This is a genomic window from Metaclostridioides mangenotii, assembly GCF_018917235.1.
GTDB lineage: Bacteria > Bacillota > Clostridia > Peptostreptococcales > Peptostreptococcaceae > Metaclostridioides.
In genome coordinates, this window is record NZ_JAHLOF010000011.1 from 1 (window position 1) to 45,778 (window position 45,778).

Sequence of the window (45,778 nt, forward strand, 5' to 3'; positions counted from 1 at the left end):
CTTAAAAGAGCTCCTATGTTATCTCCAGCTTGTGCTTGGTCTAGTAATTTTCTGAACATCTCTACTCCTGTTACTATTAACTTTCTTGGAGCTTCAGCAAGACCTACTAGATCTACTTCGTCTTGAACTTTTAGTATACCTCTCTCAACTCTACCTGTAGCAACTGTTCCTCTACCTGTTATTGAGAATACGTCCTCAACTGGCATTAAGAAGTCTTTATCTATATCTCTCTCTGGAGCAGGTATATACTCATCAATTTGCTCGAATAGTTCAACTATTTTGTCTCCCCATTCACTTGATGGATCTTCAAGAGCCATTAAAGCTGATCCTTTAACTATTGGAGTATCATCTCCCGGGAAGTCGTACTCAGTTAATAGGTCTCTAACTTCCATTTCAACTAACTCAAGTAACTCTTCGTCGTCTACCATGTCGCATTTGTTTAAGAATACAACGATGTATGGTACACCAACTTGTCTAGATAGTACTATATGCTCTCTTGTTTGAGGCATTGGTCCATCAGTTGCAGAAACAACTAGTATAGCACCGTCCATTTGAGCAGCTCCTGTGATCATGTTTTTAACGTAGTCAGCATGTCCTGGGCAGTCAACGTGAGCGTAGTGTCTATTTGGTGTTTCATACTCAACGTGAGTTGTAGATATTGTAATACCTCTTTCTCTTTCCTCTGGAGCTTTGTCGATATTAGCGAAGTCTACTGCTTCTCCTAAGTGGTATCTATCATGTAATGTTTTAGTGATAGCTGCAGTTAAAGTAGTTTTACCATGGTCAACGTGACCGATAGTTCCTATATTAACATGGGGCTTAGTTCTTTCGTATTTAGATTTAGCCATTTTACTTACCTCCCTATTTTATTTGATATATTTTAAATCTTTACTTTAGTCCTTATGGTAAACATTTTACTATTATTCATTCTTGTTTTCAAGATGTTTTTCCAATTTTCTCTTTACCCTCTGAAGCGCGTTGTCAATCGATTTTACATCTCTATCAAGTCTATTTGCAATGTACTGATACGATTTGCCATTTAGATATAATTCTAATACTTTTTGCTCTAAATCGCTAAGCAATTCGTTCATTTTTGATTCTATATTTTTTAATTCTTCTTTACTTATAATTAGCTCTTCCGGATCAGTTACCATACTAGTGGTTATTATATCCAAAAGTGTACGGTCTGACTCCTCATCATAAATTGGCTTGTTTAGTGATATGTAAGAATTCAAAGGTATGTGTTTCTGTCTTGTAGCTGTTTTAATCGCTGTGATGATCTGCCTAGTTATGCAAATGTCGGCAAAACATTTAAAGGAATTAGTCTTTGTTCCATCAAAATCTCTGATAGCCTTATAAAGACCTATCATTCCCTCTTGAATTATATCCTCTTTATCTGCACCAATTAAGAAATAAGACTTTGCCTTTGCCTTAACAAAATTCTTGTACTTAGATATAAGGTATTCCAGTGCCATCTTGTCTCCTGCACTCGCTTTAATTACCAAATTGTAATCATCTAATTGTGAAGCGCTCATTTCCTCAAAACTTTTTTCTTTTGCTACTAACATGTAAATCTCCCCCATATAAAAACAAAATAAACAATCATAGCTATATTATAGTCTAAAGAATCCAGTAATTTCAACGCTTTTTACGAATGTTCTCAAGTTTCGACAATATTTCTTCATCTAACCTTTCATCTAATCTATTTCGATCAATTTTTTTACTTAATACAACATTTTTTTCCTTAATTTTCATTTTAGCTCGATTAATATCGAGCTTTAATTCTCTGGCAGAAACTCTTGCAGCTCCCTTACCCAAAATAATTTGTTGTTCTGCATAATCATTTGTCACTACTTTAATATCATCATACTGAGATAGCGTACTGATAAATTTTTCAATGTAGCTATCTGCAGTTTGATGTTCTTTTGTATAAACCACTGTTACATGGTCTCTTTCTTCTACTTTCTCACGAGAATTTTTTACGTTATATGCGTCAAATACTACTATTGCTTTGTATCCATTATATTCTGCATACTCAATAACTTCATCTATAAGTTTCTCTCTCGAATCTTCAAGATCTTCTCTAGCCAATTCTCTTAAGTCTTCCCATGCATTAATAATATTGTAACCATCTATTATTAAATACTGATTTTTCTTTCTTTTCATTTTACTTGCCAAGTCTTTGCTTTAGCACCTCGTAAAGGACTATACTTCCTGCAACTGATGCATTCAACGATGTAACATGTCCAACCATCGGCATTTTTACTTTGAAGTCGCAGTTTTCCTTTACTAGTCTAGAAATACCATAGCCCTCACTACCTATAACTAGCCCTAAAGGTCCTTTCATATTTTGTTCGTAGAAAACATCTCCATCCATATCGACAGCTGCAATCCACAGACCTTCATCTTTAAGTTTTTTAATAGTGTTAACTATATTGGTTACTTTGCACACAGGCATGTATTCAATGGCCCCAGCAGAAGCTTTTATAACTACCGGAGTAATGTGAACAGACCTTCTCTTAGGTATAATAACTCCGTGCGCTCCTACTGCATCAGCAGTTCTTATTATAGATCCTAAGTTATGTGGGTCGTTTATTTCATCTAATATTATAAAGAATGGATCTTCGTCTTTTGATTTTACATTTTCTAAAACTTCATCTAAATCAGCATATTTATACTCACTTACTTGTGCAATAACCCCTTGGTGAGCGTGACTCTCACTGATTTCATCTAGCTTTTGTTTTTCTACATACTGAATTACTAAATTTTTTTCTTTAGCCATTCCGATTATTTTTTTGATAGATCCCTCTTTTGCAGAATTTGCTATCATTATCTTGTCAATTTCCCTATTATTTTTTATTGCTTCAATAACAGGATTTCTACCTTCAACAAATGCCAAAAGCTTCACCTCCTATAAACTATTATTCTTATATGTTGTGAAAACATACTCTATATCCTTATGCTTCTGCTTATCACTCTCGTAAATCATTTCCCAATTTGAATCTTGATCAAGTCTTGGAAAGAACTTGTCCGCATCATTTATACTAGTATTTTTAGTAATATAAGCTTCTTTACAATAGGGTAAAAACTGTTTGTAGATCTTTTCTCCCCCAATTATAAATACATTGTCCTCATTGTACTTTTTTATTTCTTCGAATACCTCTCCAATTGAGTTTAAAACAATAACTCCATCATTTTTAAAAGACTTATCTTTAGTTAAAACAACATTTATTCTATCTTTTAGTGGTTGTTTTCCTGGAAGGGAGTCAAACGTAGTCCTCCCCATTACAACAACATTTCCGACTGTCTTTTCTTTAAAAAACCTCATATCTCCTGGGATAAATTGAAGTAAATCTCCATCTCTACCTATACCCCAATTTTTATCTACATTAACTATAGCCTTCATATATAGTTCCTCCTATATAGCAACAGGTATTTTCTTTATTTGTTCATGAGTTTCGTAACCCTCCAAAACGAAATCCTCTACCTTGAAATCATAGAAATCTTTTACATCTGGGTTTATTTTAAGTTTTGGTGCTTTATATGGCTTTCTACTTATAAGTTCTTTAACTAATGGTATATGTCTATCATATATATGTGCATCAGCTATAACATGTACAAATTCTCCAACTTCAAATCCTGTAACTTGAGCTAACATATGAACTAATATCGCGTACTGTGAAACATTCCAGTTATTGGCAACTAAAACGTCATTTGATCTCTGATTTAGTATAGCATTTAATTTATTACCAGTGACATTAAATGTCATGCTATATGCACATGGATAAAGGTTCATCGCATGTAGATCGTCATGGTTGTACATATTCACAATTATCCTTCTGCTATAAGGGTTGTTTTTTAAATCGTATATAACTCTATCTATTTGGTCGAATTCGCCTTCTTTGTACTTATGTTTTTGAGCAATTTGATATCCGTAAGCCTTACCGATAGTTCCTTCTTCATCAGCCCAAGAATTCCAAATTTTACTGTTTAAATCCTTTATATTATTAGATTTTCTTTGCCAAATCCAAAGAAGTTCGTCTATAGCTGCCTTCAAATTAGTCGGTCTAAGTGTAAGTATTGGGAACTCCTCAGATAAATCATATCTATTTACTACACAGAATTTTTTTACTGTATGAGCATCCACACCATCAAGCCACTTTGCTCTTACTGCTTGTCCTTCTGATGATACTCCGTTCTCTAAAATATCATTACACAAATTTATAAAAATATTATCTGTTTTACTCAAATTAAAACCTTCTTTCTTCTTTTGTCTTGTTATACATTTATCAATAAAAATTTTTATTAAATTCAAAGTTATGTCGCTAACAGTCGAAATTTTCATTTATTATATTATACATGAATTCAGAAATTTTGTCGCTGTACCTAAAACATCATAAACGTTTAAATCGAGCTAATCTGCTGTATTTGAACGACAAATAAATTTAATCATTCCATATATAGTATTTTGACATCAGACATCACGTATATTAAAAGAAGCACCCAAATGATAAATATTCGGGCGCTTCTGATAATTAGTATCAATTTTTATATATTTTCAATAAACTTAATACTCTTAACGACTAAGTATTCTAATCTATCTAGCTGCTTATCAAGATACAAGTACCCTATAAGTGCCTCGAACCCCGTAGCATGTTTATAATCTATAATATCTCCATTTTTAGGAGATGTGTGAGATTTTTGATTTCTACCACGTTTGTAAATTCTTTGTTCTTCTTCAGTTAATTCATCTTCTATACTGTGAATTATATCTGATTGGGCTTTAGCCTTTACATAATTTATCGCTAATTTGTGAAGATCGTTGACTTTTTTATTTTTGTTACACTTAATTAAATGATCTCTTATATATGTTTCGTATACTGTATCACCAATATATGCAAGTACTAGTGGAGACATTGTTATAAGATCACTTCTTTTCAAAGTATTATCTAAACTCTTTTCCACTTTACACCCTGTCTAGTATCTTCAAGAACTATACCTTTGTCTAAAAGTTCTTGTCTTATTTGGTCTGCTAAATCAAACTGCTTGTTTTTCTTAGCTTCTGTTCTCTTATTGATTAGATCTTCAATTTCCTCATCTAAAACTTCATCTTTTTTCTTGTTAACTATGTTTATTACTCCTGTTAACTCGTCAAACATAGACTTAGAAGCCTCTACAAACTCTTTTGAAGAGTTCTCATCTACATTTGTATTTATAAATTTAGCTAATTCAAATATAATACTAACTGCATCTGCAGTATTTAAATCATCGTCCATAGCCTCTATATATTTAGCCTTGAATTTCTCTAATTCTGGTAAAAGTGATTTTTCTTCATCATTTAATTTTGCATCACTAATGTTAGTTAAAGAAAACTCTAATTTTTCTTTAGTGTTGTATAACCTCTCAAGGCCAGCTTTTGCTTGATTAAGCATTTCATCACTAAAGTTAACTGGATTTCTATAATGAGCAGATAACATAAAGAATCTAACTATCTCTAAATCATAAAGTTTTGAAATATCTCTAACCGTAAAGAAATTGCCTTTTGATTTACTCATTTTTTCGTTATTTATATTTATATAACCGTTGTGCATCCAATATTTAGCAAATGGTTTTCCACTTCTAGCTTCACTTTGAGCAATTTCGTTCTCATGGTGTGGGAACGTTAAATCTTGGCCACCCGCGTGAACGTCTATAGTTTCGCCTAAATATCTCTTAGACATAACAGAACACTCTATATGCCATCCCGGTCTACCTTCACCCCATGGACTCTCCCATCCTGGCTCTCCTTCTTTTTTAGCTTTCCAAAGAACAAAGTCCATAGGATTGCTCTTTTTATCGTTTATTTCTATTCTCGCCCCAGCTTCTAGTTCTTCTTGATTTTGTTTAGAAAGCTTTCCGTATTCATTAAACTTCTTAGTATCAAAATACACATCTCCCTCTGATGCATATGCAAAACCTTTATCTTCTAACTCTTTGATAAAATTTATAATCTGTTCAATATTATCAGTAACTCTCGGGTGTACATCCGCTCTTTTTATTCCTAAACCATCACAATCAATAAAATATTCCTTTATATATTTATCCGCAACTTCAGTAGGAGTTATTCCTTCCTCTATGCTTCTTTTTATAATTTTATCATCAACATCTGTAAAGTTTTGAACGTAAGTTACATCGTATCCTCTGTACTCTAGATATCTTCTAAAAGTATCAAATATAATAAAAGGTCTTGCATTACCTATATGGATATAATTGTAAACAGTAGGTCCACAAACGTACATTTTTACCTTTCCTTCTTCTAGTGGCACAAACTCTTCTTTTGACTTACTTAACGTATTATATACCTTCACAATAATCACCTCACAAGTATTTATTTTTATTTTATAATTTTCTTTGTATACTATATTATAAGTTAAAATCTGTATAAATAATAGTATTACTACTACTTTTTAGCTTATACGCAAATAATAGTAATACTAGTATTTATTTATTCTTCTAAAAACGAAACCTTTTGCTCTGAACATTTGTCATAAGTATCTTGTGAAATAATATCATCATTTTTTAAATTATCTAAAATAGTTAAATACTCATTGCAAAGTTCTTGTAATTCCTTTTTTATTTCCTCCATACTACTATACATATTAATTACCCCCTATAATTAAATAAAAACAACAGTACTATTATTATGAATTTTTAAAATGCAAAAGGTCATCTATTAAATACTCTTAAGCCCCCACTTAATATGTTTATTATTAAAACAAGTATTCTATGACTTAACTTATGTCTGAAATTTCTGTCTGCATAATATATTAAATTTATTCTTCTGAACTCCTTCAGTCAGTATTATAAACATTTTCGGCTGTAAATGATAAATTTTCATAAAGTCTTACAATAAAATTATTAATACAATAACATATCTCAATTTAATTTAATGTAATTGAGGGTATATTGTTGATATTTCTTGAAAGCTACGTAGATTAAATGCGTAAATATTTTTATCGACACGTAGAATTTTAATCTTTAAAAAGAAAAATTCATCTCATATTAATATTTACTTTTTGAGATAACTTATTCTATAACAATTTAATTCTACTATTTATCCTAAGTTATAATTTTTATAATAATATACTTAGGTTGACAGCTAATAGCAAGTGTCGTTTCATTGTTTTCTACTTCTATGGAGGGAGGAGAAAATACATAAAATAAAGAGAGACACCTGAACGGCAATTCAGATGTCTCCAAAGATGAATAAATTTATTTTTATTGTTTAAGGAACGGCACCTAACGTTAAAATTAGTTGTGATCCATGTATTAATTAAATTCACATTTTATTTTTATTATACTAAGAATGTTCTCTCTATTTATAACTGTATATGAATATTTACTATTTAATATGGATATATATAATCTTCTGTTGGATCAGTGGGTGAAATTTTATTTACATCAATCTGTGGATCCTCTGCACCGTTATTTTCTTTTTTGCTTATGGTTCCTTCCACGGTAACCCAAGAATCCTCCTCTAACTCACTGGCCTTACTATACTTGCATATAAATCCACATGGCGACAAATCTGCTACACAACAAGTCATCATAAGTCTAGCTGGAACAAACTCATCTTCATCCATGCTTTCTAAATCTTTATATACAAATCCCTTTATTGATATTTTATATCCTATATATTTGTCAATATTTATGTATATCTCATTAAACCATTGAGAAAACTCTTCATGGGATACTGTTATCATCTTATTTTCTTCATCATATCCGTGAAGTAATATTTCTTCACCAAATGCATTTGAGGTTACATATTTTCCAATACCTTCTTTTGCTTCGGTGTCTATATTATTTTTTTTGTTCAATTCCTTTGAATCTCGCCTTTGCGATTTACTATTTTCCCTTATATTTGTATTACTTTTTAATGCATTGCCATTTATTAGTTTCGTAGATAAATTATCTACAGATACTGAACCATGAGGCAATACAAGTAATAAGATCGGCAAAATCAAAACGAAACAATGATTGACTCTTTTGCGGTATTGTGGTCTATATAAGTTTCGAACACTAAAAATAATCCATATAAGCATTACAACCATTATATATAGCAAATAAGGCTTCATTTTAGACGTAACATAATACAAGTACTTACCAGTATATACTAAGTGCAACATTACAATAAAAAAAACAACATAACAGGATATTTCGATAAGAACTTGGTAGTTTAGCTCTTTGTTTTTCATAGTAAATACCCCCCTAATCCAGAACTAAAGAATATCGAAACTATACTGAAACAAATCAAAAATGTTGTAATTGCTAATCTCACTATGAATTTCGGTGAAAATCCGCTAGACAGCATAATGACGTTCTTTATATCGATCATAGGTCCAAATACTAGAAAACCCATAATTGATCCAACTGGAAATTTAGTTGCAAAACTTCGTGCAACAGTGGCGTCTGAAGACGAACAAAGGGATAAGAAAAATGCCATCAACATCATAGTAATAATAGAGATGTATAAATTCGCATCTTTATCGATCCATATTGTATTTGATATAAATACTTGATAACAAGAAGAAACAAAAGCTCCAATCATTAAGAATTTTCCTACATTAAAAAACTCCATCTGTGAATGACGCATAAATAGTGATATTTTATCAGATAATGTTGTAATATATTCAACACCCTCAAAGCAACCGCAGTTGCAAAGATTATTATCGATTCGACTCGTTAAAATTTCACCTTTTGGTTTCCATACAGCAAATACTAAACCAACCAATACAGATGTAATAATGCCTAGACAAATTCTTACAAATACAATTTTAATGTTTCCATTAAAAGCCACGTAGGTTGATAAAATCACTACCGGGTTGACAATTGGAGCAACTAATAAAAAAACAATCGCAGAAGTTAGTGGAACACCTTTTTTTACAATACTTCTGAAAATAGGTATTGAGGCACAATCGCAAACAGGCAAGCAGAACCCCGCTATTATAGAAAATAAAATTCCTGTTCCGATTCCTTTAGGAAATTTCTTTTCTATCAATTCTTTTGATATAAATACTTGAATTAACGACGACAGTATTACTCCAATCATTAGAAATGGTAATCCTTGAAGCAATATGCCTAAAAAAATATTTATCGTAGTATCTACTGGAATAACTATTGTGTTAAATAACCTTCTAAATATAGAATAAAATATCATAAATAACAATATGCTGACACATAATCCATTTATAGGGTGCAATTTTTTTTGATATACAAGATTGTCTATCTTTTCCATATACTTAAAAGGACAAATCTTTACTCCTTTATTAATACTATGAATAGTTCTTTTAATATTAGTAGATTTAGCTTTAAAATTTCTTGCTATTACTAAATCGCTATTTGCTATCTGCTCTATTAGTGGACTACCTACTTTCCCTAATATTACTTCAAACTTTGAAATATCTACTATATTAATCACCTTTTGTATCTTGCACAAATTGCCTAAAAACTGATCTTCAGAATTACTTTTAGAAGGTACATAGAAAAATAACGATTGTAGGGTTGAAAAAGACGTAACCCCATTCCATTCGACCCATATTTCATCTACATTGTTACTAAGCAGATATTCATTTATTTGTTTTACTACATTGTTTTTATCTAACTCCAGCTCTTTTTTTGAAAAATACAAAATATCATGATTTGGATGTCTATCTACAATTTGCGCTTCACCTGCTTCAAATTGTATTATACATAAACGTTTCTGTATCATCTTTTGCCTGTTAAAAAACATATTTAAAAATGTAGTCTTACCTGAATATAAGAATCCTGTGACGATGTATACAGGAGTATAACTCGTTCTCATTTCTTTTCATTAAATAAATCTATCAGTTTTTGACGGTCTAAATTATCTCCTATTATAGATAAAAAATTCTTCTCGACCGTTGATATTTCTAATTCTACTTCTCCAGGTAAGTATTGAAGATTTACAAAACGATATTTCTCTTTTAGTATACCTTTTGCTCTTAAAACTTTTCCATAATTTAATTTTTCTATTTCATTTATTTTATCAACAATCTCTTTACACTCTACATTGTGCTCAAAATATATAGTTATTGTATCGAAAACATTATTTGCATTGCTATTATGACCGTGGCAACAATGTACATGATTATCATGATAACTACAGTCATTATTTTCATCAGAATTACTATCTTTAGATGAATGACAACACAATATATCTTCATTACAATCTATATAATTATTTTCTGAACAACTAAAAATATCATCAAGTTTTATATCGTTCCAAGAATTTGTAATTATAACAGCATTAGTATTTAGATTCTTTATTTTGTTTAACGCAGAATAGCTCTTTTTACTATTTTCATCAAATCTGCTAAATAATATAATATCCGCGTTTTTTACCTGATCCTCAAAAAAATCTCCGAAGTTTTCTAAGTATATCTCACATCTATTAGCATCTACAACAGTTATCTTTTTTGATATTTTTATCAAATCACAAATAGAAGAATCTTTACATGCATTTGATACATCGGATAGTTTACTTACACCAGAAGGCTCAATAATTATTTTATCAGGTTTATACTGATCCATAATATCTTGTAAAGATTTTACGAAATCACCTGAAAGAGTACAGCAAATACATCCAGAATTCAGTTCTTTTACCTGGAAACCGCTATTTTTTAATAGTGCCGCATCCACGCTAACTTCTCCAAAATCATTTTCAATTAAAGCTATATTTTGCCCCTTTAATGACTCTCTTAGCATTTTTTGTATCAATGTGGTCTTACCTGATCCCAAAAACCCAGATATAATATAAACTTCTCTCTTCATTTTTTTCTCCTTATTTTATAGAATCTCTTCTCTTTAATCAACTAAATGACTTAAAGAAAAGTCTTTTAAACAATAAAATTAAGGTAAATAATATTACTCCAATTAAAACAATCGTTCCACCTGGCTTTAATCTTAAATAGTAGGATAAGAATAAGCCCATGATTGTAAAAAATACAGCAAAAAATATTGAATACACTACAGTTTGTTTATAATTCTTTGCAAATTGCATTGCACAAGCTACAGGTACAACCATCATAGAAGATACAATTAAAGCTCCGACCGTACGAGCTGCAATAGAAACAGTTATAGCCGTTAATATTGTAAAAATAAAATTAGTTATGTTTACTGGCACACCTGCTAATCTTGCAGACCTTTCATCAAATGTTATAAAAAATAATTCTTTATATAAAATAATAAAGGTAATTAAAACAATACAGCTAACGATAATTACCATATTCATTTCAAAATCACTGATTGCTACAATACTCCCAAAAAGAAAACTATTAAAATTAGCTGAATTCTTAGTAAACCCTGAAAGTATACCGGCTAATCCTACACCCGCAGACATGATAATAGCTATAGATATTTCAGAGTATTGAGGTATTTTCTTACGAATAACTTCAATTCCAAGTGCTGCTATAATACAAAATACTATAGCCCCTAAAATAGGGTTTATCCCCAATATAAGCCCTGTCGCTACACCTGCTAATGAAGTATGTGATAAAGCATCACCAATCATCGAAAGCCTTTTTAAGACAATTATAACCCCTATACACGGAATAATTATGGCTAGTAAAATTCCTACTACAAAGGCTCTTTGCATAAATGCATATTCAAATATCTCCATAAATTTCTACCTTTCTATTGATGGCAAAATAATTTTTGCTATAAGATATACTTAATTATTTACCTCTTTTAATACTCCATCTTCAAGCAACATTGTTTTTGTAACAAATTGATTAGTACTTTTTATATCGTGTGTTATCATGAGGATTGTAAGTCTTTTATCTCTGTTAAGTTCTGCAAGTAGATTGTAAAATGAATCAGAGCTTTTTTCATCTACTCCAGTAGTCGGCTCATCTAGAATCATCACTTCTGGGTTTGAAACCAAGGCTCTTGCAAGCAAAATTTTCTGTCTTTGACCACCAGACATGCTGCCAATCAGACTCTTAGAATATTCTTGCATTCCAACCATTGCAAGTGCATCTCTGGTTCTTTGATTATGTTCCTTCTTTGGAAAACGAAATAAACCTATTTTCGAATAAAGATTAGCACTAACAACTTCTTCTGCAGAAGCTGGAAAATAGCGCTGATAAGATAGTCCGCTTTGTGATATATATCCTATTTTTGGCCATTTATTAAAACTTTTAATATTTTGTCCTAGAAGTGTAATTTCACCCTCCATTGGTGAAAGTTCTCCTAACAATAATTTAATCAACGTACTCTTTCCCGCACCATTAGAACCAATTATTGAGACAAAATCCCCTCTTGATATATTAAAATTCACATTAGAAAAAACTTGTTCCTCTCCATATGAAAACTTTAAATTTTTGACACTTATAATATTCATTCACATCACCACTTTACTATTGTAATGCCACTTTTAGCGACTCTAAATTTTTACGCATTACAGAAAAATAATCTTCACTACTTGATTTTTCTTTTCCATTAAGACCTTCTATTGGATTTAATATATCAGTCTTTGCTCCAGTTGTATCTGCAATAGTTTTTGCTACCTTTGGACTCACCAGTTCTTCAAAGAAAATTACCTTCACTTTGTTTTTCTTTACAAACTCAATAATCTCGGACATCCTGGCAGGATCTGGCTCTGAGTCAGGTGAAACACCTTCAATTCCCACTTGATTTAACCCATATGCATCACATAAATATCCAAAAGCTTCATGAGAAACAACAATATCTTTGTTTGAAAGTGGTTTTAATGTATCTTTGTATTCTTTATCTAATTTATCAAATTCTTGAGCGTATTTATCATAGTTATTTTCATAATAATCCTTATTATCAGGATCTACTTTCACAAATGCATCCTTTATATCCTTCATTTGTTGTTTTGCGTTTATTGGATTTAACCATACATGTGGATCGGAATCACTATTTTCATGGTGCTCAATATTACTTCTGTGATTTTCCCCTTTATCATGAGAATGGCCTGTATTTAGTTTAATATTCTTTGATGCTTCAAGTTTAAACAGCGCCTTATTTTGTGTACTTTTTAAAACATTATCAACCCAATGTTCCATACCTGCACCATTATAGATAAATAAGTCTGCTTTTTCTAAATTTGTTATGTCTGTAGCATTAGGCTCCCAATCATGAGGCTCAACCCCTGCTGGAACCATATTTGTAATTCTAGCTTTATTACCACCAATTTTTTGAGCAAAGTCATACATTGGATATATACTAGTTAAAACATTAAGTTCTTTTTCTTTAGAATCCGATTGTTCGGTTTTTTTATCGCAACCAGTTAATAAACTGAATATCGTAATTGTTAATAGTGTTAGTAAACAAATTCCTTTTAATTTTTTCATAAAAACCCTCCATAATGTTCTATTTATAATTATAGATGAGTTAATTATTCATTCTCACTTTTAAAGTAATGAGAGTGTGACTTACCTCATAAGATATTGTGTAAAAGAATAGCTTTAAATAGACGCCAAGTATTAGTAATATACCTATTTTTGGCATTAGACCAGTACTTAATTGTCTTAGAGTATTTTCTACTTGTTGTATATGTATACAGATTTGGCAAGTATCTCCAACACAATCGTGATTTGATTTCTCTAATATGTAAAAAGAAGAAAGAAGGTAAATAACAATAAAAGCTAAACACATTATAATAGCAAGTGAACTTCTATTTTTAATATTCCTTTTCATTGTAATTACCCCCCTCCCTCTTATTTTTCTCTTTTATTTACTGTTATTTGAACATTTATCACATTTACCATAAAACATTGTCTTAAATGAATTTAAATTAAACCCATGTTTTTTTAGTAAATGCTCTTGTATACTTTCTAATTCATCACATTCAAAATGAATCAGACCGCCACATTCATCACATTTAAAGTGAAAATGTTCCTTTAGCTGATCTTCTTCACCTACATATTGATAACATGCTCCTGAAACACCATCCATAATATATTTTCTGACTACACCGTCATTTACAAGTTTATCCAGATATCTATATACAGTTGTCATACCAATTTTCATATCATTATTTAAAAAATGGTCTGTTATCTGATTTATCGTTACATGTTTACCATTAAGTGATTTTATGTATAATAAGATAGATTCTTTTTGCTTTGTTTTATAACTTATAGATTTTTTCACTTAACTCACTCCTCCAATATGAAAACCATTTTCAATTTACCATATTAATTTTTTAGTGTCAAGTAAATTGAAAATCATTTTTAATTTCAAAAACACTAAGTTATATTTAAAAATTACAGTAAGGAAATCATTATAAAGTAAAAAGGGGAAAGTTACTCCTTAGTAATTGTAATTAAACTTTATTTGATCTTTGACTTTAAAAGGTTAATATACTAATATTTGCTATATAGGAGGATTAGATGACTTAAATGAAAAAAAGAATATTAATAGCACTATTAGGAGCTTTCGTATTATTAATAGTTGGGTGCAAAACAACAAAAATTATAGAAATAAACATGCTAGCAACTACTGATTTACATGGATATTTGCCTTATGAATTGACTTCTTATATAAAAAATGAAAAGTCTAAAGATAAAAATACTCTTTTAGTTGATGCCGGAGATTTTTTAAGTGTGGGTAAATATGGTTCATCAATGAGTAAATATTTTGATACAAAAAATAGTTACGATGAATATGACACAAAATATTTAGAAACACCTATAGTAAAAGAAATGAAGGAAATAGGATATGATGCTATTGTACTTGGAAATCATGAGTTTATAGAAAATAATAAAGCTCAACTAGACCATATGGTATCTGATTTTAAAAAATATGATATTGATTTATTATCAGCAAATACATATGAAAGAAGTGGAGAAAATTATATATCTCCTTATGTAATTAAGAATATTTCTACATCTGGGGGAAATTTAAAATTAGGTATATTGGGACTTACTATACAAGAAGTAGGTCAAACCTATGAGACTGTCGAAAATGAAAATATAAAACCAACATCTGAGGGATTAAAAGATTTCCAAGGCTACAATGGATCATTGTATATGGGTGATTTAGTTAAAGATGCTAAGAAATGGGTAGATGTCATGAAGAAAGAAAATGTAGATATTATAGTAGCGGTTGCTCATAGTGGTGAAAAGGGAGATTCAGATAAATATCCTGGCAATAGAGTTCAGGAATTAGCAAAAGAAGTTAATGGAATAGACGTTATTGTAGCAGGTCATACACACAAACAAATATATCAACATGATTATAAAAATAAACTTCGAGAAAAAGTTATAGTTACTCAGCCAGGTAAATATGGTGAATGTATCTCAAAAATCAACTTTAAAATAAAGAAAAATAATAATAAATGGAACGTGGTAAGTAAATCTAGTGAATTAATTAAATTTAATAAAAGTAAAGAAGATAAAAACTTTGATGATCTTGTTGATAAATTTGTTGAATTTGCTCTTGAACGTCAATCAAATGATAGTACTGGTGAAATCGACCTGAAAGATATAACACCTTTTGATTGGGATAAAGCATATGTATTTGAGCCTCATTCTTCCCCTAAAAAAATATATGATACGATAGGTTATAAGTGGAATGATATAAAAAAAACTGACAGTGAAGATATGATACAAATGATATTTATGAAAAATAATAAAGTAGTTTGCCATTTATATGGTTATGAAAAGCAATTATTCATCGATTTTAAATTTAATAAATCTTATTATAAAGATAATGTTATAACCATTTATCCCAATAAAAATGATAGATTTAAATTTGATGTTGATAAAAAGTGGATTAATACTAGTTTTAAATATATAGAGTAACATTTATATATATTTTTACAAATCCTTTTAAAATAAATAATATTAAAAACAGGTAATTATTTTAATTAAGACTACTTCAGAAAAAATCGCTGAAACGAGTCTTAATTATTAATTTATTACCTATTCTTATAATACCTGCAACAATAGAAATCGAATTAAATAAACGGTCTAATTATATCTTTATATGAAATTTAATCATCTAAAAATGATGCTATATTTAATAGGTCTATTAGTAAATTAATAAAATCTAAGAAAAGATTAAGAACGTGTATCGATAAATCATTCTTCTCTCTTAATGTACCATTTTGTATTTCATATTTAATCAAACTAATATCATAAAGAACATACCCCGAAAATATTACTACGCCTACTATACTTATTAATATGCTAAGTATATCTCCACCTAAAAATAAATTTACAACTGAGGCTATCAACAGCCCTAAAAGCCCTGCAAATAATATGTTTCCTAATTTTAAATAATGTCCTGCTTCTCTTCTATTTGAAATAGATGCCAATATAGCGAATAGAATTGCTGTAGAGATTAGAATTGTCTGGAATACTTCTTTTCCCAAATCTGCTATATAAAACTGTAGTAATGGATTCAAAAGAATACCCTCAATAAATGTAAATGCATAAACAAAATTCATAGAAAAACTTCTAGGTATTATCTCTTTTCTTGAAAATAAAGACATAATTAAAATTCCTATTATTAAAATTATAAACATTATATTTCCATAATATGAAAAACTCTCTGGAATAAACTTTTGACCAAATATCAATCCTATAAACATAAACACTATCGAAATAGCTAAGTGCTTGAAAATAGCTGACATAGGATTCTGTATACTTTTATTCATAACTATTCCTCCTTTCAATATACAAATTTACCATCTATTTATCTAATACTGTAAAAACCTAATACATTATATTATTATATAAACCTTTATAAGTCTATAGAATAACACAAAAGTTAATTATAAAAAACTCTAAAGTAACTATTAGCTACTTTAGAGTTTTTTATAATATCTATTTATTTAAAAGATTTTTCTTAACATATGCAAGTCTATTTAGACAAGTATCTTTACCTAGAACCTCTACAACTTTTGGTAGATCTGGTCCGTGCATTTGACCAGTAAATATTATCCTAGATCCCATAAACAGGTTTTTACCTTTTATCTTATGCTCTTTTTGAATCTCTTTTAGGATCGCTTTTACACATTCTTCATCAAGGTTTTCAGCATTTGCTATCTTTTCTTCAAGTGCTCCAAGTAGTGTTGGAATATGCTCTAGCTCTATGAATTCTCTACATTCATCAGTCTCTAGCTCTACTGTATCGCCGAAGAATATGGATGCATGATCTGTTATTTCTTGCATGTACTGTATTTTTTCCTTAACAGCTGAAACCATGCCTTTTAAGAAGTCGTATCTATCTTTCATATCTTCTTCAGTAATAAATCCTCCATCAACTAGGAAAGGTATAGCTAGTTCTGTTAGATGATCATCATCACCATCTTTAATATAGTGTTGATCTACCCAGTTTAATTTTTCTGTGTCAAATACTCCACCGCTCTTAGATACTCTCTCTATCGAGAAAGCTTCTTCTAATTCTTTCATTGTAAATAGCTCTTGATTGTCTTCTGGAGACCATCCTACAAGTGCAACGTAGTTGACTAGGCCTTCTGGAAGATATCCTTTTTTCTTAAAGTCTTCTACAGCTACATCGCCTTGTCTCTTACTTAATTTTTTCTTTTCAGTGTTTAATATATTAGGAAGGTGAACAAATACTGGAGCTTCCCATCCAAAAGCTTCATATAAATAAACGTGTTTTGGAGTAGATGATACCCACTCTTCACCTCTTATAACGTGAGTAATTTTCATTAAATAATCGTCGACTACAACTGCAAAATGATATGTTGGGAACCCATCAGTTTTTATCAAAACTTGATCATCTAAATCATTTGTATTGAATTCAGTTTCTCCTCTTACTAAATCTGTAAACTTAATCACATGATTTTCTGGAAGTCTAAGTCTTATTACATAAGGCTCCCCAGCTGCTAATCTCTTTTCTACTTCGTCTTTAGAAAGATCTCTACAGTGACCATCGTACCTTGGAGTTTCACCAGCTTCTTTTTGCTTTTCTCTTACTTCATCAAGTCTTTCTTTAGTACAGAAACAATAGTAAGCTTTACCAGAGTCTAGTAATTCTTTTATATATTCTTTGTAAATATCAAGTCTTTCTGATTGAATGTAAGGACCGTAGTTACCTTTTTGAACAATAGTCCCATTTTTATCTAAAGCTACACCTTCATCATGCTCAATACCAGCCCATTCCATTGCGTTTAACATGTTTTCTATAGCTCCATCAACTAATCTACTCTGATCAGTATCCTCAACTCTTAAAATATATTCTCCGCCCATTTTTTTAGCAAATAAATAGTTATAAAGAGCTGTCCTTAAACTACCTATATGTACAAATCCCGTTGGACTTGGTGCAAACCTAACTCTAACGCTCATCATTAGTACCTCCTGATTAATTTATTCAATATATTAATATTATTAAAATACACTGCTACTTTGCAAGTGTAATTTTCATCTGTGGAAAATTAGAATTAATTTAAATGAATAATATAAAAATTATCCACATTTATAAGTATATCCACATGGATATGTTGATTATACGCATTGGGTTATTAAGTTACAAATACCCATACCATTATATCAGATTCTAGCTATTATGAGATACCCATCGAAAAAAATAACGATAAGAATTACTTATTTTCTTATACACACATGAATTTTCAGAATAGTAAAATATACGTTAAATTTTTGTTAAAACAAAAACATAGAAAATAAATGAATAAATAAATTATAATATAAAATTAATAGAATTAAAAATATACTAAAAAAAATAAACTAATTACTAAAATTAATTAATAAATTAATGGTAAAATAAACCAATTAATCAAATTGACAATATAAATATTCATTGATAAAGTTTAGTATATCGTTTAGTCGAATTATGTATTATTTAACCAAAAAGATACGGAATTCAATTAATAGAGTATGTTATTATATGGAGGCGTTGATTATGGAAATTACTACATTTATAGGGATTATATTTGGTATCATTTGTGTTGTGGGAGCAATGATATTTAAAGGTATCAGCTTTTCAGTCCTTATAAATCCAGCTGCATTTATGGTGATAATAGTTGGAACTATTGCCACGGTTTTAAATGCATATCCAGGTAAAGACTTGAAAAACTTGGGTAAAATTTTTAAGGTATTATTTACTTCAGAGCAAAATGAATCTAAGATAGGGGCCATAAATGATTTAATTCGCTGTACTTATATAGCAAGAAAAGAAGGCTTCTTAGCATTAGACCAAGAGCTAGAGCAGTTAGATAATAAATTTATGCAAAGAGCCTTACGTATGGTAGTAGATGGTGCGGACGGTGATTTTATTTTAAGTGTTATGGAGTCAGAAATTGATGCTATAGAAGAAAGACATTCTATAAATGCATCTATATTTAAACAAGCGGGAGGATATGCACCGACACTTGGGGTAATGGGAGCAGTATTTGGACTTATAGCAGCGATGGCACATATAGATAATACTGATGCTATGGCAGAGGCAATAGCAGCTGCGTTTATAGCAACTATTTTAGGTATATTTTCTGGATATGTTTTGTGGAACCCTTTTGCAAATAAATTGAAAATTAAAAGTAGACATGAAATATTTGAGAAGCAAATGATAATTGAAGGAGTATTAGAGATACAGAAAGGTTCGGGACCTAACATGGTTAAAGAAAAACTTATATCTTTTTTAACAGAAGAGGAAATACTAATTTTAGAAAAAAATAATGAAATAAATAAGAATGCAGCCAGAAATTTGGTCAGCTAGGGGTGAAGGCGTATGGCTAAAAGAAATAAGCATGAAGATGATTTTGATGAAGGATGGCTATTACCTTATTCAGACTTAATGACATTACTGCTAGCGGTTTTTATTGTTTTATTTGCTACAAGTAAAGTAGATCAAAAAAAGATGGAAGATATGGCGGATTCTTTTGCAAATATAGTAGTATCTTCTAAAGGTACTGGGTTTGAAGATTCAAATGGAAAACAAATTATCCAAGGAAATAGTGATGAACTATCAGCATATACTAAAAGTGTTATGCAAATAAAGACGAATATGGATAAATACATAAAAGAAAATAATCTAACGGATGAGATTTCGGCTGAAATTAAAGATGACAAGCTGAAAATTGTAATAGCAAATAATATACTTTACCAACCAGGTAGCGCAGAAGTTAGTGAAAGAAATATTGAACTTGCTAAGACAATCGGAAAACTTATAGTGGATCAAGGAAAAGATATAGAAGTGAATGTTGTAGGGCATACAGATAACGTACCTGTACATAATTATGAATTTGAAGATAATATAGAGTTAAGTCAAAAGAGAGCATTTAATTTTTTAAAAAATATGTTAAAAACCTCGGGGGTAGATCCGAGAAAATTTAGTACAGCAGGATATGGTGAGTATCAACCTATTGCATCAAATGATACGGATGAAGGTAAACGTTTAAATAGAAGGGTTGAGATTTTAATAGATGCTAATAAAAATATTAATTAATCTATTAAGTTAGATAGATTTAATATGTTTTAATTTTTATAACTGATATATTGTATCTATTTTTAATATTTAATGTAATTAAAAAGTTGAAGTAGTAAATTAAATTTACTACTTCATCTGTCTAAGCTTTTATTTTTATATTAAAATATATCTCACTTATAAAATTTAATACGATTTACCTACAATGACCATATCCTTAGCATCCTTTCCACAGTGGAAGCACTTAGTATGACCTAATTCTTCTTTTGTAAAAGGCATACATCTTATTGTCGCACTAGTTTCTTCTTTGATCTGAGCCTCGCACTCTGCATCTCCACACCACATAGCTTTTGCAAAACCAGGCTTTTCATCTAACATTGTATTAAATTCATCCATATTTCCTACTACTGTAGTGTTTTCATCCATGAAGTTTTTAGCTTTATTGTACATATCTTTTTGAATAGTGTCTAATAATCCTGAGATCTTATCTGTTAATGTATCCAGGGCATAAGATTCTTTTTTTAATGTATCCCTTCTAAATACCATAGCTTGGTTGTTTTCTATATCTTTTGGTCCTACTTCTATTCTAACCGGTACACCTTTCATTTCCCACTCATTGAACTTCCATCCCGTTGAGTAGTTATCTCTATCATCAACTTCTACTTTTATACCTTGAGATTTAAGTGTTGAGTAGGTTTCATCTACTTTCTCCATAACATTCCCTTTTTGAGCTGCTATAGGTAATATAACAACTTGTGTTGGAGCTATCCTTGGAGGGAGAACAAGTCCTCTGTTGTCACTGTGAGTCATGACTAAACCACCTATAAGTCTTGTAGAAGCTCCCCAAGATGTATGGTATGGATGAGCTAATTTACCTTCTCTATCAGAAAAAGTAATGTCAAATGCTTTTGTAAAGTGTTGACCTAAGAAGTGACTTGTTCCAGATTGTAAAGCCTTACCATCTTTCATCATCGCTTCTATTGTGTAAGTTCTCTCACCACCTGCAAACTTCTCACTTTCACTTTTTTGGCCTGATATAACTGGCATTGCAAGAACTTCTTCGCATAAAGCTTGATATGCTTTTAATTGTTGCACTGTTTCAGCTTCAGCCTCATCTGCCGTTTCGTGTAGTGTATGGCCTTCTTGCCATAAAAATTCAGAAGTTCTTAAAAATGGTCTAGTTGTTTTTTCCCATCTTACAACTGAACACCATTGATTATATAAATATGGTAAATCTCTGTATGATTTTAACCATTTTGCATACATTGTACATATTATCGTTTCTGATGTAGGTCTTATACAGAGTCTTTCTTCCAATTTTTTATGTCCACCGTGAGTTACCCAAGCTACCTCTGGAGCAAAACCTTCAACGTGCTCTGCCTCTTTATTTAGTAAACTCTCTGGTATCAAAAGTGGAAAATAAACATTTTTATGTCCAGTTTCTTTGTATTTTTTATCCAAGAATTCCTGTATGGTTTCCCATAAAGCATAACCATAAGGTTTTATAACCATAAATCCTTTAATAGGAGCGTAATCAACTAAGTCAGTCTTAGTTATTACATCAGTATACCACTGTGGAAAGTCAACTTCCATTGGTGTTATTTCTTCTACGAATTGCTTTTCATTCTTTGCCATTATGTTTCCTCCTTATATATTTAAATTTTTAGTTTATTATAATCGCTTAAAATATTAACTTTATTTATTTCTTTATATAAATAAAAAAATCTCTCACCTCTATAAACGTACTATAGAGGCGAAAGATTTTTCGCGGTACCACTCTACTTAGCCCTAAGGCCATCTTCATGGGATATAACGATCCCGTCCGTAAACTTTCAGCTAAAAGATAGGTTCAAATACTTATTCTTAGAAACTCTCAGCTACGTTTCCTCTCTGTGAAGACTTCAATATTTTACTATTTCTTCATTACAGCCAATTGTATATTTAATTCTATTAGCATCCTAACTTAACATCATTTTTTATAAACTCAGCTTTTACTATTTCGTTGATCTCAGAAATGTCTATAAGCTCTTTATCAGCTGCATCTCTAAGTTTATACTCTACTTTTCCATCCTTAGCATCTTTTCCAACTGTTATTCTTATTGGAATTCCTAGAAGTTCTGAATCTTTAAATTTAACTCCCACTCTTTCATCTCTATCATCTAGAAGTACTTCTACACCCATAGCTTCTAATTCATTTTGTATTTTTTCTGCTAACTGCCCATTCTCTTCATTCTTCATATCAACTTGAACAATGCTTACATGGTATGGAGCTATTGAAAGTGGCCATATAATACCATTTTCATCGTTGTGTTGCTCGATTACAGCCGCTGCTGTTCTCTCTACACCTATACCATAACATCCCATAAGAATTGGCTTAGATTTCCCATCTTTATCTATAAAGTTAGCATTCATAGCTTCTGAATATTTAGTTCCAAGTTGGAATATATGTCCAACCTCAACACCCCTAGCTATTTCAAGAGGTTTTCCACATTCTATACAATTATCTCCTGCTTGAACATTTCTGAAGTCACCTACAACGCCTTCAAAATCTCTTCCGTAATTTACATTTTCTATATGATACCCAGTTTTATTTGCTCCTATAATCATATTATTTTGATCTGCCACTTCTTTATCTACGAATAAATAATCAGCTTTTATATTAATAGGCCCTGCAAATCCTACCTCTGCATTAGTTACCTCTTTTACTACATTATCAGTTGCAAGTTCAAACTCGATTACCCCACCTATAGCATTTTCAACTTTTACTTCATTTACATCTCTATCTCCTCTTACTACGACAGCAACTGTTTTTCCATCCGCTGTATAAACAAGAGTTTTAGCTAATTTCTTAGAGTCAGCTTTGAAGAAATCTTCTAATTCTTTAATTGTTCCAACACCTGGTGTGTGAACTTCTTTTAATTCCTTTAATTCTTCTTTTTCTAATGTGTTATTTAATGATTCAGCTCTCTCTACATTCGCTGCATAATCACATCCACTACAAAATACTACTTCATCTTCACCAACTTCAGACTTAACCATAAATTCTGCAGATACTGAGCCACCAATAGCGCCTGAATCAGCTAAAACTGGACTATTATCTAATCCGCATCTTCTAAATATATTAACGTACGCATCAAACATATCTTGGTAAGATTTAGCCATCCCTTCATGATCAACATCAAAACTGTATGCATCTTTCATAGTAAACGTTTTAGTTCTCATAACACCAAATCTTGGTCTTCTTTCGTCTCTGTACTTAGTTTGTATTTGATATAAATTTAACGGAAGTTGCTTATATGAACTTATTTCCTGTCTGATAATATCAGTAAAAACCTCTTCATGAGTTGGTCCTAGACAGTAATCTCTCTCTGTTCTGTCTTTAAGTCTAAACATTTCTTCTCCCATAGCTTCCCATCTTCCAGATTCTTGCCATAACTCACTTGGGATGATAGCTGAACAAAGTATTTCTTGAGCTCCTTTAGCATTCATTTCTTCTCTAATTATCTGTGCTACTTTGTTAAAAACTCTAATACCTATAGGTAATTGGTTGTAAACACCTGAAGACATTTTCTTGATCATTCCTGATCTTATCATCAATTGATGACTTTTTATTTCTGCATCTGATGGAACTTCTTTTAATGTTGGTAAAAACATTTTCGACATTTTCATTTTTGTTGCCCTCCTAATAAGTTAATTTATTTTTATAACTAATACTGTATTTAAATATAAAAAAACCCTTCATCTCATATATAGAGACGAAAGGTTGTAATTTCCGCGGTACCACTCTAGTTAGCTAACTTAGCCCACTTTTTGGAATATAACGGTTCCTACCGTAAAGATTAACTTTAAGCTAGAAGTCAGGTTCGAAGATTTCCTCTTAGAAACTTTCAGCATTTGTTTCCTCTCTGTGAAGATTTCACCATCTACTATTACTTCATCATTGCAATAATATTTTGATTATTATTTAACTTATATCATATAATATATTAATTATTACCAGTTGTCAATAATAATATACAAATACTTTGAGAAGATATTCCTTCTTCTGATCCAGTAAACCCAAGCTTTTCTTCAGTTGTCGCTTTAATATTTATATTGTCTATTCCCGTCTCTAGAGTTTTCGCTATTACTTCTCTCATTTGATCTATATATAGGGCTAGTTTTGGTCTCTGGGCTATAATAGTACTATCAATATTTCCTATTTTGTATCCTTTTGACTTTACAAGCTCATAAACATGGGCAAGTAATTTTATACTGTCTGCCCCTTTATACTTTTCATCTGTATCTGGGAAGTGCTTGCCTATGTCACCCATTGCCATTGCCCCAAGGATAGAGTCAGCGATAGCATGTGTGAGAACATCCGCATCTGAATGTCCAAGCAATCCTTTTTCATGAGGTATTGTTACCCCTCCAAGAATTAGCTTTCTGCCTTCGACAAGTCTATGTACATCGTATCCTAAACCTACTCTCATACAAGTCCTCCTATTTATTTATATATTTAAAATTTTACTATTTATAATTATTTCAGTAGAATATATTCTATCAGTTATTTATATTTCATATATCATGCTGCATATAAAAAACAAATAGCCGTTTACATAGTACTCAACTATTTGTTATATTAAAAAATTAAATTTCTTTTATTATTTGATTTGCTGTTTTCAAGTCTTCTTGGTTGGTAATCTTTATGTTTTTATACGATCCCATAACCATACTTACTTTCTGACCAATTCTCTCTACAAGCATTGAATCATCAGTTCCATAAAAACCTTCTTTATAAGCATCTTCATATGCACTTTTTATTGTTATATAATCAAAAACCTGTGGTGTCTGAGCGGCCCAAAGTAATTTTCTATCAGGCGTACTTTCTACCACACCATCATTTACAATTTTAATTGTATCGTTTACTGGAACTCCAACAACAACAGCTTTTTTTGATATTGCCTCTTTTATAGATTCATCTATAATCTTATTATCCACAAATGGCCTTGCTCCATCGTGTATCAATACTATATTACAATTTGTATCTAACTTTTTTAGACCATTGTATATTGAGTCCTGTCTTTCTTTTCCTCCGTATGCTATTTTTATACCTTTGAAATTGTATTTTTTTAATATAGTTTCTATAAAATATTCCTTTTCCTCAGGTTTAATACATACTACTATTTCATCTATATTTTTATTTTGGTAAAAAACTTGAATAGTGCGTGCAATAACTTCCATATCGCCTATCTTTATAAATTGTTTATTTATTCCAATATTCATTCTTTTGCCGCTTCCGGCTGCTACCACTATTACACTATTCAAGTTATCACCTCATTAATTTAAATTATTATGATTAATTAACCATTTATTCTAAGTTTAATTTGTTATCTAAAATATAACTTGTTCCAAAGAAAAACGCAAGTACTTGGGCTAAAGTCCATATTAATACTGCTAAAATACCTGGATTGTTATATAAATGCCCGTAGTATATACCCGTATAAGTGTCCATGCTTCCACTTAACGCTGGGATAAACTGTCCTAAAAAGCTTTGTAAAATTGACAATAATACTAAAATTACAATGAACGCTACAAATGCAACTAATTTTCTATGTCTATTAAATCTAGGTAATTGTCCTAGAGATAGTACAAAATATACTAAAACTATAAAAGATGCAAATCCTAATATTCCTGTAATTACTATAGTTAATAAGTCTAAAGCATTTTGAAAGTTGAATAACCATTTGAAAATTTCGCTAAAAACCTCTGGCATATATTTAAATACTTCAATACCTCCTACGCTAATCATCAATATAAACATTACAAACATTGCAACTGTAAAACTTAAAACCCCAAATATACAAGATGATAAGCACTTTGATAATATAAGGGTTTTACTGCTTACAGGAAGCGTAAACATTAAATATCCTTCATCTTCTAATAAATTTTTACTAAATCTCTGTATTATAACCATTATTGTTAATACAACTAGTGAGACAAATAGCCCACCCATTACAAATCCTGATATACCTTGTGCTAGTATTGAAGTTGTTTTACCAGATAATCCAGCTATTATAGAAACAACTATTAGAGCTAAATAAAGCGGGAAAAACGTTCTAGCACTAGCTTTAAGTTCATATTTTAATAATTTTCCTAACATCTGAATTCCTCCCTAAACAACGAATCTATTGATTTTCCTTTTTCCTCTTTAATTTGTTCTACATTACCCTGTAAAACTATATCTCCATATGATAAGAATATAATTTCATCACATATATTTTCTATTTCACTTATTAAATGTGTAGCTATTAAAAGAGTACTATCTTCGTTGTAGTTTTGAAGAATAGTTCTAAGTATATAAGATCTAGCTGCTGGATCGACTCCACCTATAGGTTCATCAAGTATATAAAGTTCTGCCTTTCTTGACATTACTAGTATTAATTGAACTTTTTCTTTTGTACCTTTTGACATAGTTTTCAACTTTTCTTCAGGATCTATATTCAGATCCTTTAGCATTTGTATAGCCTTATCTACATCAAAATCAGTATAGAAATCTGCAAAGAATTTTATTATGTCTTTAACTTTCATCCAATCATTTAGGTATGTTCTCTCTGGTAAGTATGATACCAATGCCTTAGTTTCTATAGAAGGCTTCATACCCTCAATTAAAACTTCACCACTATCTGGATGTAGTAAGCCATTTAAAATTTTTATCATTGTACTCTTACCACTACCATTAGGACCTAAAAGACCAACTATTTTTCCTCTTGGTATATTAAGATTTATCCCTTTTAGAGCTTCTTTTTTACCATAATTTTTTCTCAAATCTTTAAATTCAGCTACATAACCTTTATCAAGTCTGATGTTGCTCATGCTATTTCTCCCCTTTCAAACTTTCGATAATTATTTCAATCATCTGTTCTTCGTCATACCCTAGTCTATTAAGTATTTCTCTTAATTTTTCTATTTCCATTTTAGCTATACTTTTTTTAAGATCTTCTATCTTTGATTTATCTTCTGTTACAAATCTACCCTTTGTTCTCTGGCTGTAAACAAGACCTTCTCTTTCAAGCTCTGATAGAGCCCTTTGCATAGTATTTGGGTTTACCTCAGCCTCTTCTGCCATGGTTCTTACCGACTCTAATCTTGAGCCTATCTGCAATTCACCAGAAATTATTTTAAATTTTAAGTATTCTATTAACTGAATATATATAGGCTTATTATTGTCAAATTGCCACTCCATTAAAGAGCACCTCCTCTATTTTTTATGTATCAATGTATTATTCGTATTATTGTATTAATCTGTTAATACAATAATACAATGCCTATAATATTCTGTCAAGTACTTTTAAAATAAAAAATCCTTGGAACTAGTCCAAGGATTGATTTTTATACTTTTAGTATTTTAATTTTTTGGTTTTGCAAAGATCATTCTTCCTGCTGGTGTCTGAAGAACAGATGTAACAAGTACTTTTATAGTCTCATTCATATGTCTTCTTCCGCCATCCACTACGATCATAGTTCCATCGTCAAGATATGCAATTCCTTGCTGAGCTTCTTTACCATCTTTAACAACTTGAACCACCATATCTTCACCAGGTATTACTACTGGCTTAATGGCATTTGCAAGTTCGTTTATGTTTAATACATCAACTCCTTGGAATTGCGCAACTTTATTTAAATTATAGTCGTTAGTAACTACTTTTCCATTTAAAACTTGAGCTAGCTTAAGTAGTTTACTATCGACTTCAGCTATATCATCAAAGTCTCTCTCACTTATCTCAACGTCTATATTCAATTCTTGTTGTATTATGTTTAGTATATCCAGACCTCTTCTACCTCTGACCCTTTTAAGATCATCCGATGAGTCTGCGATATGTCTAAGTTCTTCTAATACAAATGCTGGTATTATCAAAGTACCTTCAACAAATCCTGTTTTACAGATATCTGCAATTCTACCGTCTATTATAACACTAGTGTCTAATACTTTTGGCGGTATAGGTTTGACTTTATCTTTTTTAGATTCTTTGTCCTTTTCTTTAGATGACCCTGACGTTCTAGTCAATTTACTTAGATTAAATAAGTCATTTTTACTTTTAAGAACAATTTTCATTCCTACATATCCTAAACATAAATAAAGTAATAAAGATACAAATCCTCCTACTAATGGTATTTGATTAAAAATACCGCTAACCAGGTAAGCAACTACAAATCCACCAATTATACCTATAGAACCTAATAATATATCAACTTGTGGATATTTAGAAAGCTCCTTATCTAATACCTTTGCGACATCTTTTGATTTTTTAGATGCCCAAGGTTCTATTAGATAACCTAAGATAGCAAGTACGATACCAAATATAATAGCAGCTATGAGTCCATATAGTTCTCTACCAAAAGTTAACATTTCAAAAGATTTTGCTAGAGTCGAGTAAGAAGTAAAACCAATTATAAATCCAATTAAACTAAATACTAATCTTATGGCTTTCCTTATCAATTTTTCACCCCCTTGTATTTTAATATTATAGACTAAAGTATACACTATATTCAACATAAAGAAGGAAAATTCACTTAAAATTCACTATATCTTCTTATCTAAAAGCACTAATTGTTGCATTTTTACCAGCTCATTTTTTATGTGTTTGGCCCTAATTTCTCCTACTCCATCGACATCACAAAGTGTGTCTAATGATGCACATAAAACACTCTGAAAATTTTCAAAGTAGCATGCTAAATTGTCTACTATCGTATTTGGTAATCTATGAATTTTGCTCAGAATTCTATATCCTTTTGATCTGATTTGCATATCCATATTTTCAGATGTATCCTTATATCCAAGTAGCTTTGCAATCTTAGTCAAGTCTATCAAATCTTCTGATGATAGTTTCTTTATATTTTCTTTAAAAGTTGAAATTTCGTCCTCGGAAATATTATAATCTTTAAAAACTTGATCTAGATCAAAATATGTTGTTCCCATAAGCTCTTCTAATTGCATACTGACTAGAGTACCTTCATCACCAAGTTCGATAACGTATTTTTCTATAATATTTGTAACCCTCATAACCATTTCAATTTTTTGCATGACTAAAGCTACATCGTAAACTGTAACTAAATCATTAAATTCTAGTGTATTTAAACTAGCGATAACTTGATCCAATACTGATTTATATTTTTCTAAAGTCTGTATCGCTTGATTTACTTTAGTGAATATCTTAGATATATCTTCTATTTCGTACTTGTGATTTCCTCTATAAATTGTTATGATACTTCTTTTTTGTGAAACGCTTATTACGATTGCATCAGTCTGCTTTGCCACTCTTTCAGCTGTTCTGTGTCTTGTTCCTGTTTCAGATGAAGGAATCGAGTTGTCTGGTACAAGCTGTACATTTGCATGCAATATCTTTTTTAGATTTCCACTCAATACTATAGCCCCGTCCATTTTAGCTAGTTCATATAAATAAGCTGAAGAATAATCAGCGTTTATCGAAAAACCACCATTTACTAAACTCATTACCTCTTCTCCTGTAGAAAGTACAATTAAAGCACCTGTCTTTGCTTTTAAAACATTGTTTAGACCTCTTCTGAGAGGAGTTCCTGGAGATATCATTTTTAATGCTTCTAGCATATCTTTATTGTTTAAAATATCATCCATATACTACTAGCCTCCTAACACTATATTAATGGCTTGCCTTAAATTCTCTGCTGGCAAGATTTTTATTCCTTTCGTATCCTTTACTAATTCATAATTGCTCTTTGGAATTACTATTTGTTTAAATCCAAGTTTTTTACACTCAGCAATTCTTTTTTCAATAAAACTTACTGCTCTAATCTCTCCAGTAAGTCCCACCTCACCCGTAACGGCTATATTTTCATCAATTGCTATATTTTTAAAACTTGATGCTACAGCAATTGCTATACCTAAATCAATAGATGGCTCGTTAATTTTAATTCCTCCCACTATATTTAGATATACATCTTGATTTTGAATTTGAAGTCCTACGCGCTTCTCTAGAACAGCCAGAAGCATTGCAACTCTATTGTAGTCAACACCTGTAGATGTTCTCTTTGGTATACCAAAACTTGTTGGAGATACAAGTGCTTGAAGTTCGATAAGCATCGGTCTAGTACCCTCAACAGTTGAAATTATAACAGATCCTGAGACATCCTTTGGTTTTTCTGAAATAAGTACTTTAGATGGGTTCTCTAATTCTTCAAGGCCTGTGTCTCTCATTTCAAAAACTCCAAGTTCATTTGTAGATCCAAATCTATTTTTTACTGCTCTAACTAATCTATATGTGTTATATCTCTCACCTTCAAAGTATAATACTGTGTCTACCATGTGCTCTAATAACTTAGGACCTGCTAACGAACCTTCCTTTGTAACATGTCCAACTAAAAAAGTTGATATACCCATTTTTTTAGCTATTTTCATGAACTTTGAAGTACCTTCTTTTATCTGACTTACTGTACCTGGAGCAGATGCTATTTCTGGATTATAAACAGTTTGAATTGAATCTAGTATTATCATTTCTGGATCTATCTTATCCAGCTGTGCCTCTATTAAGCTTAAATTATTTTCTGCGAATATATAGAGGTTATTTGAATTTATTCCTAGTCTTTGTGCTCTCATTTTTATCTGTGATTCAGACTCTTCACCTGTAATATAAAGAACTTTTTTACCTGACTCTGCTACGTTACTAGAAACTTGTATAAGCATCGTGGATTTTCCTATACCAGGATCGCCTCCCACTAGCACTAGAGATCCTTTTACAACTCCACCACCAAGTACTCTATCAAGTTCATTTATACAAGTACTAAATCTTTCTTCACCCTTTGATCTGATAGAATTTATTGTCACTGGTTTAGAACTAGATTTATCAACAATAAAGGTTTCTTTTTTTACACTCTTATCGTCGATTTCCTCTACAAATGTATTCCATTTTGTACATTCTGGGCATTTACCTAGCCATTTTGCTGTTTCGTACCCACAGTTTTGACATACGTATTTTGTTTTAATCTTTGCCATTATTATCTTCCCCTATTTTTTGAATATTAGTTATATATTTTAATTTTTTCCATTAAATTTTCTTTGTCGGTATATTAATTTTAACATATGTTCGATTTTTATGTTTGATATGTAATCTAAAATTTATTCTGTTATTAATTTTGTGTTTTAACTAAAAAATAATTTAAGAATAGTCATTAATAAAATAAAGTGACATCCTAACTTTATCCTTATGTAAAACATAATATTGATTGTTAGAATATCACTTTATAATCTTTTATATAAATTCTTAATCTTTTCTTACTCTAGAAATCTTCTGTTATGTTTGTTATCCATTCTCTCTTTATTTCCCAAAGTGTGCCTACTTTTGCATCACTTAGCTTTATATTTTCATCAAATAATCTATCCCAGCTTTTAATTATCTTCTTTTTTATATTTGGATAAAAATTGCTAATATATGCCTGACAATCATCTATACAGTATGATTTAAGTAATTTATCGTGTTCAATTCTGTCATTTTCATCTGAATGTATGTACATATAGTTGACTATATACCCCCATTTATCAAGATCCATTGTTATTAGCTTATCTTTATCAATCTCAATCTCAATTAGAACATTTCCCTCACTATTTGGTATCTTTGAATCCTCAGTTACAGACACCCATATAGGAAAATTAACATCATTAGGGACAGGTACTATCTCGCTAGCTTTATTCTTATACCAATTATATAACTTTAGATATAAGTCTGAGTGATCCTCCATTTTGTTTATTATGTACTCTTTCTTTACAATGTATCTACCCAATTTGTCTAATTGTCGAAGTATATCTTTGTGTTGCTTAGTCCAAACTTTAACTTTACATGACATAAATTACACTCCCTTTTAAACTTTAAAATTTCGTAAACTCTAATTAAAATTTTTTCATATTTGGTTTTGATTTCTGAATTAGCATATAACTAACTTAAATAGATTAAATAAATTTATAACTTTCTTATACTTCTCCTATTTTTATATCGTAACTTTATATAATTTTCAAAATAATATTTCGATCTATTAAAATATTCTTCAGATTCAATCTTATCTCCGTCTAAAATTCCTTTATATACCTCGATTAAATACTCATTTGCTTTTACTAAATGATGTCTTCCACTTTGAACAGTTTTGCTATTGATTTCTATTTTATCCAAACTTTTAAATATAGATATGCTTCGATCTAACTCATCATCTATAAGATCTATATTTATACTGTTATCAAAATATATTTCCACTTTATTTTCTAGTATGTCTTTATAAATTTTTTCATAATAATTTAGTAAATTCCACTCTTCATTTTTAGTTATTTTCTCTACTTCATTAATATCTTTATTAATATCTTTATTAATATCTTCATTAATTTTTTTATTAGAATTGTTTGTTTTTTTTCTATAAAACCATTGTGTAATTAGTAATAACCCCAAAATACCCTTTTCATCTAACATAGCTAATGCTATAAAAACCATAATGACTGATTCAAATAGTAATTTCACATACTTAATAAAACTAACCTTACTATTTTTTATGTCATTATATATTAATATTAATAAATTCGTTATCGTATAGCTAAAAATGATCATAATTAACAACTCAAAGAAAAAAGATTTCATATAATTAATCCTTCCATGTTTAAAATCCCTAGAATAAAAACTTTATAGTCGACTTTGAACTAACAAAGTATAGGAATATGTTGGTAAGTATAAATTAATTATACAATATATTCCGTATGCTAATTATATAAATTTTTTATAAAAAATATCCCAAAAATTATCTGAGATATCCACCCTATTCTTATTCATTATTAAAACCTTATCTATTACCATTTGTATTAATATAAGTTTATTTGAATCAAAAAAAGGATGGAATAACCATCCTTTTAATCTAAGACATTAATTTTTTTATTTAGCACTGAACACTATCTTATCATCTATTACACTTGCTAAAACATCGCTGCCCTTTTTAACATCTCCTCTTAAAATAGCTTCAGATAATTCATCCTCAAGTTGTTTCTGTATAGCTCTCTTAAGCGGTCTCGCTCCGTATTCTAGATCAGTGCCTTCTTTAGATATCAATTCTACAGCTTCATCACTGATATCAAGTTTTATATTCATTTCTTTAAGTCTGTTTACTACTTCTTTTGTCATTAATTTTACTATTTTTCCTATATCTTCTTTTGATAATGAGTGGAATACTACTATATCATCAATTCTGTTTAAAAATTCTGGTCTAAATCTATTTTTAAGCTCACCCATTATGTTTTCTTTCATTTTTTCGTATTCATTTTTAGCTGCATCTTCACCTTTTGCCGTAGAGAATCCCATGACTTTTTCTTTTCTAATGGTTGATGCGCCTACATTTGATGTCATTATTATTATTGTATTCTTAAAGTCTACTGTTCTTCCTTTTGAATCTGTAAGTCTTCCGTCATCAAGTATCTGTAAAAGTATATTAAATACATCTGGATGAGCTTTTTCTATCTCATCAAATAAAACTACTGAATAAGGAGATCTTCTAACTTTTTCTGTTAATTGACCACCTTCATCGTGACCTATATATCCTGGGGGCGAACCTATCATTCGAGATACTGCATGTTTCTCCATATATTCTGACATATCAATTCTTATTATCTGGTTCTCATCTCCAAATTGAACTTCAGCAAGTGCTTTTGACAATTCAGTCTTACCAACACCTGTAGGCCCTAAGAATAAGAACGAACCTATTGGCCTATTTGGATCTTTAAGCCCTGCTCTAGATCTTCTTATTGCTCTGGAAATAGATTCTACCGCTTGATCTTGGCCTATCACTCTATCATGAAGCTTTTGTTCTAGATTTAGAAGTTTATCTGCCTCTTCTTCGACTATCCTACTAACAGGTATTCCAGTCCAAAGACCTACTACATCTGCTATTACTTCACTATCTACTATATCTGCATTTTTAGAGGACTTGTTCCATCCATCTCTAACTTCCTTTAGTTTATTTTTAAGGTAACTTTGTTTATCTCTTATTTTTGCTGCGTTTTCAAAGTCTTGGCATCTGACTGCCTCTTCTTTTTCTTTGTCTATACTCTCTATTTCTGCCTCTATATCTTTTATTTCAGCAGGTGGAGTGTTCTCTTTTAATCTTACCCTTGAAGCTGCTTCATCTATTAAGTCTATTGCTTTATCTGGTAAATACCTATCAGTAATGTATCTAACTGATAAATCGACTGCTTCCTTTAATGCCTCATCTGTTATCTTAACTTTATGATGAGCCTCATACTTATCTCTAAGACCTTCTAGTATTTTAACAGCATCTTCTTTTGTTGGCTCTTCCACCATAACAGGTTGGAATCGTCTCTCTAAAGCCGCATCTTTTTCTACGTGTTTTCTATACTCATCTATAGTCGTAGCACCAATAATTTGCATCTCTCCTCTTGCTAGTGCTGGCTTTAGAATATTTGAAGCATCTATTGACCCTTCTCCAGTTGTTCCTGCTCCAATTATTGTGTGCATCTCATCTATAAATAAAATTATATTTCCACTTTGGATTACTTCATCTACTACGTTTTTTATTCTTTCTTCGAATTCTCCTCTATACTTTGCTCCAGCTAGAAGTGATCCCATATCTAGTGTATAGATAGTTTTGTTCTTTAACGTATCTGGAACGTTTCCGTTTGCTATATCAGTAGCAAGACCTTCTATTATAGCTGTTTTACCAACACCTGGATCCCCTATAAGAACAGGATTGTTCTTAGTTCTCCTACTTAGTATCTGAATAATTCTCTCTATCTCTTTTGATCTTCCTATCACAGGATCAACTTTATTTTGTTTTGCATATTGTGTTAAATTACGTCCATATTTTTCTAGAGTTTTAGCTCCTTTTTCTCCACTGTTTGACGTGTAACCTCCACCACTTTGACCTTCATTTTTGTTTCCCATACCCATCATATCTACTGTACTTTGTGCAAGGCTTCTATCATCTACACCAGCTGCTTGAAGTAGTCTATTTGCAATTCCTTCACCCTCTTGAATTATAGCTAAAAGAATATGCTCTGTTCCTATATAATTAGTTTGTAATTTATTTGAAAACATGCCTGCTAACTCTAGTATTTGTTTGCTTCTTGGACTAAAAGGAACGTCACTTTTAATTGGATCACCTTGTCCTTCTATTTCTATAATTCTACTCTCTAGATACTCTTCCGTTACACCTGCGTTAGTAAGTACTTTAGCTGCAACACCTTCCTCTTCCTTCAAAAGACCGTATAATAGATGTTCACTACCTACTATATTATGTCCTAGTCTTTTAGAGAATTCCATTGCTATATCTACTGCTTTTTTTGCTCTCTGCGTAAATCTATTGAAGTTCATAATCAGCACCTCCAACTTTTAATTTTTCTAATGTTTCTCTTATATATTTTGCTCTATTTATATCTCTGTTTTTTATCTCTGAATTTTCAAACATAGTACTCTGGTGAGCAGGTTGAATATTTATCATAAGCTTATCTAAATCATCTAATTTTATATTTTCTATATAACCCATCTCAACTCCTACCTTAACTACAGATAAATATCCCATAGCTTCTGATGTATCTATAATTCTAGCTCCCTCAAGAAGTCCTAGTGCTCTAAAAATCTTGTCTTCTAATTTTATGCCCCAAGTTTTCTTTATCATCTCTCTAGCTTGAAGTTCTTTTGATACAATATCAGATGCCATTCCTTTTATATTTTCTATAGTATTCTTTTCAGTTCTTCCTAACGTAAGTTGATTAGAAATCTGATATATATTTCCTAGAGCTTCTGTTCTTTCTCCATATATTCCTCTAACTGCAACTCCTATCTGAGATGATACCTTGTGTACATCATTTATATATCTCATTTGTGTAAGTGCAGGTAAGTGAATCATCACGGATGCTCTCATTCCTGTACCTGTATTTGTAGGACAAGATGTAAGATATCCTAAATTTACATCAAAAGCATATTCCAATGTCTCCTCAAGGAAATCATCTATTTCGCTAGCCTTTTCATATGCCTTTTCTAATTCTAATCCATCACACATTGTCTGTATTCTAATATGATCTTCTTCATTAATCATTATACTTACTGTCTCATCTTTTTTTATCAAAACTGCTCCGTTAGCGTTATTTGCTAGATCTGGACTTATTAAATGATTTTCTACCATACAAATCTTCTTGAGTTGACTCAAGTCAGACATCTTATAAAAATCATACTCTCTTTCTAATCCACTATTATTTTTAAAGAGGGCTTCCTTAACTTTTTCAATAACTACTAAAGATTTTTCTTCATCAAGTTTATTTGGAAATGGATAGTCCAATAAATTTCTAGCAAGTCTGACTCTAGACTTAATAACTATTTTATTTTCCATTAATTTTCCCTCCTATTCCATTGAATTCTCGAGAGATTTTATTTTATCTCTTAGTTTTGCTGCCTCTTCATACTTTTCGTTTTTAACAGCTCTATCTAGTTCTTGTTTACTCTTTTTTATTTCATTTTTAACACTTATATTATGGTAAGATTTCTTCGGTGCTTTACCAACGTGTTCTAAGTGACCATGTATATTTTGGAGCATTGGATTAATTTGACTGCTAAAAGCTTCATAACAGTTGCTGCATCCAAATCTTCCTGTTTTTTTAAAATCACTGTAAGTGCTGTTACAAACTGGACATATAAGTTTGTTTTCAACTTCTTTTTCAGGTTGAAAACCTAATTTTGATATTACATCCATCATTGTAAATGGCATATTAAAATCAAAATCAACATTTGTATACTCTTTAGCACACTCACCACATAAATATTTTTCTACTTTCTCACCATTTATATTTTCATTGTAGTAAACTGAAGCTTTATTTTTATTACAATTTTGGCATAGCATAATTATCACTCTCCCGTGTTAATTAAAAGTATTATTAAGTTTTTAAGTAAATTTGCCCTCACTTTTTCTTTCAAATCAGATAACGGAATAACTAGCGACTTATCATCAATAGAGGACAGTATTATCTTTGACTCTCTTCCTGTAATTAATTCAGTATCTTTTAAGTTTTCTACAATATCCTTGGCTCTTTTAAAAGATATCTGATTTCCTATCTTTTCATTTAGAAGGTTCGTTATATAGTCCTTCTTATTTTGCTGTATTTTAGCAATCTGGACATATCCTCCACCGCCTTGTTTGCTCTCTACAAAATATCCTCTGTCTAGGGTAAACCTCGTCGTAAGAACATAATTTATCTGAGACGGCACACAGCAAAATAAACTTGCCAACTCATTTCTTTGAATTTGAATTAAATTGCTATCCTTCATAAGATCTTTTATAAATTTTTCTATTATATCAGTCATTGTCGCCATATTAATCACCACTTACTTTCTTGACTATCTTTGACTTATTTTACACCTTTTAGAATTTTTGTAAAGTACCTTATATAAAATTAATTATCGTTTTTTGCAATGATACTACAATATAATCATTTACTAAAATTATCATATTGATACCCTTATGTATTTATTTACCACAAAAAGGTAGAGTCTAATCTCGACTCTACCTATTTTGTACAATTTATATTTAACAATAATTTTATGATAGGGCTTTTTCTCTCTTAAGATTTCCTGATTCGTCGATTATTTTTTCCGATAAATGTTGTGGTACTTCACCATAGCTTTCGAGTTCCATTTCAAAAGCTCCTCGTCCTTGAGTCATAGATCTGAGGTCTATAGCATATTTAAATGTTTCTGCTTGTGGTGCAAGTGCAAATATAATTTGCTTGCCTTTTCCATCTGGCTCCATACCTAGAATTTTACCTCTTCTCTTGTTTATATCTCCCATAACATCACCCATATAATCATCCGGAACCATAATCTTAAGCTTCATAATTGGCTCAAGCAGTATAGGATTAGCTTCTTCTATTCCCTTTTTAAATGCTACACTTGCAGCCATTTTAAACGCCATTTCTGATGAATCTACATCGTGATAAGACCCATCGTATAGAACAGCTTTTATATTTGTTACTGGAAATCCTCCTAATATACCTTTCGACATAGATTCTCTTAATCCTTTTTCTACTGCAGGAACATATTGTTTTGGAACTGATCCTCCAAATAATTCCTCAGAGAAATCAAAATCTTTATCTGATCTAGAAAATCTTATCTTGACATCACCGTACTGTCCATGGCCGCCAGATTGCTTTTTATATTTACCTTGCACATCTGCGCTACCTTTAATGGTTTCTTTATAAGGAACTTTTAAATCATTTAGAGCTACATCCACTCCAAACTTATCCTTCATTCTATTTTTAATCGTTTTTATATGTAATTCACCTTGGCCACCAAGTAGAGACTGTCTTGTATCTACATTTCTATACCAATGAAGCGTTGGATCCTCTTCAACAAGTTTATTTAGGATTATTCCAACTTTATCTTCATCGCCTTTATTCTTAGTCTCTACAGCGTAGTATATCTGTGGTTTTGGAAACTCTATGTCATCTTGTAAATCTGCATTTTTATTTGTAGAAAGTGAGTCACCTGTCTTCAAAGAGTCAACTTTCGTAACTACTACTATATCCCCACTCTTTGCTTTCTCTACATTTATAAGTTCTCCATTTTTTAATGTATAAAGGCCTGCTAGTCTTTCTTTGCTTTTTTTATTCAAATTATAAAACTCAGTGTCTTTATTTATCTCGCCATCTACAACTTTTATATAAGACATCTTTCCTACAAAGGGATCCATTAATGTCTTAAATACAAATCCATTAAATCCTTTTTTCTTATCACCAATTTTTGGTTCTAAAAAATCAGTGATGGTCTCTAATATTTCTTTTGTACCTATATTGCTTATAGTAGATCCACAAATTACTGGAATTATATCTCCTCTTTGTATTCCTGTTATAATTCCTTTCTGAATTTCTTCTTTAGTTAGCTCTTCACCACTGAAATACTTGTCTAGTATTTCATCGTCAGTTTCAGCTATTAACTCCATTAATGCTTCTCTTACGCTAATAGCTTGCTCTTTAAAGTCACCCTCTAAATCATCTACATTTTCAAATACATTGTAAAGTTTAACAAACTCTTTATCCTTGTATATAGGTATTATCATTGGTACTATTTTGTTGTTGTATTTATCTCTAAGCATTTCTATAGCATCTTTATATCTAGCTTTTTCGTTATCTATTTTATTTATAAACATTATCTTAGGCATATTTTCTGTTAACTCTAACGATTTTTCTGTACCAACTTGAATTGGTGAAGTCGCGTCAATTACTATTATAGAGGCGTCACTCGCGCTAAGAGCTGAGATAACGTCTCCGTTAAAGTCAAAATACCCTGGTGTGTCTAATAAATTAAACTTATAGTCGTTGTACTCAATCGGCCTTAACGACATGTGGTAAGTCATGTTCGCTTTGTCTGTCAGCTTTGGTATCTTGTTTGTATTTGCTGTGTAAGATATTGTTTCAATAAGATTAGTCTTACCGCATCCACTATGTCCAAGTACTGCTACATTTCTCAACTTGTTGCTCTCATAGACTTTCATATAAGCACCCACCTTTAATTATGTATTTTGTTTTTTGCCTATGTTTATATCCAAAAATTTTTGGAATTTTTAGATAACATAACACTTAGTTAAGATACTTCTACATGTATATGCTCTATTCCTTCATTTTATATATATAAATTCTAACTTACACTTAAATTGTTAAACGACACATCGTTTTTAGACTAGCGTGCTTTATTATAGCTTTAAGTCATAAAAAGATGCCAGGAAATAAATTTTCCTGGCATCTTAAAATTCTATATAAATAAATCTATCTAAAAAATATTATCTACTGTACCTATGCTTCTTCAGAACTATCCTCAGCAGCACTCATCATCATAAGAAGTTGCTTATCAACTACAATATCATTTTGACCTACTTTTATAGACTTAATTACTCCATCAGCTTTAGCAACTATATTAGTCTCCATCTTCATAGCTTCAATAACTATTAGAGGTTGGTTAGCTGTAACTACATCTCCTTCGTTTACAAGTATCTTTACTACTTTACCTGGTATACTTGCTCCTACTTGAAGAGGGTCACTCATATCAGCTTTTTCGATGTTTGCGACTTGACCAGTATAGTTATTGTCTTTAATCTCAACTTCTCTAAACATTCCGTTAAGCTCAAAACCTATCGTTCTCATTCCATCTTCTTTAACATCGCCAATCTCAACTAGTCTTATTGTTAAAACTTTTCCTTCTTCTATTTCAACTTCACACTCTTCGTTTTTATTTAGTCCGTAGAAGAATACGTCACTTTCAAGTTTTGAAATATCATTGTACTCTTGTAGATGATCTATATAATCCTCATATACTTTTGGATATAATGCGTAACTTAAAATATTTCTAATATTAGCATCCATATTGTATTTATCATCTAAGTGCTCTTTTATTTTATCAAAGTCTTCATCTGGTAATAGTGATCCCGGTCTATCAGTAATTGCCTCTTCGCCTTTAAGAACAACATCAGAAAGATCTTTTGGAATTCCACCCTCTGGTTGACCTATCATACCTTTACAGAAATCAACTACAGAATCTGGGAATGCCAAATTTTTACCTTCTTCTATTATATTATCTTTTGTAAGTTTGTTCTTAGTCATAAATATGGCTAAATCTCCAACTACTTTAGAAGATGGTGTAACTTTTATTATATCTCCAACTACTTCGTTTGCTACTTTGTAGTTAGCTTTTACTTCATCAAATCTATTTACTAGACCTAAACTATCAGCTTGTGGCTTAAGGTTAGTGTATTGCCCACCTGGTATTTCATAGTTGTATATTTCTGCATATGAAGTAGTTAAATCACTTTCAAATTTTCCATATACTTTTCTTAAATCTTTGTAATACATGCTAAGTTCATCATACCCATAAAGACCTATATTTGTATCTCTTTCTGTATTTTTAAGAGCTTCAACTATTGCATTTAATGATGGTTGACTTGTAATACCAGCCACAGACTCTAATGCAGCATCTATAATATCTACTCCAGCTTCAGAAGCCATTAAGCAAGTAGCAACACCATTTCCACTTGTATCATGAGTGTGTAGATGTATTGGAGTTTTAACATTTCTCTTAAGCTCTTTTATTAGCATATATGCTGAGTATGGTTTAAGAAGACCTGACATGTCTTTAATAGCTATTATATCTGCTCCAAGACTTTCAAGCTCTTGTGCCATTCTTATATAGTACTCCATATTGTATTTAGTCTTAGTTTTATCAAGTACATCACCAGTATAGCATATAGCTGCCTCAGCAATTTTACCTGTTTCAAGAGCTGTCTCAAGTGATGGTTTTATATTTTCTATCCAGTTAAGTGAATCGAATATTCTAAATACATCAATCCCTTGTTTAGCTGATTCTTTAGTAAATTCCGCTATTAGATTATCTGGGTAGTTTTTGTATCCAACACCGTTTGATGCTCTAAGCAACATTTGGAACATTATGCTTGGTATTTCTTCTCTTAATTTTTGAAGTCTTCTCCATGGAGACTCTTTAAGGAATCTATAAGCAACGTCATAAGTTGCACCTCCCCACATCTCTAACGAGAAAAGATCTTTCATATATTTCTCAGTCGCAGGCGCAGCCTGAACTAAGTCATAAGTTCTAAGTCTTGTAGCAAGCAGTGATTGATGTGCATCCCTCATAGTTGTATCAGTTAGAAGTATTTTCTTATCATTTTTTATCTTTTCTAAATACTTTTCTTTTCCTAATTCATAGAATAAATCTCTACTTCCTACTGTTTGTATAGCAGGCTTTTCAATTCTTGGTTCATGAAGTGCATCAAAATATGGTTTTTCTTTACATGCATTATCATTAACAACTACATCACCAATAAATTGAAGTAATTTCGTACCCCTATCTCTACTCTCTCTTATATCAAACAACTCTGGATTTTCATCGATAAATTTAGTACTACATTGGCCTTTCAGGAATTTATCGTTGTTCAATACATTTATTAAGAAACCTATATTAGTTTTAACGCCTCTAACTCTAAATTCTCTTATAGATCTTAAAGTTTTGCTTACAGCTCCCTTAAACGTTCTATCCCACGATATAGTCTTTACTAGTAAACTATCGTAGTGAGGGCTTATATTGGCTCCTGTGAACCCATTTCCGCCATCTAATCTTATACCAAATCCAGATCCAGTTCTATATACTTGTATTTTTCCTGTGTCAGGCATAAATTGATTTTTAGGATCTTCTGTAGTTATTCTACATTGTATAGAATAACCCCTTACTTCTATACTGTCTTGTGATTTTATATCTATCTCATCACTGTCTAGAGCATAACCTTGAGCAATGAGTATTTGGCTCTGAACTATATCAATTCCAGTTACCATCTCTGTTACTGTATGCTCAACCTGAACTCTAGTATTCATCTCTATAAAATAATGTGCTCCACTAGCATCTACCAAGAACTCTAATGTTCCTGCATTTTTGTAACCTACGTATTTAGCAAGTTTTACAGCATCTTCACAAATAGATTCTCTAATTTCTTTATCTAATGAGAATGCTGGAGCGTATTCTATAATTTTTTGGTGTCTTCTTTGAACTGAACAGTCTCTCTCATATAAGTGAACTACATTACCATACTCATCTCCTAGTATCTGTACTTCTATATGTTTTGGATCTGTTATATATTTTTCTATAAATATAATATCTTCTCCAAATGCTTTTCTAGATTCGCTACATGCTGTTTCGTATTCTAACTCAAGATCTTCTTCACGAGTTACAATTCTTATACCTCTACCGCCACCGCCGTTAGATGCTTTTATCATAACTGGGTAACCTATTTTTTTAGCGATCTCTTTTGCTTCATCAGTAGATTTTATCGCTTTATCTACACCTGGTATAGTTGGTACGCCAACTTCATGTGCTATTCTTTTAGAGTTTATTTTATCACCCATCTTATCCATGATTTTAGATGATGGTCCGATAAATGTAATTCCATTTTCTTCACATCTACGTGCAAACTCAGCATTTTCTGCTAAAAATCCATAACCAGGATGTATTGCATCTACTTTCTTTCTCTTTGCAAGATCTATTATTCCATCTATATCTAAATATGCATCAATAGGCCCTTTGTCTTCCCCTATTAGATACGATTCATCAGCTTTAGTTCTAAATAAACCGTATTTATCTTCCTTACTATATATACCAACACTTTTTATACCTAATTCAGAGCAAGCTCTAAATACTCTTATCGCAATTTCGCCTCTATTAGCAACTAATACTTTGTTAAATTTTTTAAGCATACGGCATTCTTCTCCTTTTAAAAATATATAATATAAAGAGTATAGACTAAATCACTTTATTTTTGAATACTTTTTTGCAACTTCCTTAATTAATAAGATAAATACGTATAAAGAAGTAACTTTCCACATGTAATATTCGATTTTACCATCTATTATTTAAGGTACTTTTGAGTTAAAATTCACACTTTATGTTACATATGAATCATCTTATATATAAATTTCTTCTTGTTAATCAACTTGTGATAGTAATCTTTTTAAAACATCTGTAAGCTTGATTAAACCTAAGTCAGTATGAGATATAGCAAGCACTGTTTTAACGCAATTTTCTGATAAATCAAATTTATATGATCTATATTTCATTATTGTATATTTGGGCATTATTTTTTCTAGACTTAATGTAAGCTTTTCAGTCGTATTCATATATATTTCAAACAATTCCTCTTCATCTTTACTTTTTTGTTCATTATTTTCTAAGTTCTCTTCTTTATTTAGAATTTTATCTAATTCTTCTATATTCACTTTTAATTTATAAGCTAGAACATCTTCTCTCTTAGTTGCTTTTGTCATATCTGTTTCTACTTCGAATACGCTATTTTCATTTATAGAAGTCTTTATTTCTTCGCTATCTACTACTTCCATTCCAATTATTGTGTACAATATTAAACCTCCCTTTAAATATCTCTAATTTTTTTATAGTGTCTATATTATTATTTAACTTTATTGTTTGTATCTCTTAGTTTTAATTTAAATAAAACAAAATCCTCTAGCAAATATTTACTAGAGGATGAATGGTGGGATTAACAGGGCTCGAACCTGTGACCCCCTGCTTGTAAGGCAGGTGCTCTCCCAGCTGAGCTATAATCCCTTACAATGTGTCTATTCTAAATTGTCTGTATGGTGCGCCCAAAGGGACTCGAACCCCTAACCTTCTGATTCGTAGTCAGACACTCTATCCAGTTGAGCTATAGGCGCAATATTGGAGGCGACACCCAGATTCGAACTGAGGATCAAGGAGTTGCAGTCCACTGCCTTACCACTTGGCTATGTCGCCGCCTTATAAAATACTATTAATCTGGTGATCTATCCGAGGATCGAACTCGGGACACCCTGATTAAGAGTCAGGTGCTCTACCAGCTGAGCTAATAGACCATATTTTTTGGGGTGGATAATGAGATTCGAACTCACGGCCTCCAGAGCCACAATCTGGCGCTCTAACCAACTGAGCTATACCCACCACAACTGGTCGAGGTGAAGGGACTCGAACCCCCGGCCCCATGGTCCCAAACCATGTGCGCTACCAAACTGCGCTACACCTCGAAATTGAATTAAATGTGGTGGACCATCAGGGACTCGAACCCCGGACCTACCGGTTATGAGCCGGGCGCTCTAACCAACTGAGCTAATGGTCCACATTTTATTGGTAGCGGTAACAGGAGTCGAACCTGTGACCTTTCGGGTATGAACCGAACGCTCTAGCCAACTAAGCTATACCGCCACATCTTTTGGTGCCCAAAGGCGGAATCGAACCACCGACACGGGGATTTTCAGTCCCCTGCTCTACCGACTGAGCTATTTGGGCTCTGGCGGAGAGGGTGGGATTCGAACCCACGGTGCCGTTAAGCATCACTGGTTTTCAAGACCAGCTCCTTAAACCACTCGGACACCTCTCCGTACTTTAATGGCAGGGGATGCAGGACTCGAACCTACGCATGCAGCAGTCAAAGTGCTGTGCCTTACCGACTTGGCGAATCCCCTATTTATTAAAATGGTGAGCGCACAGGGATTCGAACCCCGGACACACGCCTTAGAAGGGCGTTGCTCTATCCAGCTGAGCTATGCACCCACATTAATAATATGGAGCGGGAAACGAGATTCGAACTCGCGACTTCGACCTTGGCAAGGTCGCGCTCTACCACTGAACTATTCCCGCATATAAATAAAATGGTGCGGATGAAGGGAGTCGAACCCCCACGCCAAAGGCGCTAGATCCTAAGTCTAGTGCGTCTGCCAATTCCGCCACATCCGCATTTTATTTACTTGGTGGAGGAT

Annotated in this window: 41 protein-coding genes, 14 tRNA genes and 2 other annotated features; of the genes, 3 read left to right on the plus strand and 52 right to left on the minus strand. The window is 31.3% G+C overall.

What is annotated here, in order from left to right; translation table 11 throughout:
• From KQI18_RS12635 to KQI18_RS12715, 17 genes are all read right to left on the minus strand, one after another.
• A partial coding sequence (locus KQI18_RS12635) for an elongation factor Tu (protein ID WP_216468314.1) occupies positions 1–848 on the minus strand: 848 nt, incomplete at its 3' end.
• A gap of 72 nt (positions 849–920) precedes the next feature.
• Complete coding sequence (gene sigH / locus KQI18_RS12640) at positions 921–1,535, minus strand: RNA polymerase sporulation sigma factor SigH (RefSeq protein WP_420330401.1); 615 nt, start codon at positions 1,533–1,535, stop codon at positions 921–923.
• Between the two features lie 103 nt (positions 1,536–1,638).
• Entirely contained in the window at positions 1,639–2,166 is a 528-nt protein-coding gene (locus tag KQI18_RS12645; protein WP_216468347.1) for an NYN domain-containing protein, read from the minus strand.
• Position 2,167: 1 nt separating this feature from the next.
• On the minus strand, positions 2,168–2,899 hold the full coding sequence (rlmB, locus tag KQI18_RS12650) for a 23S rRNA (guanosine(2251)-2'-O)-methyltransferase RlmB (protein WP_216468316.1): 732 nt from the start codon (positions 2,897–2,899) through the stop codon (positions 2,168–2,170).
• Between the two features lie 12 nt (positions 2,900–2,911).
• On the minus strand, positions 2,912–3,406 hold the full coding sequence (locus tag KQI18_RS12655) for a dihydrofolate reductase (protein WP_216468317.1): 495 nt from the start codon (positions 3,404–3,406) through the stop codon (positions 2,912–2,914).
• A gap of 12 nt (positions 3,407–3,418) precedes the next feature.
• Entirely contained in the window at positions 3,419–4,249 is an 831-nt protein-coding gene (thyA, locus tag KQI18_RS12660) for a thymidylate synthase (protein WP_216468318.1), read from the minus strand.
• Between the two features lie 299 nt (positions 4,250–4,548).
• Positions 4,549–4,917, minus strand: coding sequence for a ribonuclease III domain-containing protein (locus tag KQI18_RS12665; protein WP_216468348.1), 369 nt, complete (start codon positions 4,915–4,917; stop codon positions 4,549–4,551).
• 32 nt (positions 4,918–4,949) lie between these two features.
• The gene (gene cysS, locus KQI18_RS12670; RefSeq protein ID WP_216468319.1) at positions 4,950–6,347 is read right to left on the minus strand and encodes a cysteine--tRNA ligase; all 1,398 of its coding nucleotides are present in this window, start codon (positions 6,345–6,347) and stop codon (positions 4,950–4,952) included.
• A 137-nt stretch (positions 6,348–6,484) separates the two neighbouring features.
• Positions 6,485–6,637: a hypothetical protein gene (locus tag KQI18_RS12675; RefSeq protein WP_216468320.1), complete on the minus strand. Its 153-nt coding sequence runs from the start codon at positions 6,635–6,637 to the stop codon at positions 6,485–6,487.
• Between the two features lie 748 nt (positions 6,638–7,385).
• The gene (locus tag KQI18_RS12680; RefSeq protein WP_216468321.1) at positions 7,386–8,234 is read right to left on the minus strand and encodes a TIGR03943 family putative permease subunit; all 849 of its coding nucleotides are present in this window, start codon (positions 8,232–8,234) and stop codon (positions 7,386–7,388) included.
• On the minus strand, positions 8,231–9,841 hold the full coding sequence (locus KQI18_RS12685) for a permease (RefSeq protein ID WP_216468322.1): 1,611 nt from the start codon (positions 9,839–9,841) through the stop codon (positions 8,231–8,233). Before KQI18_RS12685 ends, KQI18_RS12680 begins: the two co-directional genes overlap by 4 nt.
• Entirely contained in the window at positions 9,838–10,830 is a 993-nt protein-coding gene (locus tag KQI18_RS12690; RefSeq protein ID WP_216468323.1) for a GTP-binding protein, read from the minus strand. Before KQI18_RS12690 ends, KQI18_RS12685 begins: the two co-directional genes overlap by 4 nt.
• 37 nt (positions 10,831–10,867) lie before the next feature.
• Positions 10,868–11,677, minus strand: coding sequence for a metal ABC transporter permease (locus KQI18_RS12695; protein ID WP_216468324.1), 810 nt, complete (start codon positions 11,675–11,677; stop codon positions 10,868–10,870).
• Positions 11,678–11,728: 51 nt separating this feature from the next.
• Complete coding sequence (locus KQI18_RS12700) at positions 11,729–12,400, minus strand: metal ABC transporter ATP-binding protein (protein ID WP_216468325.1); 672 nt, start codon at positions 12,398–12,400, stop codon at positions 11,729–11,731.
• 16 nt (positions 12,401–12,416) lie between these two features.
• Positions 12,417–13,376, minus strand: a complete 960-nt coding sequence (locus KQI18_RS12705; RefSeq protein WP_216468326.1) for a metal ABC transporter substrate-binding protein — start codon at positions 13,374–13,376, stop codon at positions 12,417–12,419.
• A 40-nt stretch (positions 13,377–13,416) separates the two neighbouring features.
• Positions 13,417–13,722 (minus strand): hypothetical protein, encoded by a 306-nt coding sequence (locus KQI18_RS12710; RefSeq protein ID WP_216468327.1) that lies wholly within the window; start codon positions 13,720–13,722, stop codon positions 13,417–13,419.
• 33 nt (positions 13,723–13,755) lie between these two features.
• Positions 13,756–14,175, minus strand: coding sequence for a Fur family transcriptional regulator (locus KQI18_RS12715; RefSeq protein ID WP_216468328.1), 420 nt, complete (start codon positions 14,173–14,175; stop codon positions 13,756–13,758).
• A 248-nt stretch (positions 14,176–14,423) separates the two neighbouring features.
• Between KQI18_RS12715 and KQI18_RS12720 the strand changes: the two genes are divergently transcribed.
• A complete protein-coding gene (locus KQI18_RS12720) occupies positions 14,424–15,827 on the plus strand; it encodes a bifunctional metallophosphatase/5'-nucleotidase (RefSeq protein ID WP_216468329.1) in 1,404 nt (467 codons plus the stop codon).
• Between the two features lie 191 nt (positions 15,828–16,018).
• Here KQI18_RS12720 and KQI18_RS12725 read toward each other — a convergent pair whose 3' ends face one another.
• A complete protein-coding gene (locus KQI18_RS12725; RefSeq protein ID WP_216468330.1) occupies positions 16,019–16,684 on the minus strand; it encodes a Bax inhibitor-1 family protein in 666 nt (221 codons plus the stop codon).
• A gap of 169 nt (positions 16,685–16,853) precedes the next feature.
• A complete protein-coding gene (gltX, locus tag KQI18_RS12730) occupies positions 16,854–18,341 on the minus strand; it encodes a glutamate--tRNA ligase (RefSeq protein ID WP_216468331.1) in 1,488 nt (495 codons plus the stop codon).
• A 574-nt stretch (positions 18,342–18,915) separates the two neighbouring features.
• On the opposite strand from gltX, the gene motA reads away from it, so the two are divergent.
• Positions 18,916–19,728 carry a flagellar motor stator protein MotA gene (gene motA / locus KQI18_RS12735; RefSeq protein WP_216468332.1) on the plus strand — a complete coding sequence of 271 codons (813 nt, stop codon included), beginning with the start codon at positions 18,916–18,918 and terminating at the stop codon, positions 19,726–19,728.
• A gap of 12 nt (positions 19,729–19,740) precedes the next feature.
• Positions 19,741–20,457, plus strand: a complete 717-nt coding sequence (locus tag KQI18_RS12740; RefSeq protein ID WP_216468333.1) for a flagellar motor protein MotB — start codon at positions 19,741–19,743, stop codon at positions 20,455–20,457.
• A gap of 165 nt (positions 20,458–20,622) precedes the next feature.
• On the opposite strand, the gene proS is transcribed toward KQI18_RS12740, so the two are convergent.
• The 33 genes from proS to KQI18_RS12905 form a co-directional block, all read right to left on the minus strand.
• On the minus strand, positions 20,623–22,071 hold the full coding sequence (gene proS, locus KQI18_RS12745; protein ID WP_216468334.1) for a proline--tRNA ligase: 1,449 nt from the start codon (positions 22,069–22,071) through the stop codon (positions 20,623–20,625).
• 111 nt (positions 22,072–22,182) lie between these two features.
• Positions 22,183–22,372 (minus strand) — a binding site (T-box leader).
• A gap of 14 nt (positions 22,373–22,386) precedes the next feature.
• Positions 22,387–24,105: a proline--tRNA ligase gene (locus tag KQI18_RS12750; protein WP_197314099.1), complete on the minus strand. Its 1,719-nt coding sequence runs from the start codon at positions 24,103–24,105 to the stop codon at positions 22,387–22,389.
• Between the two features lie 79 nt (positions 24,106–24,184).
• Positions 24,185–24,386: a binding site (T-box leader), on the minus strand.
• Positions 24,387–24,422: 36 nt separating this feature from the next.
• Entirely contained in the window at positions 24,423–24,908 is a 486-nt protein-coding gene (ispF, locus tag KQI18_RS12755) for a 2-C-methyl-D-erythritol 2,4-cyclodiphosphate synthase (protein WP_197314098.1), read from the minus strand.
• Between the two features lie 157 nt (positions 24,909–25,065).
• Positions 25,066–25,743, minus strand: coding sequence for a 2-C-methyl-D-erythritol 4-phosphate cytidylyltransferase (ispD, locus tag KQI18_RS12760; RefSeq protein WP_216468335.1), 678 nt, complete (start codon positions 25,741–25,743; stop codon positions 25,066–25,068).
• A gap of 43 nt (positions 25,744–25,786) precedes the next feature.
• On the minus strand, positions 25,787–26,578 hold the full coding sequence (locus KQI18_RS12765; RefSeq protein ID WP_197314096.1) for a hypothetical protein: 792 nt from the start codon (positions 26,576–26,578) through the stop codon (positions 25,787–25,789).
• Positions 26,572–27,291, minus strand: coding sequence for an ABC transporter ATP-binding protein (locus tag KQI18_RS12770; protein ID WP_197314095.1), 720 nt, complete (start codon positions 27,289–27,291; stop codon positions 26,572–26,574). Before KQI18_RS12770 ends, KQI18_RS12765 begins: the two co-directional genes overlap by 7 nt.
• Position 27,292: 1 nt before the next feature.
• Entirely contained in the window at positions 27,293–27,661 is a 369-nt protein-coding gene (locus KQI18_RS12775) for a GntR family transcriptional regulator (protein WP_197314094.1), read from the minus strand.
• A gap of 162 nt (positions 27,662–27,823) precedes the next feature.
• Positions 27,824–28,915 carry a PIN/TRAM domain-containing protein gene (locus tag KQI18_RS12780; RefSeq protein WP_216468336.1) on the minus strand — a complete coding sequence of 364 codons (1,092 nt, stop codon included), beginning with the start codon at positions 28,913–28,915 and terminating at the stop codon, positions 27,824–27,826.
• Positions 28,916–28,999: 84 nt separating this feature from the next.
• On the minus strand, positions 29,000–30,070 hold the full coding sequence (gene disA / locus KQI18_RS12785; protein WP_197314092.1) for a DNA integrity scanning diadenylate cyclase DisA: 1,071 nt from the start codon (positions 30,068–30,070) through the stop codon (positions 29,000–29,002).
• A 6-nt stretch (positions 30,071–30,076) separates the two neighbouring features.
• Positions 30,077–31,444 carry a DNA repair protein RadA gene (gene radA, locus KQI18_RS12790; protein WP_216468337.1) on the minus strand — a complete coding sequence of 456 codons (1,368 nt, stop codon included), beginning with the start codon at positions 31,442–31,444 and terminating at the stop codon, positions 30,077–30,079.
• A gap of 284 nt (positions 31,445–31,728) precedes the next feature.
• Complete coding sequence (locus tag KQI18_RS12795; protein WP_216468338.1) at positions 31,729–32,292, minus strand: DUF3841 domain-containing protein; 564 nt, start codon at positions 32,290–32,292, stop codon at positions 31,729–31,731.
• A 113-nt stretch (positions 32,293–32,405) separates the two neighbouring features.
• Complete coding sequence (locus tag KQI18_RS12800) at positions 32,406–33,068, minus strand: hypothetical protein (RefSeq protein ID WP_216468339.1); 663 nt, start codon at positions 33,066–33,068, stop codon at positions 32,406–32,408.
• 288 nt (positions 33,069–33,356) lie between these two features.
• On the minus strand, positions 33,357–35,804 hold the full coding sequence (locus tag KQI18_RS12805) for an ATP-dependent Clp protease ATP-binding subunit (RefSeq protein ID WP_216468340.1): 2,448 nt from the start codon (positions 35,802–35,804) through the stop codon (positions 33,357–33,359).
• Entirely contained in the window at positions 35,791–36,819 is a 1,029-nt protein-coding gene (locus KQI18_RS12810; protein WP_216468341.1) for a protein arginine kinase, read from the minus strand. Before KQI18_RS12810 ends, KQI18_RS12805 begins: the two co-directional genes overlap by 14 nt.
• Positions 36,820–36,831: 12 nt before the next feature.
• Complete coding sequence (locus KQI18_RS12815; RefSeq protein WP_216468342.1) at positions 36,832–37,326, minus strand: UvrB/UvrC motif-containing protein; 495 nt, start codon at positions 37,324–37,326, stop codon at positions 36,832–36,834.
• A gap of 5 nt (positions 37,327–37,331) precedes the next feature.
• Positions 37,332–37,796, minus strand: coding sequence for a CtsR family transcriptional regulator (locus tag KQI18_RS12820; protein WP_216468343.1), 465 nt, complete (start codon positions 37,794–37,796; stop codon positions 37,332–37,334).
• A 226-nt stretch (positions 37,797–38,022) separates the two neighbouring features.
• Entirely contained in the window at positions 38,023–39,972 is a 1,950-nt protein-coding gene (locus KQI18_RS12825) for an elongation factor G (RefSeq protein ID WP_216468344.1), read from the minus strand.
• A 298-nt stretch (positions 39,973–40,270) separates the two neighbouring features.
• Positions 40,271–43,729, minus strand: a complete 3,459-nt coding sequence (locus tag KQI18_RS12830; RefSeq protein WP_216468345.1) for a pyruvate carboxylase — start codon at positions 43,727–43,729, stop codon at positions 40,271–40,273.
• A 228-nt stretch (positions 43,730–43,957) separates the two neighbouring features.
• Complete coding sequence (locus KQI18_RS12835) at positions 43,958–44,386, minus strand: hypothetical protein (protein WP_216468346.1); 429 nt, start codon at positions 44,384–44,386, stop codon at positions 43,958–43,960.
• A 132-nt stretch (positions 44,387–44,518) separates the two neighbouring features.
• A tRNA-Val gene (locus KQI18_RS12840) sits at positions 44,519–44,594 on the minus strand.
• A gap of 30 nt (positions 44,595–44,624) precedes the next feature.
• Positions 44,625–44,701, minus strand: a tRNA-Arg gene (locus tag KQI18_RS12845).
• A 5-nt stretch (positions 44,702–44,706) separates the two neighbouring features.
• A tRNA-Cys gene (locus tag KQI18_RS12850) sits at positions 44,707–44,780 on the minus strand.
• A gap of 22 nt (positions 44,781–44,802) precedes the next feature.
• Positions 44,803–44,878: transfer RNA gene (locus KQI18_RS12855), tRNA-Lys, on the minus strand.
• 8 nt (positions 44,879–44,886) lie between these two features.
• A tRNA-His gene (locus KQI18_RS12860) sits at positions 44,887–44,963 on the minus strand.
• A gap of 6 nt (positions 44,964–44,969) precedes the next feature.
• Positions 44,970–45,046 (minus strand) — tRNA-Pro (locus KQI18_RS12865).
• A 15-nt stretch (positions 45,047–45,061) separates the two neighbouring features.
• Positions 45,062–45,138: transfer RNA gene (locus KQI18_RS12870), tRNA-Ile, on the minus strand.
• A gap of 9 nt (positions 45,139–45,147) precedes the next feature.
• Positions 45,148–45,224: transfer RNA gene (locus KQI18_RS12875), tRNA-Met, on the minus strand.
• 8 nt (positions 45,225–45,232) lie between these two features.
• A tRNA-Phe gene (locus KQI18_RS12880) sits at positions 45,233–45,308 on the minus strand.
• A 2-nt stretch (positions 45,309–45,310) separates the two neighbouring features.
• A tRNA-Ser gene (locus KQI18_RS12885) sits at positions 45,311–45,399 on the minus strand.
• A gap of 9 nt (positions 45,400–45,408) precedes the next feature.
• Positions 45,409–45,484 (minus strand) — tRNA-Gln (locus KQI18_RS12890).
• An 11-nt stretch (positions 45,485–45,495) separates the two neighbouring features.
• Positions 45,496–45,572: transfer RNA gene (locus tag KQI18_RS12895), tRNA-Arg, on the minus strand.
• Positions 45,573–45,584: 12 nt separating this feature from the next.
• Positions 45,585–45,659, minus strand: a tRNA-Gly gene (locus KQI18_RS12900).
• Positions 45,660–45,671: 12 nt separating this feature from the next.
• Positions 45,672–45,755, minus strand: a tRNA-Leu gene (locus KQI18_RS12905).
• Between the last annotated feature and the right edge of the window lie 23 nt (positions 45,756–45,778).

Coding starts and splice junctions, on each gene's coding strand:
- sigH (WP_420330401.1), bottom strand. CDS start 1,535: ATGAGCGCTTCACAATTAGATGATTACAATTTGGTAATTAAAGCGAGT.
- KQI18_RS12645 (WP_216468347.1), bottom strand. CDS start 2,166: ATGAAAAGAAAGAAAAATCAGTATTTAATAATAGATGGTTACAATATT.
- KQI18_RS12655 (WP_216468317.1), bottom strand. CDS start 3,406: ATGAAGGCTATAGTTAATGTAGATAAAAATTGGGGTATAGGTAGAGAT.
- KQI18_RS12665 (WP_216468348.1), bottom strand. CDS start 4,917: ATGTCTCCACTAGTACTTGCATATATTGGTGATACAGTATACGAAACA.
- KQI18_RS12675 (WP_216468320.1), bottom strand. CDS start 6,637: ATGTATAGTAGTATGGAGGAAATAAAAAAGGAATTACAAGAACTTTGC.
- KQI18_RS12680 (WP_216468321.1), bottom strand. CDS start 8,234: ATGAAAAACAAAGAGCTAAACTACCAAGTTCTTATCGAAATATCCTGT.
- KQI18_RS12685 (WP_216468322.1), bottom strand. CDS start 9,841: ATGAGAACGAGTTATACTCCTGTATACATCGTCACAGGATTCTTATAT.
- KQI18_RS12690 (WP_216468323.1), bottom strand. CDS start 10,830: ATGAAGAGAGAAGTTTATATTATATCTGGGTTTTTGGGATCAGGTAAG.
- KQI18_RS12695 (WP_216468324.1), bottom strand. CDS start 11,677: ATGGAGATATTTGAATATGCATTTATGCAAAGAGCCTTTGTAGTAGGA.
- KQI18_RS12700 (WP_216468325.1), bottom strand. CDS start 12,400: ATGAATATTATAAGTGTCAAAAATTTAAAGTTTTCATATGGAGAGGAA.
- KQI18_RS12705 (WP_216468326.1), bottom strand. CDS start 13,376: ATGAAAAAATTAAAAGGAATTTGTTTACTAACACTATTAACAATTACG.
- KQI18_RS12710 (WP_216468327.1), bottom strand. CDS start 13,722: ATGAAAAGGAATATTAAAAATAGAAGTTCACTTGCTATTATAATGTGT.
- KQI18_RS12720 (WP_216468329.1), top strand. CDS start 14,424: ATGAAAAAAAGAATATTAATAGCACTATTAGGAGCTTTCGTATTATTA.
- KQI18_RS12725 (WP_216468330.1), bottom strand. CDS start 16,684: ATGAATAAAAGTATACAGAATCCTATGTCAGCTATTTTCAAGCACTTA.
- gltX (WP_216468331.1), bottom strand. CDS start 18,341: ATGAGCGTTAGAGTTAGGTTTGCACCAAGTCCAACGGGATTTGTACAT.
- motA (WP_216468332.1), top strand. CDS start 18,916: ATGGAAATTACTACATTTATAGGGATTATATTTGGTATCATTTGTGTT.
- KQI18_RS12740 (WP_216468333.1), top strand. CDS start 19,741: ATGGCTAAAAGAAATAAGCATGAAGATGATTTTGATGAAGGATGGCTA.
- proS (WP_216468334.1), bottom strand. CDS start 22,071: ATGGCAAAGAATGAAAAGCAATTCGTAGAAGAAATAACACCAATGGAA.
- KQI18_RS12750 (WP_197314099.1), bottom strand. CDS start 24,105: ATGAAAATGTCGAAAATGTTTTTACCAACATTAAAAGAAGTTCCATCA.
- ispF (WP_197314098.1), bottom strand. CDS start 24,908: ATGAGAGTAGGTTTAGGATACGATGTACATAGACTTGTCGAAGGCAGA.
- KQI18_RS12765 (WP_197314096.1), bottom strand. CDS start 26,578: ATGTTAGGAAAATTATTAAAATATGAACTTAAAGCTAGTGCTAGAACG.
- KQI18_RS12770 (WP_197314095.1), bottom strand. CDS start 27,291: ATGAGCAACATCAGACTTGATAAAGGTTATGTAGCTGAATTTAAAGAT.
- KQI18_RS12775 (WP_197314094.1), bottom strand. CDS start 27,661: ATGGAGTGGCAATTTGACAATAATAAGCCTATATATATTCAGTTAATA.
- disA (WP_197314092.1), bottom strand. CDS start 30,070: ATGGATGATATTTTAAACAATAAAGATATGCTAGAAGCATTAAAAATG.
- radA (WP_216468337.1), bottom strand. CDS start 31,444: ATGGCAAAGATTAAAACAAAATACGTATGTCAAAACTGTGGGTACGAA.
- KQI18_RS12795 (WP_216468338.1), bottom strand. CDS start 32,292: ATGTCATGTAAAGTTAAAGTTTGGACTAAGCAACACAAAGATATACTT.
- KQI18_RS12800 (WP_216468339.1), bottom strand. CDS start 33,068: ATGAAATCTTTTTTCTTTGAGTTGTTAATTATGATCATTTTTAGCTAT.
- KQI18_RS12805 (WP_216468340.1), bottom strand. CDS start 35,804: ATGAACTTCAATAGATTTACGCAGAGAGCAAAAAAAGCAGTAGATATA.
- KQI18_RS12810 (WP_216468341.1), bottom strand. CDS start 36,819: ATGGAAAATAAAATAGTTATTAAGTCTAGAGTCAGACTTGCTAGAAAT.
- KQI18_RS12815 (WP_216468342.1), bottom strand. CDS start 37,326: ATGCTATGCCAAAATTGTAATAAAAATAAAGCTTCAGTTTACTACAAT.
- KQI18_RS12820 (WP_216468343.1), bottom strand. CDS start 37,796: ATGGCGACAATGACTGATATAATAGAAAAATTTATAAAAGATCTTATG.
- KQI18_RS12825 (WP_216468344.1), bottom strand. CDS start 39,972: ATGAAAGTCTATGAGAGCAACAAGTTGAGAAATGTAGCAGTACTTGGA.
- KQI18_RS12830 (WP_216468345.1), bottom strand. CDS start 43,729: ATGCTTAAAAAATTTAACAAAGTATTAGTTGCTAATAGAGGCGAAATT.